Origin of the sequence: Micromonospora sp. L32 (assembly GCF_052068055.1) — a bacterium.
In the GTDB taxonomy this organism is placed as follows: domain Bacteria; phylum Actinomycetota; class Actinomycetes; order Mycobacteriales; family Micromonosporaceae; genus Micromonospora; species Micromonospora purpureochromogenes.
The window spans coordinates 110,063-165,847 of sequence record NZ_JBQHDD010000008.1 but is presented as its reverse complement, the minus strand read 5'-3'; the positions used below and the strand labels follow the sequence as shown (position 1 = coordinate 165,847).

51 protein-coding genes and 1 pseudogene (1 of these 52 running past the window's edge) are annotated in these 55,785 nt (G+C 72.5%); 34 read left to right on the top strand and 18 right to left on the bottom strand.

What is annotated here, in order from left to right; all coding sequences use genetic code 11:
- A protein-coding gene (locus ACTMTB_RS22705; RefSeq protein ID WP_441148264.1) for a CaiB/BaiF CoA transferase family protein crosses the window boundary here: on the bottom strand, positions 1 to 654 show its 5' portion. 513 nt of this gene lie to the left of the window's left edge; the window shows 654 of its 1,167 coding nt (coding positions 1-654); the start codon lies at positions 652 to 654; its stop codon lies off the left edge, out of view.
- 261 nt (positions 655 to 915) lie between these two features.
- Between ACTMTB_RS22705 and ACTMTB_RS22700 the strand changes: the two genes are divergently transcribed.
- The 5 genes from ACTMTB_RS22700 (at position 916) to ACTMTB_RS22680 (ending at position 4,250) form a co-directional block, all read left to right on the top strand.
- Positions 916 to 1,935 (top strand): TerC/Alx family metal homeostasis membrane protein, encoded by a 1,020-nt coding sequence (locus ACTMTB_RS22700; protein WP_441148263.1) that lies wholly within the window; start codon positions 916 to 918, stop codon positions 1,933 to 1,935.
- Positions 1,936 to 2,014: 79 nt separating this feature from the next.
- Positions 2,015 to 2,605 carry a sulfite oxidase-like oxidoreductase gene (locus tag ACTMTB_RS22695; protein ID WP_441148367.1) on the top strand — a complete coding sequence of 197 codons (591 nt, stop codon included), beginning with the start codon at positions 2,015 to 2,017 and terminating at the stop codon, positions 2,603 to 2,605.
- Positions 2,602 to 3,336 (top strand): ferredoxin reductase, encoded by a 735-nt coding sequence (locus ACTMTB_RS22690; protein WP_441148262.1) that lies wholly within the window; start codon positions 2,602 to 2,604, stop codon positions 3,334 to 3,336. Before ACTMTB_RS22695 ends, ACTMTB_RS22690 begins: the two co-directional genes overlap by 4 nt.
- A 17-nt stretch (positions 3,337 to 3,353) precedes the next feature.
- Positions 3,354 to 3,647, top strand: a complete 294-nt coding sequence (locus tag ACTMTB_RS22685; protein ID WP_357614762.1) for a DUF6510 family protein — start codon at positions 3,354 to 3,356, stop codon at positions 3,645 to 3,647.
- Between the two features lie 81 nt (positions 3,648 to 3,728).
- A complete protein-coding gene (locus tag ACTMTB_RS22680; protein WP_441148261.1) occupies positions 3,729 to 4,250 on the top strand; it encodes a GNAT family N-acetyltransferase in 522 nt (173 codons plus the stop codon).
- 94 nt (positions 4,251 to 4,344) lie between these two features.
- Here ACTMTB_RS22680 and ACTMTB_RS22675 read toward each other — a convergent pair whose 3' ends face one another.
- Entirely contained in the window at positions 4,345 to 5,790 is a 1,446-nt protein-coding gene (locus ACTMTB_RS22675; RefSeq protein WP_441148260.1) for a M20/M25/M40 family metallo-hydrolase, read from the bottom strand.
- A gap of 114 nt (positions 5,791 to 5,904) precedes the next feature.
- On the opposite strand from ACTMTB_RS22675, the gene ACTMTB_RS22670 reads away from it, so the two are divergent.
- Positions 5,905 to 8,052: an amylo-alpha-1,6-glucosidase gene (locus ACTMTB_RS22670; RefSeq protein WP_441148259.1), complete on the top strand. Its 2,148-nt coding sequence runs from the start codon at positions 5,905 to 5,907 to the stop codon at positions 8,050 to 8,052.
- A 151-nt stretch (positions 8,053 to 8,203) separates the two neighbouring features.
- Complete coding sequence (locus ACTMTB_RS22665) at positions 8,204 to 9,502, top strand: NAD(P)/FAD-dependent oxidoreductase (protein WP_441148258.1); 1,299 nt, start codon at positions 8,204 to 8,206, stop codon at positions 9,500 to 9,502.
- 21 nt (positions 9,503 to 9,523) lie between these two features.
- Here ACTMTB_RS22665 and ACTMTB_RS22660 read toward each other — a convergent pair whose 3' ends face one another.
- The 3 genes from ACTMTB_RS22660 to ACTMTB_RS22650 form a co-directional block, all read right to left on the bottom strand.
- Positions 9,524 to 10,606: an AI-2E family transporter gene (locus ACTMTB_RS22660; protein WP_441148257.1), complete on the bottom strand. Its 1,083-nt coding sequence runs from the start codon at positions 10,604 to 10,606 to the stop codon at positions 9,524 to 9,526.
- Positions 10,607 to 10,615: 9 nt separating this feature from the next.
- Positions 10,616 to 11,422: a spermidine synthase gene (locus ACTMTB_RS22655; protein WP_441148256.1), complete on the bottom strand. Its 807-nt coding sequence runs from the start codon at positions 11,420 to 11,422 to the stop codon at positions 10,616 to 10,618.
- A 163-nt stretch (positions 11,423 to 11,585) separates the two neighbouring features.
- Entirely contained in the window at positions 11,586 to 12,554 is a 969-nt protein-coding gene (locus ACTMTB_RS22650; RefSeq protein ID WP_441148255.1) for a DUF2267 domain-containing protein, read from the bottom strand.
- 185 nt (positions 12,555 to 12,739) lie between these two features.
- Between ACTMTB_RS22650 and ACTMTB_RS22645 the strand changes: the two genes are divergently transcribed.
- Positions 12,740 to 13,054 (top strand): hypothetical protein, encoded by a 315-nt coding sequence (locus ACTMTB_RS22645; RefSeq protein WP_357614779.1) that lies wholly within the window; start codon positions 12,740 to 12,742, stop codon positions 13,052 to 13,054.
- A 65-nt stretch (positions 13,055 to 13,119) separates the two neighbouring features.
- Here ACTMTB_RS22645 and ACTMTB_RS22640 read toward each other — a convergent pair whose 3' ends face one another.
- Together ACTMTB_RS22640 and ACTMTB_RS22635 are read right to left on the bottom strand one after the other, a co-directional pair.
- Positions 13,120 to 13,455 carry an STAS domain-containing protein gene (locus tag ACTMTB_RS22640; RefSeq protein WP_441148254.1) on the bottom strand — a complete coding sequence of 112 codons (336 nt, stop codon included), beginning with the start codon at positions 13,453 to 13,455 and terminating at the stop codon, positions 13,120 to 13,122.
- Positions 13,456 to 13,513: 58 nt separating this feature from the next.
- On the bottom strand, positions 13,514 to 13,912 hold the full coding sequence (locus ACTMTB_RS22635) for an STAS domain-containing protein (RefSeq protein WP_441148253.1): 399 nt from the start codon (positions 13,910 to 13,912) through the stop codon (positions 13,514 to 13,516).
- Positions 13,913 to 14,130: 218 nt separating this feature from the next.
- On the opposite strand from ACTMTB_RS22635, the gene ACTMTB_RS22630 reads away from it, so the two are divergent.
- From ACTMTB_RS22630 to ACTMTB_RS22610, 5 genes are all read left to right on the top strand, one after another.
- Positions 14,131 to 15,897, top strand: a complete 1,767-nt coding sequence (locus tag ACTMTB_RS22630; protein WP_441148252.1) for a SpoIIE family protein phosphatase — start codon at positions 14,131 to 14,133, stop codon at positions 15,895 to 15,897.
- The gene (locus tag ACTMTB_RS22625) at positions 15,894 to 16,943 is read left to right on the top strand and encodes a cobalamin B12-binding domain-containing protein (protein ID WP_441148251.1); all 1,050 of its coding nucleotides are present in this window, start codon (positions 15,894 to 15,896) and stop codon (positions 16,941 to 16,943) included. The genes ACTMTB_RS22630 and ACTMTB_RS22625 overlap by 4 nt, the downstream gene beginning before the upstream one ends.
- A 120-nt stretch (positions 16,944 to 17,063) precedes the next feature.
- Positions 17,064 to 17,369 (top strand): STAS domain-containing protein, encoded by a 306-nt coding sequence (locus ACTMTB_RS22620; protein ID WP_441148250.1) that lies wholly within the window; start codon positions 17,064 to 17,066, stop codon positions 17,367 to 17,369.
- A gap of 67 nt (positions 17,370 to 17,436) precedes the next feature.
- Positions 17,437 to 17,883: a response regulator gene (locus ACTMTB_RS22615; protein ID WP_154937697.1), complete on the top strand. Its 447-nt coding sequence runs from the start codon at positions 17,437 to 17,439 to the stop codon at positions 17,881 to 17,883.
- Between the two features lie 132 nt (positions 17,884 to 18,015).
- Positions 18,016 to 18,564, top strand: coding sequence for an ATPase (locus ACTMTB_RS22610; RefSeq protein ID WP_441148249.1), 549 nt, complete (start codon positions 18,016 to 18,018; stop codon positions 18,562 to 18,564).
- A gap of 15 nt (positions 18,565 to 18,579) precedes the next feature.
- Here the strand turns inward: ACTMTB_RS22610 and ACTMTB_RS22605 are convergent, their stop codons facing one another.
- Positions 18,580 to 19,431, bottom strand: a complete 852-nt coding sequence (locus tag ACTMTB_RS22605; RefSeq protein WP_441148248.1) for a hypothetical protein — start codon at positions 19,429 to 19,431, stop codon at positions 18,580 to 18,582.
- Positions 19,432 to 19,760: 329 nt separating this feature from the next.
- Between ACTMTB_RS22605 and ACTMTB_RS22600 the strand changes: the two genes are divergently transcribed.
- Positions 19,761 to 20,711, top strand: coding sequence for an endonuclease/exonuclease/phosphatase family protein (locus ACTMTB_RS22600; protein WP_441148247.1), 951 nt, complete (start codon positions 19,761 to 19,763; stop codon positions 20,709 to 20,711).
- Position 20,712: 1 nt separating this feature from the next.
- Here the strand turns inward: ACTMTB_RS22600 and ACTMTB_RS22595 are convergent, their stop codons facing one another.
- Positions 20,713 to 21,135: an OsmC family protein gene (locus ACTMTB_RS22595; RefSeq protein ID WP_088962435.1), complete on the bottom strand. Its 423-nt coding sequence runs from the start codon at positions 21,133 to 21,135 to the stop codon at positions 20,713 to 20,715.
- A 59-nt stretch (positions 21,136 to 21,194) separates the two neighbouring features.
- A complete protein-coding gene (locus tag ACTMTB_RS22590) occupies positions 21,195 to 22,145 on the bottom strand; it encodes a serine/threonine-protein kinase (protein WP_154937691.1) in 951 nt (316 codons plus the stop codon).
- Positions 22,146 to 22,372: 227 nt separating this feature from the next.
- Between ACTMTB_RS22590 and ACTMTB_RS22585 the strand changes: the two genes are divergently transcribed.
- Complete coding sequence (locus tag ACTMTB_RS22585) at positions 22,373 to 22,606, top strand: hypothetical protein (protein ID WP_210777775.1); 234 nt, start codon at positions 22,373 to 22,375, stop codon at positions 22,604 to 22,606.
- 166 nt (positions 22,607 to 22,772) lie between these two features.
- On the opposite strand, the gene ACTMTB_RS22580 is transcribed toward ACTMTB_RS22585, so the two are convergent.
- On the bottom strand, positions 22,773 to 22,985 hold the full coding sequence (locus tag ACTMTB_RS22580; RefSeq protein ID WP_441148246.1) for a hypothetical protein: 213 nt from the start codon (positions 22,983 to 22,985) through the stop codon (positions 22,773 to 22,775).
- A gap of 220 nt (positions 22,986 to 23,205) precedes the next feature.
- Here ACTMTB_RS22580 and ACTMTB_RS22575 point away from each other — a divergent pair, with 220 nt between their 5' ends.
- Complete coding sequence (locus ACTMTB_RS22575; RefSeq protein ID WP_441148366.1) at positions 23,206 to 23,946, top strand: response regulator transcription factor; 741 nt, start codon at positions 23,206 to 23,208, stop codon at positions 23,944 to 23,946.
- Positions 23,924 to 25,426: a HAMP domain-containing sensor histidine kinase gene (locus ACTMTB_RS22570; RefSeq protein WP_441148245.1), complete on the top strand. Its 1,503-nt coding sequence runs from the start codon at positions 23,924 to 23,926 to the stop codon at positions 25,424 to 25,426. Before ACTMTB_RS22575 ends, ACTMTB_RS22570 begins: the two co-directional genes overlap by 23 nt.
- Before the next feature lie 101 nt (positions 25,427 to 25,527).
- On the opposite strand, the gene ACTMTB_RS22565 is transcribed toward ACTMTB_RS22570, so the two are convergent.
- Entirely contained in the window at positions 25,528 to 26,379 is an 852-nt protein-coding gene (locus ACTMTB_RS22565; protein ID WP_441148244.1) for an arginase family protein, read from the bottom strand.
- A gap of 37 nt (positions 26,380 to 26,416) precedes the next feature.
- Between ACTMTB_RS22565 and ACTMTB_RS22560 the strand changes: the two genes are divergently transcribed.
- The gene (locus ACTMTB_RS22560) at positions 26,417 to 27,097 is read left to right on the top strand and encodes a helix-turn-helix domain-containing protein (protein ID WP_441148243.1); all 681 of its coding nucleotides are present in this window, start codon (positions 26,417 to 26,419) and stop codon (positions 27,095 to 27,097) included.
- 71 nt (positions 27,098 to 27,168) lie between these two features.
- Here ACTMTB_RS22560 and ACTMTB_RS22555 read toward each other — a convergent pair whose 3' ends face one another.
- On the bottom strand, positions 27,169 to 27,564 hold the full coding sequence (locus tag ACTMTB_RS22555; protein ID WP_280837645.1) for a VOC family protein: 396 nt from the start codon (positions 27,562 to 27,564) through the stop codon (positions 27,169 to 27,171).
- Positions 27,565 to 27,760: 196 nt separating this feature from the next.
- On the opposite strand from ACTMTB_RS22555, the gene ACTMTB_RS22550 reads away from it, so the two are divergent.
- The 4 genes from ACTMTB_RS22550 to ACTMTB_RS22535 all read left to right on the top strand — a co-directional run bounded on the left by ACTMTB_RS22550 (position 27,761) and on the right by ACTMTB_RS22535 (position 32,858).
- Positions 27,761 to 27,910 carry a hypothetical protein gene (locus ACTMTB_RS22550; RefSeq protein ID WP_170285311.1) on the top strand — a complete coding sequence of 50 codons (150 nt, stop codon included), beginning with the start codon at positions 27,761 to 27,763 and terminating at the stop codon, positions 27,908 to 27,910.
- A gap of 16 nt (positions 27,911 to 27,926) precedes the next feature.
- Complete coding sequence (locus ACTMTB_RS22545; RefSeq protein ID WP_441148242.1) at positions 27,927 to 29,339, top strand: class I SAM-dependent methyltransferase; 1,413 nt, start codon at positions 27,927 to 27,929, stop codon at positions 29,337 to 29,339.
- A complete protein-coding gene (locus ACTMTB_RS22540) occupies positions 29,332 to 31,389 on the top strand; it encodes a sulfatase-like hydrolase/transferase (RefSeq protein WP_441148241.1) in 2,058 nt (685 codons plus the stop codon). Before ACTMTB_RS22545 ends, ACTMTB_RS22540 begins: the two co-directional genes overlap by 8 nt.
- 185 nt (positions 31,390 to 31,574) lie before the next feature.
- The gene (locus ACTMTB_RS22535; protein ID WP_441148240.1) at positions 31,575 to 32,858 is read left to right on the top strand and encodes a citrate synthase; all 1,284 of its coding nucleotides are present in this window, start codon (positions 31,575 to 31,577) and stop codon (positions 32,856 to 32,858) included.
- A 132-nt stretch (positions 32,859 to 32,990) separates the two neighbouring features.
- Here ACTMTB_RS22535 and ACTMTB_RS22530 read toward each other — a convergent pair whose 3' ends face one another.
- Positions 32,991 to 34,397 carry a glycosyltransferase family 4 protein gene (locus ACTMTB_RS22530; protein ID WP_441148239.1) on the bottom strand — a complete coding sequence of 469 codons (1,407 nt, stop codon included), beginning with the start codon at positions 34,395 to 34,397 and terminating at the stop codon, positions 32,991 to 32,993.
- Between the two features lie 315 nt (positions 34,398 to 34,712).
- Here ACTMTB_RS22530 and glgX point away from each other — a divergent pair, with 315 nt between their 5' ends.
- The 7 genes from glgX to ACTMTB_RS22495 all read left to right on the top strand — a co-directional run bounded on the left by glgX (position 34,713) and on the right by ACTMTB_RS22495 (position 44,632).
- Positions 34,713 to 36,830 (top strand): glycogen debranching protein GlgX, encoded by a 2,118-nt coding sequence (gene glgX, locus ACTMTB_RS22525; RefSeq protein ID WP_441148238.1) that lies wholly within the window; start codon positions 34,713 to 34,715, stop codon positions 36,828 to 36,830.
- Between the two features lie 2 nt (positions 36,831 to 36,832).
- On the top strand, positions 36,833 to 39,169 hold the full coding sequence (gene treY, locus ACTMTB_RS22520; protein ID WP_441148237.1) for a malto-oligosyltrehalose synthase: 2,337 nt from the start codon (positions 36,833 to 36,835) through the stop codon (positions 39,167 to 39,169).
- Positions 39,166 to 40,899, top strand: coding sequence for a malto-oligosyltrehalose trehalohydrolase (treZ, locus tag ACTMTB_RS22515; protein ID WP_441148236.1), 1,734 nt, complete (start codon positions 39,166 to 39,168; stop codon positions 40,897 to 40,899). The genes treY and treZ overlap by 4 nt, the downstream gene beginning before the upstream one ends.
- 712 nt (positions 40,900 to 41,611) lie before the next feature.
- Positions 41,612 to 41,950 carry an immunity 8 family protein gene (locus ACTMTB_RS22510; RefSeq protein ID WP_441148235.1) on the top strand — a complete coding sequence of 113 codons (339 nt, stop codon included), beginning with the start codon at positions 41,612 to 41,614 and terminating at the stop codon, positions 41,948 to 41,950.
- 492 nt (positions 41,951 to 42,442) lie between these two features.
- Entirely contained in the window at positions 42,443 to 42,994 is a 552-nt protein-coding gene (locus tag ACTMTB_RS22505; protein ID WP_441148234.1) for a matrixin family metalloprotease, read from the top strand.
- Positions 42,937 to 43,509, top strand: coding sequence for a hypothetical protein (locus ACTMTB_RS22500; protein ID WP_441148233.1), 573 nt, complete (start codon positions 42,937 to 42,939; stop codon positions 43,507 to 43,509). Before ACTMTB_RS22505 ends, ACTMTB_RS22500 begins: the two co-directional genes overlap by 58 nt.
- A 556-nt stretch (positions 43,510 to 44,065) precedes the next feature.
- Positions 44,066 to 44,632 carry an NUDIX hydrolase gene (locus ACTMTB_RS22495; protein WP_441148365.1) on the top strand — a complete coding sequence of 189 codons (567 nt, stop codon included), beginning with the start codon at positions 44,066 to 44,068 and terminating at the stop codon, positions 44,630 to 44,632.
- A gap of 3 nt (positions 44,633 to 44,635) precedes the next feature.
- Here the strand turns inward: ACTMTB_RS22495 and ACTMTB_RS22490 are convergent, their stop codons facing one another.
- Complete coding sequence (locus tag ACTMTB_RS22490) at positions 44,636 to 46,057, bottom strand: helix-turn-helix domain-containing protein (protein ID WP_441148232.1); 1,422 nt, start codon at positions 46,055 to 46,057, stop codon at positions 44,636 to 44,638.
- A 423-nt stretch (positions 46,058 to 46,480) separates the two neighbouring features.
- On the opposite strand from ACTMTB_RS22490, the gene ACTMTB_RS22485 reads away from it, so the two are divergent.
- The 3 genes and pseudogenes from ACTMTB_RS22485 (at position 46,481) to ACTMTB_RS22475 (ending at position 50,409) form a co-directional block, all read left to right on the top strand.
- Complete coding sequence (locus ACTMTB_RS22485) at positions 46,481 to 46,660, top strand: hypothetical protein (protein ID WP_441148231.1); 180 nt, start codon at positions 46,481 to 46,483, stop codon at positions 46,658 to 46,660.
- Positions 46,661 to 46,862: 202 nt separating this feature from the next.
- Positions 46,863 to 47,045: pseudogene (locus tag ACTMTB_RS22480) on the top strand (hypothetical protein).
- Positions 47,046 to 47,265: 220 nt separating this feature from the next.
- Positions 47,266 to 50,409 carry a BTAD domain-containing putative transcriptional regulator gene (locus tag ACTMTB_RS22475; RefSeq protein WP_441148230.1) on the top strand — a complete coding sequence of 1,048 codons (3,144 nt, stop codon included), beginning with the start codon at positions 47,266 to 47,268 and terminating at the stop codon, positions 50,407 to 50,409.
- Between the two features lie 16 nt (positions 50,410 to 50,425).
- Here the strand turns inward: ACTMTB_RS22475 and ACTMTB_RS22470 are convergent, their stop codons facing one another.
- From ACTMTB_RS22470 to ACTMTB_RS22460, 3 genes are all read right to left on the bottom strand, one after another.
- Positions 50,426 to 51,262, bottom strand: coding sequence for a DUF4097 family beta strand repeat-containing protein (locus ACTMTB_RS22470; protein ID WP_441148229.1), 837 nt, complete (start codon positions 51,260 to 51,262; stop codon positions 50,426 to 50,428).
- 186 nt (positions 51,263 to 51,448) lie between these two features.
- Positions 51,449 to 52,198: an ABC transporter permease gene (locus ACTMTB_RS22465; protein WP_441148228.1), complete on the bottom strand. Its 750-nt coding sequence runs from the start codon at positions 52,196 to 52,198 to the stop codon at positions 51,449 to 51,451.
- A complete protein-coding gene (locus ACTMTB_RS22460) occupies positions 52,195 to 53,148 on the bottom strand; it encodes an ATP-binding cassette domain-containing protein (protein ID WP_441148227.1) in 954 nt (317 codons plus the stop codon). Before ACTMTB_RS22460 ends, ACTMTB_RS22465 begins: the two co-directional genes overlap by 4 nt.
- A gap of 1,061 nt (positions 53,149 to 54,209) precedes the next feature.
- Between ACTMTB_RS22460 and ACTMTB_RS22455 the strand changes: the two genes are divergently transcribed.
- The gene (locus tag ACTMTB_RS22455) at positions 54,210 to 54,662 is read left to right on the top strand and encodes an adenylyltransferase/cytidyltransferase family protein (protein ID WP_441148226.1); all 453 of its coding nucleotides are present in this window, start codon (positions 54,210 to 54,212) and stop codon (positions 54,660 to 54,662) included.
- 169 nt (positions 54,663 to 54,831) lie between these two features.
- Positions 54,832 to 55,464 (top strand): DUF7002 family protein, encoded by a 633-nt coding sequence (locus ACTMTB_RS22450; protein WP_441148225.1) that lies wholly within the window; start codon positions 54,832 to 54,834, stop codon positions 55,462 to 55,464.
- The last annotated feature ends 321 nt before the right edge of the window (positions 55,465 to 55,785 follow it).

The following is a 55,785-nucleotide window of genomic DNA, read 5'->3' as shown; positions in this document are numbered from 1 at the left end:
CCACATGCCGAGCTGGCGCAGCGCGTGGATCTGGGTGCTGAGCACCGACACGCCGTCCACGATGGCGGCGTCGACCACCTGGCCGGGGGCGCCGGCCCGGACGGCGTGGAGGGCGGCGACGATGCCGAGGGCCAACATCATCCCGCCGCCGCCGAAGTCGCCGAGCAGGTTCATCGGCGGCACCGGGCGCTCCCCGGCCCGGCCGATGCCGTGCAGCGCCCCGGTCAGCGCCAGGTAGTCGATGTCGTGGCCGGCGGTGTGCGCGTACGGGCCGTCCTGGCCCCAGCCGGTCATCCGCCCGTACACCAGGCGAGGGTTGACCGCCAGGCACTCCCGCGGGCCCAGGCCCAGGCGTTCGGTCACCCCGGGCCGGTACCCCTCGATCAGGGCGTCCGCGCCGCGCACCAGGGCCAGCACCACCTCGCGCCCGGCGTCGGACTTCAGGTCCACCGCGACCGAGCGGCGGTTGCGGTTGAGCAGGTCCTCCGGGGGGCTGAGCAGGTCGGCCGGGGTGGTGCGGTCGACCCGGACCACGTCGGCGCCGAGGTCGGCGAGCATCATCGCGGTGAACGGGCCGGGGCCGATGCCGGCCAGCTCGACCACGCGTACGCCGGTGAGGGGGCCGACCCGGGCAGTGGGGGCGTCGTCGGTCATCGCGTCACCATAGGCCCACCGGCTTCCCACGTCCCACCCCCGACCCCGCCGATCGGTCGGCATCCAGCGGTTGACCAGGGCAACCAGGGCCGGCCGGACTTGGCGTACGCAGTGAGTTCGGCCTAACCTTGGCGCACGAGGGGAGTACTTCCCACGAACCATTCCGGTCAGTACGGCGGGCCCGGGCTCGCCTCGGGTGGTTGCCCGCGAAAGCGCGGGTGAAGGAGACCTCGAACATGGCACCGTGTTCGAGGAGGCTCCATGAGCGGATCGTCGTATCTGTCTGCCGCCGAGTTGTCGTCGGTGGGCTCGCCCACCCTCTGGGCGGTCACCATTGTCGGCGTGCTGGTCCTGCTGGTGCTGGACTTCCTGGTCACCCGGCGCCCGCACGAGGTGTCCATGCGGGAGGCGCTGGGCTGGTCGGCGTTCTACATCGCGCTGCCGTTGGCCTTCGGCGCCTGGATCTGGTCGCGGTTCGGCTCCCAGCAGGGCGTGGAGTACCTCACCGGTTACCTGGTCGAGAAGTCCCTCTCGGTCGACAACCTGTTCGTCTTCATGCTGCTGCTGGCCGCGTTCGCGGTGCCCGCGGCGCTGGCCCAGCGGGTGCTGCTCTACGGCATCGCCGGCGCGCTGGTGCTGCGCGCGGTCTTCATCGCCCTCGGCGCCGCCGCCCTGCAGACCCTCGACTTCGCCTTCCTGCTCTTCGGCCTCATCCTGATCGTCACCGCGATCAAGCTGCTGCGCGACGCCCTCTCCGGGCACGAGCAGGAGGTCGACATCAACAAGATGCGGTCGGTCCGGCTGCTGCGCAAGGTGATGCCGGTGGTCGACGACTACCACGGCACCCGGATGACCATCCAGCAGCACGGTCACCGGGCACTCACCCCGTTCGCCCTGGTCGTGGTCGCGGTGCTGGCCACCGACATCGTCTTCGCCGTCGACTCGGTGCCGGCCGTCTACGGCATCACCGAGGACCCGTACCTGGTCTTCGCCACCAACGCCTTCGCGCTGCTCGGCCTGCGCGCGCTCTACTTCGTCCTGCACGCCGCGCTGAGCCGGCTGGTGCACCTCAGCTACGGCCTGGCGATCATCCTCGCCTTCATCGGCGTGAAGCTCGGCCTGCACTGGGCGCACGGCATCTGGTTCGGCGTACCGGAGATCCCGACGCTGGCCTCCCTCGGCGTCATCATCGGCGTGCTGATCGTCGTCACCGTCACCAGCCTGCGCGCCACCCGCGACCAGGTCCCCGGCGAGCCGGAAGTCGTCTCCGAGCGGCGCTGACCCCTTCAGCCGGGGCGGGGGTACGGCCGAACGCCCCCGCCGGGGGTGCCGCCAGTGGTACGACTGACGGGTGGGAATCGTGTCACCGGGCTTCCAGGGCCGGCGCCGCTCGAGCGGGCCGGCCCTGCCGCCCGGGCAGTACCTGACGGAGGACTTCCCGGTGCTGTCGGCGGGTCCGACGCCGCGGGTGCCGGTGGACACCTGGGAGTTCGTGCTCGCCACCGAGACCGGCACCGAGTTCCGCTGGACCTGGGACGAGATGGCCGGGTTGCCGCAGGAGAACGCGACCGTCGACATCCACTGCGTCACCCACTGGTCCAAGCTCGGCACCAGCTGGCAGGGCGTCTCGCTGGACACCCTGCTCGACGGCGTCGACACCACCGCCCGGTACGCGCTGGCCCACTCCTACGGCGGCTACACCACCAACCTGCCCCTGGACGACCTGCGCGGCGGGCGGGCCTGGGTGGTGCACACGTACGAGGGCGGGCCGCTGCCGGCCGAGCACGGCGGCCCGGCCCGGCTGCTCGTGCCGCACCTCTATTTCTGGAAGTCGGCGAAGTGGGTGCGCGGCATCCGCCTGCTGGTCGACGACCACCCCGGCTTCTGGGAGACCGCCGGATACCACGACTACGGCGACCCGTGGCGCGAGCAGCGCTACGCCGGCGATTGAGCGCCCCGCTCTCCTGGCGGGTGGCCCGGCTGGTGGAACGCCGGGTCGAGACCCCGTCCGCGCACACCCTGGTCCTGGAGGCGCCGGGCTGGCCCGCGCACGTGGCCGGGCAGCACGTCGACATCCGGCTGACTGCCGAGGACGGCTACCAGGCGGCCCGGTCGTACTCGCTGGCGGCGCCGGCCGACGGCGACCGGATCGCGCTGACCGTGCAGCGGGTGGACGACGGCGAGGTGTCGCCGTACCTGCTCGACACCTACGCCGAGGGCGACCCGATCGAGGTGCGCGGCCCGCTCGGCGGGTACTTCGTCTGGCGCCCCGACGAGACCGCGCCGGTGCTGCTGGTCGGCGGGGGCTCCGGGGTGGTGCCGCTGATGGCCATGGTCCGGGCCCGGCGCGCCGCCGGCAGCCGGACGCCGTTCCGGCTGATCTACTCCGTCCGCACCCCGGCCGACGTGCTGTACGCCGACGAGCTGCGCACCCGGGCCCGCGACGACCAGGGCCTGGACGTGGCGTACGTGTACACCCGGGAGGCGCCCGACGGGTGGCGGGGCGCGCCGCACCGGATCGGCCTGGCCGACGTGAACACTCACGGCTGGCCGCCCGACCTCGAACCGCTCTGCTACGTCTGCGGCTCCACCGGCTTCGTGGAGACCGTGGCGGACCTGCTGGTGGGGCTGGGTCACCAGAGCCGGCGGGTACGTACCGAACGGTTCGGCCCCACCGCGTGAACGCCCGAGGAGGCCCGATGACCGATATGTCCTACGTGGACGGCAACATGCTCGACGGTCCGCTGCGCGAGTTGTTCGCCGTCGACCTGAGCCCCGCGACCTCACGTTGCCAGTCGTGCGGGTCGCTCGGCCCGCTGGCCGGGCTGCACGTCTTCTCCCACGCGCCCGGGCTGGTCGGCCGCTGCCCGGTCTGCTCCGGGGTGATCCTGCGGCTGGTCCGGGCGCCCGACCGGGCCTGGCTGGACCTGCGGGGCGCCACCTTCCTCGAGGTGCCGATGCCGGCCGAGCCCACCTACCACCGCCCGGGCTGAGGCCGGGAGGTCGGCACGTTCCGCTCGGGACCTAGGATTCCGGTTGGACACGACCCGCCGCCGGGACCAGAGTGGTCGGGCGTGAGATACCTGCGCAGTGCCGGCCCGGTCGGCATCCGACGCCCCCGTCCCGCCGACGAGGCCGAGTTCGTCGCCGCCGCCCGCCGCAGCCGCGACCTGCACCACCCCTGGCTGACCGCCCCCGACACCGCCGAGAAGTTCGCCGCGTACCTGGCCAAGGCACGCCGCCGCGACCAGCAGAGCTTCCTCATCTGCGACCGGCCCGGCGGCGGGATCGCCGGCTGCGTCAACATCAGCGGCATCATCATGGGTCCACTGCGCGGCGGCTTCATGGGCTACGCGGCGCTCCTGCCCTACAGCGGGACCGGGCACGCCTCGGCCGGCATCGGGCTGGTGCTGGCGCACGCCTTCGACACGTTGGGTCTGCACCGGGTGGAGGCGAACATCCAGCCGGGCAACGAGCCGTCCAGGCGGGTGGCCCGCAAGCTGGGCTTCCGGCTGGAGGGCTTCTCGCCGGACTACCTCTTCATCGACGGGGCGTGGCGCGACCACGAGCGCTGGGCGATCACCGCCCGGGCCTGACCGGTGCCCGGTCGGGAGGTTGCCACTGCGGCGACGCGGCGCCTGCGGGGCCGGCGTGCTGGTACGCCGGCCCCGCGAAGCGTGACAGAACCCGTCAGCTCCCCGGCCGGGGGAACGCCACCGGGCTGCGGTGGCCGTCCCGGTCGACGGCCCGCACGCCGAAGAAGACGTTGTCCTTGGACAGGTCCACGGTCACCTCGGTGACGTCGCCGACCGGGATCACCCGCTGCCACTCGGCGGCGGTGGTCTCCCGCCACACCACCTCGTACCCGGCCAGGTCCGGCTCGTCGCCGCGCTGCCAGCGCAGCGTGGTGTCGTTGGTGAGGTTGGTCGTCACGATGGTGGCGCCCTTCGGGGTGCCCGGCGCCTGGGCGAGCGACCAGAGCACCGCGCCGTTGACCAGGGCGACCCGGGTGATGTAGTCGAAGTCGCAGAACTCCGGCAGGTCCCCGTACTGCACGCCGTCGACCAGCCGGACGTCCTGGTGCTGGTGGGCGAAGTCCTCGTTGGGCTCGGTGAACCGGCCGGCCGGCCAGCCCTCGCGCAGGAACGAGATGTGGTCGCTGCCGCGCAGGTAGCGGTCCCGCCGGTAGATCACCCGCACCCGCATCCCGGTGGCGCCGTTCTCGGCGACGTCGCTGACGAACCGGGCGAGCTGCCGCGACGGGGAGTCGTTCTCCCCGCCGACCGACTGCCGGGTGCTCGCCTGCGCCGGGGTCTCCGCGGTCGGCACCCCTTCGGCGAAGAGCCGGACGGCGCGCGGGTCGCGGGTGCCGTCGTCGGCCGTGCTGGACCCGATGATGTCGTTGCTGAACATCCCCTGCACGTCGACGCCGGCGGCCTTGAGCTGCTTCGCCAGGTACGCCGAGCCGTACAGGCCCTGCTCCTCGCCGGCAACGGCGGCCAGGACGATGGTCGCCTCGCTGCGTCGGGTGGCCAGCACCCGGGCCAGCTCCATCAGCACCGCCACGCCGGAGGCGTCGTCGTCCGCGCCCGGGGCGTCGCTGACCGCGTCCATGACGTCGGTCGCGCGCGAGTCGTAGTGACCGGTGACGACGTACACCCGGTTGGGGCTGACGTCGCCGCGCAGGGTGGCGACCACGTTGGTGATCCGGGTGGCGACCGGGATGCGCGGGGCCGGCTCCTGCACGTAGGACTGGAGTTCCACGGTCATCCGGCCGCCGGAGGCGGCGGCGTACCCGGAGAGCTGCTCGAAGATCCAGTCCCGGGCGGCCCCGATGCCCCGGACCGGGTCGTCCTGGCGGGAGAGGGTGTGCCGGGTGCCGAAGGCGGCGAGCCGGCGGACGATGGCCTCGATCCGGTCGCGGTCCACCTCCCGCAGCAGGGCGCGCAGCTCGCGGTCCGGGGTCTGGGGTCGGGCCGGGTGGCCGGGCCCGGCGGGCCCGGCGGCCTGCGCCGCGGTCGGCCCGATGGTCAGCGGTACGGCGACGGTGGCGGCGGTCGCGACGGCGGAGGCGGACAGGAAGGTGCGGCGGGTGGACCTCGTGGGCCGGCCGCCGGTGCTCTCGTGTGCTCCCATGACGGCATCCTCGTCACCGGATGGGTGATCTGTCCATATCTATCGTCGTGGATCGTTCGGATTCACCCGGTGCGGGTGATGCCGGCCCACCTCGGCGTTCTTACGGTGGATGACATGCCTGCCGTGCGACCCACCCCGGCCGACCCCACCCCCGGTGTGCGCACCGAGGCCCGGGAGGCCGGCAACCAGCGGGCCATGCCGCCCGAACTCGGCCCCGGCTCGCTCGCGGTGCTCAGCGGGCCCACCTTCATGTACTCCGACCAGAGCGGTGACGTGCCGCCGGGCAGCATCGGTGGCCTGGTGCACCTGGACACCCGACTGCTCAGCGGATGGGTGCTCACCGTCAACGGCGCCCGGCTGCTGGTGCTGCGCGCCGAGACCATCGACCACTACTCGGCGCAGTACGTGCTGACCAACCCCGAGCTGCCCGGCCTGCCCCCGGACAGCATGGGCATCCGGCGGCTGCGCTACGTCGGCGACGGCTTCCACGAGCGGGTGGAGATGTTCTCCTTCCGGCCGGAACCGGTCCGGGTGCAGCTGCGGCTGGCGGTCGCCGCGGACTTCGCCGACCTGTTCGAGGTGAAGTCAGTCGTGCGGGACCGCTCCGCGCGCATCACCCGCGACCACCAGCCCGGCGAGCTGTGCTTCTCCTACGCCGGAGACGGGTTCGGCGCGGAGACCCGCGTCCGGTGCTCGGTGCCCGCCGACCGGCTCGAGGGCGACGAGCTGGTGTGGGACTTCACGCTGCCGTCGCGCGAGGGCTGGAAGGTCGACCTGCACGTGCCCCTGCCGCCGGGGCTCGGCGTGGTGGAGCCGGTCCGGGGCGACATCGCCGACGTCATCCACCGGCGGGCGGACGACCCGCTGCGCCGGTGGACGGTCGAGCGGGCGGTGCTGACCAGCGACAACCCGGCGTTGGAACGGACCGCCCGGCGCTCCCGGGACGATGTGTCGGCGCTCCGACTCGACCTGGAGGTCAAGGGACAGCGGATCATGCTGCCCGGCGCCGGGCTGCCCTGGTTCCTCACCGTCTTCGGCCGGGACACCCTGATCACCGCTTACCAGACCCTGGTCGCCGGCCCGGCCCTGGCCAAGGGGGCACTGCTCGGGTTGGCTCGGCTGCAGGGGAACGAGTGCGACGACTTCACCGACGAGGAACCCGGCAAGATCCTGCACGAGGTGCGCAGCGGCGAGCTGACCCGCACCGGCACGAAGCCGTACGGGCCCTACTACGGCACGGCCGACGCCACCCAGCTCTGGCTGATCCTGCTCTCCGAGTACTGGCGGTGGACGCGCGACGACGAGACCGTCCGGATGCTGCGCGAGAACGCGCTGGCCGCGCTGCGCTGGATCGACGAGTACGGCGACCGGGACGGCGACGGCTACGTCGAGTACGCCACCCGCTCGCCGGAGGGGCTGGGCAACCAGTGCTGGCGGGACTCGCCGGACGGGGTCTGTTTCGCCGACGGGCGGATCCCCGTGCTGCCGGTGGCCACCTGCGACCTGCAGGGCTACACGTACGACGCCAAGATGCGGCTCGCGGAGCTGGCCGACTGGCCGTTGGCCGACCGGGGCCTGGCCCGTCGGCTGCGCGCCGACGCGGCGGACCTGTACGAGCGGTTCAACCGCGACTTCTGGATCCCGGAGCGGGGCGGCTACTACGCGGTCGGCCTGGACGGCGACAAGAACCGGATCGACTCCAAGACCTCGAACATGGGGCATCTGCTGTGGAGCGGCATCGTCCCGCCCGATCGCGCGGAGGCGGTGGTCCGCCAGCTGATGTCCGACGACATGTTCTCCGGCTGGGGCATCCGTACCCTGTCCCGGGAGGAGCGGCTCTACAACGCCCTCGGGTACCACCTCGGCACGGTCTGGCCGCACGACAACTCCCTGGCCGCGCTCGGCCTGGTCCGCTACGGCTACCGCGAGGAGGCCAACCGGATCTGTGTGGCCCTGATCGAGGCCGCCGAGCAGTTCGACTACCGGCTGCCCGAGGCGATGAGCGGGTTCGACCGCGAGCGCCTGCTCTTCGCCGTGCCGTACCCGACCGCGTGCAGCCCACAGGCGTGGGCGGCCGGCACCCCGCTGGCGCTGATCCGGGCCATGCTGGACCTCCAACCCGTGGACGGGCGGCTGACGGTGAACCCGGACATCCCGCCGGAGATCGGACGGATCGCCAGCGAGCGGATCCGCGCCTTCGGCCACTGCTGGGAGATCGAGGCGGTGGGGCGCAGCGGGTACGTCCGGCTCAGCGCCGCCTGACCGACCCGCGCTGCCGCCGCGCCGGTCGCTGCCCCGGCCGCGCTGCCGCCCCTCAGGTCGCTGCCCCCGGCGCGCTGCCGCCGTGCCGCCACGCAGGTCGCGGCCCCGGCCGGCACGTTTGTCGGGCGGGTCGACGGGAACGGGAGCGGGCATGACGAAACCTCGTGTGGTGATCGTGGGGGCCGGGTTCGCCGGTTACCACGCGGCGAGAACGCTGAGCCGGATCGCGCGCGACCGGGCCGAGATCGTGCTGCTCAACTCCACCGACTACTTCCTCTACCTGCCGCTGCTGCCCGAGGTGGCGGCCGGGGTCGTGGAGCCGAGGCGGATCTCGGTGCCGCTCACCGGCACCCTCCGCGGCGTGCGGGTCGTCGTCGGCGAGGCCGACCGGGTCGACCTGCAGAACCGCTGGGTCGGCTTCACCCAGCCCGAGGGCGACCAGGGCAGGATCGCGTACGACCGGCTGGTGCTCGCCGTGGGCAGCGTCAACAAGCTGCTGCCGATCCCCGGGGTGACCGAGTACGCGCACGGCTTCCGCGGCCTGCCCGAGGCCGTCTACCTGCACGACCACGTGATCCGCCAGCTCGAGCTGGCCGAGCAGGCCGAGGACCCGGCCGAGCAGCGGGCCCGGTCGACGTTCGTGGTGGTCGGCGCCGGCTACACCGGCACGGAGGTCGCCGCCCACGGGCAGCTCTTCACCGACGCGCTGCGCCGCCAGCGGCCCCGGCTCAACGTCCGGCCCCGCTGGATGCTGCTCGACGTGGCAGCCCGGGTGCTGCCCGAGCTGGACAAGCGGATGTCCGACACGGCCGATCGGGTGCTGCGCCGGCGCGGCGTCGACGTGCGGATGGGCACCTCGGTCGCCGAGGCCACCGCCGACGGGGTGAAGCTCACCGACGGCGAGTACGTGCCGACCTGCACGCTGGTCTGGTGCGTCGGGGTACGCCCCGACCCGTTCGTCGCCGAGCTGGGACTGCGCACCGAGCGGGGCCGGCTCGTGGTCGACGAGTACCTCAGCGTCCCCGGGTTCCCCGAGGTGTACGCCTGCGGCGACGCCGCCGCCGTGCCGGACCTGAGGCGGGCGGGGCAGATCTGTGCGATGACCGCGCAGCACGCGCAGCGGCAGGGCAAGCTCGCCGCGCTGAACATCGCCGCCTCGTACGGTCACGGCAGGCGCAAGCCGTACAAGCACTACGACCTCGGCTGGGTGGTCGACCTGGGCGGTAAGGACGCCGCGGCGAACCCGCTGAAGGTGTCCCTGTCCGGGTTGCCGGCCAAGGCGGTCACCCGCGGCTACCACCTGCTGGCGATGCCCGGCAACCGGACCCGGGTCGGGGCGGACTGGGTGCTCGACGCCGCGCTGCCCCGCTCGGCCACGCAGCTCGGGCTGGTGCCGGCGCACGCCGTACCGCTGGAGAGCTCGTCGCCCGAGGTGCCGGTCCGGCGGTGACCCCGCCCCGCCCGGCCGACCTCAGCGGTCGGCCGGGCCGGCCCGCGGATCGGTCGGAGCCGGCAGCTCGCGGTCGCCGGTGGGGACGAACTCCCGCAGCAGGATCTGCCCGATCCCGGCCGCCGGGATGGCCAGCAGCGCACCCACCAGCCCGGCCAGCTCGACGGCGAGCAGCACGCTGACCAGCACGGTCAGCGGGTTGAGGTGGACCGCCCGGGCCAGGATGACCGGTTGCAGCAGGTGGTTCTCCACCTGCTGGTAGACGACGAAGAAGACCAGCACCACCACGCCCGCGGTGGGGGAGTGCAGGAACGCGGCTCCCGCCGCGACGATCGCGCCCAGGGTCGCGCCGACCAGCGGGATCAGGTCCGCGACCGCGACCAGCAGCGCGATCACCGCGGCGAACGGCACCCCGGTGAGGAGCAGCACGAGGTACGTCAGGACGCCGCAGATCAGGCTGATCAGCAGGTTCCCGCTGAGGTAGCCGGTGATCGTGCGGGCGCTTTCCCGCCCGATCCGGTGCAGCCGCCGCGCCGGTCCGTCCCCGACCAGACCGAGCACACTGCGGCTGATCCGCGGTGCCTCCAGGACCATCAGGTACGCCAACACGATGATCGTCAGCAGGCCGGCGACGGTCTCCGCCACGCCCCGGACCAGCCCGACCGCCGGCTGGCGCAGCTGCCCGCCGTACTGCTGGATCTGGTCGGAGTGCTGCCGGGCGTACCCGAGCAGCCCGACGCGTTCCAGGAACTGGCCGAGGGGGCCGCGTCCGGCGCGGGCCTCCCGCAGCAACGCCGGGGCCCGGTCGACGAAACGGCCCAACTCGTCCAGCAGCGGCACCAGGATCAGCGCGGCCACCCCGGCCAGCAGGACGAAGGCGGCGAGGAAGACCAGCAGCGTGGCCAGCGCCCGGCGCCGCACCAGCCGGCGTTGCAGCAGATCGACCAGCGGCGCCAGCGCCACCGCGAAGAACGCGGCGATCAGGATCCAGACGAGGATCCGCCGGGTGACCCACAGCAGCGCCAGGCCGAGCGCCGTGGCCAGCACCAGGCCGATGACGATCAGTGAGCTGCGGGCGGTGGACCGGTCGTCGGCGGTGCTCATCCGGCGCGGCTACCCGGGCCGGCGGGCGGGAAACCCGAGGATGGCGTCGGTGGCCGGGTGGGCTCCGCCGACGAACGCGTCGAGGTCCGGGCCGTGCAGCACCCCGTCGGGCACCGGGTCGGCGGCCACCCGGGTGGCGAGCCGGCGCACCGGGAGTCGGCCAGGGCGGTGCGCGGCGGCCAGCACCACGTTGCCGTACCGGCGGCCGCGCAGCATCCGCCGGTCAGCGACCAGGCAGACGTCGGCGAAGACCGCGCGCAGGGTGGCCACCTGCACCCGGGTGAAGACCAGCGGCGGCAGATCCGTGACGTTGACCAGGTAGACGCCGTCGGGACGTAGCGCCCGGGCGACCTCGGCGACGAACTCGACGCCGGCCACGTGCCCGGGCATCCGCGCCGCCCGGTAGATGTCGGCCAGCACCAGGTCGTACGCGTCCGCCGCCGACGCGGTGGCCGCGTCCCGTGCGTCGGCGACCTCGACCACCGCCTCCGGGACCGGCGGCAGCTCCTCGGCGACCAGCCGTACCACCGCGGCGTCGCGTTCGACGACCCGTTGCGCGGAGCCGGGGCGGGTGGCCGCCACGTACCGGGGCAGGGTCAGCGCGCCGCCGCCCAGGTGCAGGACGGCACGGGGCAGCCCCGGCGGCGCGGCCAGGTCGACCAGGGTCGCCATCCGCCGGACGTACTCGAAGTGCAGGTGGCGGGGGTCGGCGACGTCCACGTACGACTGGGCGACGCCCCCGGCGAGCAGCGTGCGCCCGGTCCGGCGGGCCGGGTCGACGACCAGCTCCAGCCGGTCGTCCGCCTCGCTGTCCATGCCGGCACGCTAGCTGTGGTGCGAGGGTGGTCCATGATCGGGTGAGGTTCTCCGTCACTCGCGACGGCGTGTCGTGTCGGTTGTCGCTACCCGATCATGGCGATCGCGCGTCCCCGTGCTGGGCCGGCGGGCGCACCGCCCACCGGCCCGGCCTCCGGTCGGCTCACCAGATGCCCGCGCCGACCTCCTCGATCGCGTCGTCGACCTGGTGGGCCAGGTCCACGTCGGCGGCGGTCACCGCGTCGGCGTTGCGGCTGCGGACGGTCAGCACCGCGCTGTCGGAATCGGGGCGACCGATCTGCGGTCCGCGGCCGGTGTCCACCCGGAGCTGGTCGAGCCGGTCGAGCACCCGGTCCAGGTTGCCCGGCGGCAGCTCGATGGTCCGCACCAGCGACTGGCGGTCGCTGGACCAGTAGGGCAGGTCCGCCAGGGCGTCCCGCAGCTCCGCCTCGGTCAGCGGTGCGGCGGCGGTGCGCGGGCCGACCAGCCCGCCGCCGGGTTCCGTCGGCGTGAGCAGGTCACGCAGCCCGTCCGGCACGTCCAGCGACTCGATCAGGTCGCCGTCGTGGTCGGCCAGCGCGGCCAGGGTCGCCTCTGCCTGGTAGCGGGCCTGTTCCGGGGTGCGCCCGCTGATCCGACCCACCTCCGCCAGGAAGCCCGGCAGGTCCTGGTGCCGTTCGATGCCGTCGACCGGCACCACGTCGTGCAACTTCACTGGGACGGCCTGGAGCAGCCGCTGCCGCTCGGCCTCGTCCAGCGCCCACGCCAGCGTCAGCACCGTGGCCTCGGCACCCACCTTGGCAGTACGGAAGTCCACCCCCGCGCGCCGGCTGACCTCATCGACCAGTTCGCGGTAGCCCATCGGCTGCACGCGGCTGTCCTGCCCCGAGTCGGGCAGGGGTCGGGTCGCGGTGGCCACCGCCGTCGGCGGCGGCGCCGGACCGCCCCGGGTGCTGTCCGGCTTGTGCCGGCCGGCCGGCGGCGGACCGGACCGTCGACCCCGGTCCAGGCTGGTGATCTGCTTCGACGCGCTCAGGCTGGTGCCGGTCTCGCTCGGCTGTCGACCCTGCCGGCGCGCGTCGCGGGCCAGGGCCCGGCGGCGCTGGTTGTCGCCCTCCATCTGCTTGCGCATGGTGGCACCTCGCTCCTGTCGGGGTTCGCCTCGTCCGCCGTCGCGTTCCCACCGCCCGGCGGAAGGTAACGGGCCGAACCCGGTCAGCGGGTTCACTCGCCGGGGGTGAGGGCCGCTCACCCGCCCCGGCCGCACGATCGGGGCGGACCGGAGGTCTTCCGAGGAACGCGGAAGGGAAGGTCGTCATGAAGAGGATCGTCGAGATCGTCCCCGCCCGACCCGGCTGGTACTCCCGGTGGCAGGTCGGCCCGGAGGCCACCCGCTGCTACCCGGTGAGCCTGTGGGCACTGGTCGAGGAGACCGACGGTTCCGGCCGCGAGGTGGTGGGCATGGACTGCGCCGGCCAGTGGCCCGGATCGGACGTCAACGAGGTCGGTGGGGACTTTGTCCGGTACCTGTTCCAGACGCCCGATTCCGGTCCCCCGGAGGACGCCGAACCACCGTCGCCGACCGACCTGCGCGAGGACGGGCCGCGCCTGCAACCGGCCGTGGCCACCTAGACCATCCTCCCGGCCCCCGACCCCTGGTCCCAGGGTCGGGGGCCACCCCGACCGGGAGGGCTCCCTCAGCCCGCCTCGCGCACCTCGTCGCCGACGGCGGGCGGGTGCTCCACCGCCAGCAGCTCGGCGAGCCCGGTGCGGTCCAGCAAGTGCTGAAGCTGCGGGTTGACGCCCGCCAGCCGGACCGGACCGGCCCCGCCACGGCCGATCACCACGAAGGCGCTGAGCCCGGAGGAGTCGCAGAGGGCGACGCCGGCGACGTCGATCAGCAGCTCCCGGTGACCGTCGGCGCGGGCCTGGGCGGCCACGGCGATCAGCTCCGGCGCGCTGTCGAAGTCGAGGTCACCGGTCAGCCGTAGCCGGGCGCCGCCGGCGTCGAGCCGGGTCACCTCGATGGACAACAGCTGACTGGGCCTGCACCCATGTCCCAGCTTCGCGCGATCGGGAAACGCCCGGGGCTCAGGCGGAGGCCGTCCGGCGGGGCAGCTCGGCTGCGGCGGGCTCGGTCCGGGCGGTGGGCAGCGGCCGGGCCAGCAGACCGGTGACGCCGGTCATGTCGAGGATGGTGTCCAGGAAACGTGGGGTGGCGCGCAGCCGGATGGCCGTGCCGACCTGCTGCCCCTCGCGCCACGCGTGGACGATCACGGACAGCCCGGTGCTGTCGATGAAGAGCAGGTCGGCGAAGTCCAGCACGAGGACCGGGGGACGCTCGGCGAGGGCCCGGTCGACCTCGGCGCGCAACGGCCCGGACGTGGTGAAGGCGAGGTCGCCGCCGACGGAGATGACGGGAGCCGCCGGGTCGGAGTGGTCGACGGCCAGGCTCAGCGAGGTGGCCTCGGGTTTCCTCCCGTGGGGCACGCGATCACGCCTTTCCGCAAGGGCTGCCGGTGGGGCAGGTGCTTCTGCCGGATCGTAACAACACCCGTCCGGCTCCGCCGCCGCTGCGGATCGAGGTCCCGCCCCGGCCGTGGGGTGGCGGTACCGGCGCACCGGCGTAGGGTGGGGCGCAGAGATTGGAACATACCCGCTGTTTCCGCCGGACCGTGGGTGTCGACACGAGGAGTGGGGCTCAGCTGGTGACTGCTGCCGACGTCAGGGGCTCGGACCCGGGCGACGGACGGATCCCCAGGCCGAGTGCCCCTCGGGCTCCGGCGCGGTCGTCCGACGTCGCCGGCCGACCCGGGTTGGCGCTGCCACCGCTCTCGCCCGACCGTGGCCACCCCGAGCCGGACTGGTCGGAGGTGATCGAGCACTTCCGCGAGGGTCTGATCGTCTGCGACGCCGACGGCGTGGTGCGGCATCTCAGTCCCGTCGCCGAGCGGCTGCTGCCCGAGGTGGTCCCCGGCCGGGCGCTGGCCGCCGCCGGCGTGGCCGCGCTCACCACCGGTGACGCCGGCGAGTTCGGCCACCGCGGCCGCCGGCTGCGGGTCCGCCAGGTGCCGCTCTCCGGGGCCCGGAGCTGTCACTACGTCGAGGACGTCACCGACAGCGTCAGCCGTGCCGACGCGCTGCTCGCCGAGCGGGCCCGCTCCGCATTCCTGGCGGTCGTCGGCGAGAAGCTCGGCAATCCGTTGCATCCCGACCGGGCCGCCGCCGCCGTGGTGCGGCTGACCGTGCCCACCCTGGCCGAGGTCGCCGTCCTGGTGCTCGCGCCCCGGGCCGGTCGAGCCCGCTGGTGGCGGGCGACCCGGGGCGAGGACGAGTCGGCGGCCGTGGACAGCGGCATGTTGTCCGCCACCGCCCTGCCGACAGCGATCGCCGAGGGGCTCTGCGGCACCGAGCCGCACGCGGTCGACTGGCTGGTCGAGCAGGCGGTGGAGGCCGGCTGGCTGCCGGGGCTGGAGGCCCGCGAGGCCGCCGCCCAGGTGGTCCCGCTGCCGGGCCGGGACGCCCCGGCCGGCGTGCTGCTGGTCGCCCGCCGCGCCACCCGCTGGTACGACGAGGACGACCTCGAGCTGGTCCGCGCCTTCGCCGCCCGGGCCGGTGCCGCGCTCACCACGGCGGTGCTCTACCGCGACCAGGCCGAGGTGGCCGACACGCTCCAGGCCAGCCTGTTGCCGGTCGAGCCGGTGACCGTCGCCGGCGTGCAGTGGGGCACGGCGTACCGGCCGGCGCAGGCGAGCCTGCGCATCGGCGGTGACTTCTACGGCTCGCACCGGCTCCCCGACGGCGGTTCCGTGTTCTTCCTCGGCGACGTCTCCGGCAAAGGGGTGGAGGCGGCCGTCTTCACCGGCCAGCTGCGCCAGTGCCTGCAGGCGCTGCACCGGGTCGAGTCGCACCCCGGCCGGTTGCTGAAGCTGCTCAACGACGCGCTGCTGGAGACCACCCTGGCGCACGGCCAGGGGCGGTTCGCCACCATGGTGCTCGGCGTCGTCCGCCCGCACCGCGACGGCGGCCTCACCCTGACCATGGCCGGTGGCGGCCACCTGCCGCCGCTGGTGCTGCGCGCCTGCGGTGAGGTCGAGACGGTGCCGCTGAGCGGCATGCTCATCGGCGTGGTGCCGGACCCGCGCATCGGCGGGGTGACCGTCCGGCTCGCCCCGGGCGAGACCTGCCTGCTCTACAGCGACGGGGTGACCGAGGCGCGCGGCGGCCGGCGCGGCGACGAGCAGTTCGGCCAGGATCGGCTGGTGACCGCGGTGACCGGCTGCCACCGGGTGCCGGCGCCCGCGCTGGCCGAGCGGGTCGAGCAGGTCACCTGCGACTGGCTGGCCCAGGGCGACCACGACGACATTGCGGTGCTGGCGCTGCGCGCCACCGGCCCCGGCGGGCGTCCGCCGCGGCACCTGCACGCCGTACCCGAGGTGGGCCGGCCCGGCGAGGAGAGGGAGACCCGTTCGTGACCGCCCCCACCACCCAGGCCGATCCGGCCCGGGCGTACCCCGAGTTCCTGGACGCGCTGGCGGAGGCGGACGAGTACGGCGCCGTCGACGTGGCGGTCCGGCTGCTCGACGCCGGGGTGCCGGCCGAGCGGGTGCTGCTCGACCTGGTCGCGCCCGCGCAGTCCGAGGTGGGGGAGCGGTGGGCGCGCAATGAGTGGAGCGTCGCCCAGGAGCACGCGGCGACCCACATCAGCGAGCGGGTGGTGGCCGCCGTGGCGGCGCACGCCAACCCGCGCCCGACTCGGGGGCGGGTGGTGGTGGCCTGCATGGACGGCGAGTGGCACGCCCTGCCGCCCCGGCTGGTGGCGGAGGTGCTGCGGCTGCGCGGCTGGCAGGTGACCTTCCTCGGGGCGAGCGTGCCCGCCGCGCACCTGGTGTCGTACCTGCACCGGCACGACGCGCACGCGGTCGCCCTGGCCTGCGCGCTGCCGATGCGGCTGCCGTACGCGCACCGGATGATCGAGGCCTGCCGCCGGTCGGACGTACCGGTGGTGGTGGGCGGGCGCGGCTTCGGCGACGACGGCCGCTGGGCCCGCACCCTCGGTGTCGCCTTTGCGCCGGACGCGCCGAGCGCGGCCGACCTGGTCGCCGACGAGCGGGCGCTGCGCCGGGTCCGCCCGGCCGAGCTGCCGCACCTCGCCGACGACGAGTACGCCAGCCTGGTGAAGCGGCGCGGTGAGCTGATCGATTCCGCGCTGGCCGACCTGCGCGAGCGGGTGCCGTCGGTCCACGGCTACACCCCCGCCCAGCTCGACTCCACGATCAGCGACCTCGGGTACATCGTGGATTTCCTGGCCGCGGCCCTGTACGTCGACGACAGCTCGCTCTTCACCGACTTCGTCGGCTGGCTGGTGGAGATCCTGACCAGCCGTGGGGTGCCGGCCGGCGCGGTCGGGCTGACCCTCGGCCACTACCACCGGCAGCTGCGCGACTTTCCCCGCGCGGCGCGGTTCCTGGCGCTGGGGGAGAGGGTCCTCTCCGCGCCCGGCGACGCCGCCCGGCGCTGATCGCGGCGGTGCCGGGCACCCTGCGTATACTTGCTCCACTGCAAGGGTTGGCCTGCGGTGCGAGCGAGAGGGACGACGTTGACGTTCACCGTCACGCACAGCCCGCGGGCTGGTGGTGGTGTGTTCCTGCGGCTCGTCGGCGAGCTGGACATGAGCACCGTCGGTCAGCTCAACGAGACGATCGACCGGCTGGCCGCCGACGGCGCCCGTCAACTGCTGCTCGACCTCGCGGACCTGACCTTCTGCGACTCCACCGGCATCGCCGCGTTCGTCCGGGGGGACAATCGGGCCGCCGCCGACGGCGGGTGGCTGCGGCTGACCGGGGCCACCGGCCGGGTGGACCGGGTGCTCCAGGTAACCGGGCTCGCGGACGTGTTGGCGTACCAACCGGACATGGCGGACCCGGCGTCGCAGGACGCCCCCTGATCGGCTAGATTTCCCCGCCAGCGGGTGACCGTGCGGTCCCCATAGCCCGAGATGAGACAGGTACACCATGGGCCAAGGCGCCGCGAACCCCGTCCGTATCCTCGTCGTGGACGACGACCCGGGTGACGTGCTGATGATCGAGGAGGCCCTGGAGGACTCCGAGATCGAGAAGGTCATCGACGTGGTCAGCGACGGCCAGGAGGCGATGGAGTTCCTCCGCCGGGAGGGCCGGCACACCGAGGCCCGCCGCCCGGACGTGATCCTGCTCGACCTGAACATGCCCCGGATGGACGGCCGTCAGGTGCTCGGCGAGGTCAAGCAGGACGAGGACCTGCGGACCATCCCGATCGTGGTGCTCACCACCTCGAACGCGGACACCGACATCGTCGGCAGCTACACGCTGCAGGCCAACGCGTACGTGACCAAGCCGATCGACCTGGACGACTTCAACGACGTGGTCCGCCGCATCGACGAGTTCTTCGGTCGGGTGGTCGTGCTCCCCAAGCGTTCCTGACCCACCCGGTGGCCCCCGCCCCGGGCCGGCGCTCAGTTGCTGAACATTTTTCCCGAACATCCTCGGCGCCGGACGGCAGCCGCGAGGATCGAACCTGGGGAAAGACGTACCAGCTGCCTGGGGGGCGACAGTATGAGGTTCTCCGTCGTTGAGACCGGCTACGACCAGCGGCAGGTCGATTCCTGCCTCGACGAGCTGGGAGTCCGGTTGACCCGGCTCGCGGCGCGGGCGGAGGTCGCCGCCGGCGCGGGTCGGGAGTGGGACCAGATCCGGCAGGAGGCGACCCTGCTGCGCGGCCTGGTCGACCGCCAGGGTTCGCCGACGGACGACGCCGCGGCGGCGGCCCGCCGCGCCGCCTCGGCGGTCGAGCGGGAGGCCGCCGAGATCCTGGCACAGGCCCGCGGCGAGCTCGACGCCGCGCGCGAGGAGGCCCGGCAGCTCCGCGAGCGGGTGTACGCCGAGGCGGTGCAGGCCCGCCGCGAGTTCGAGGCGGCGCTGCACGAGCGGCGGCGTCGGGAGGCCCGGGTGGACCAGCTCCTCGCCGGGATGGCGGCCGACGCGGTGCCGGCCGACACGCCCACCGCCGCCGCGTCCACGAGTGGTGTGCCCGCGACCCGGTCGGCCGCCGGCGCGCCCGAGGTGTCGGCGCAGCGGCCCGAGCCGGGCACCCGGGTGGCCTGAGCGCGCCGACTCAGCTCAGGTCAGCGCCGCCACCACCGTGGTCGCCCGCTGCTCGTGCCGGGCGTACGCGTCGGGGAAGGCCGAGACCTGCACGGCCTGCGCGGCGGCGGTCACGCTCATCTCCCGCCAGCCGGGCACCTCGGCCAGCGCCGTGTAGAACGCCCGGGCCGCGTACGCGGGACGCATCAGCTGGGCCACCGTGCCCCACCCGCTGCTCGGGCGCTGCTGGAACAGCCCGACCGAGTCGTGGTCGGAGCCGCTGCCCTGGTGCGGATAGTCGTACGACTCGGGCAGCACGTCGCTGGCCAGGTTGTAGAGGTTGCTCTCCTGCATCGCGGTGGCGATGGCGACGACCAGGCCGCGCCGGGGCACCTGCAGCTGCACGCCGACGTCCACGATCACCTTGGCGTTGTCCATCTGCGCCTGGGTGAGGCCGGCGACCGGCCGGGGCCGCCGGGGCTTGGCCGGCTTCTTCGGCTTCGGCGTGGCCTGCCGGATGGCCGACGGGCTGGGGCTGGCCGTGGGGATCGGCGTGACCGGGACGGCGATCGGTGAGGCGCCCCGGTCCAGCGATCGGGAGGCGCGGTCGGCGGCCTCGGCCCGGTCCGCCAGCACCTCGCTGACCGGGGTCCCGCGCGGGGCGGGGTCGTGCGCGCCGGCGAACGCCACCAGCCCGAGGCAGCAGGTCACGCCCCCGGCCAGGGCGACCCGGGCCGGGGTGGAGGCCAGTACGGCGCGCGCTCCGCGTCGGGGTGGCTCCGGGGCGCGGTGTCGGCCGATCCGCCGTTCGCCCGATGCGCCATCGACCGTACGGGTATGCGGTCGGGTTCCGGGCGGCTGCTGCTGGGGGGAGTCGTCGGCAAGCACCCGACGAGGCTAGAGAGCCCACCGCCGCTTGCCATCGGGGTCATTGGTGGCATGCGCCACAATTTGCGATGATCCGACCGGGCATTACCGGCGGTCGGTCAGGAACAGCGCCGACCTCGCCAGTCCTACTTATCCTTGATGTCGGAAAGAACCGGAGGAATCCGGCGCGACACGACCGCGCGGGCCCGAGCAACGGCCCTCCGCCGTTCGGGCGACGGCTGCCGGCCGTACCGCCGACCCACCGGCCCACCGCCCGGCGGACGCCCAGGTCACCGGCGGTCGAGGTGTTGTCGCCGCCGCCCCGGCGGCGGCTCGGTACGATTCGGACGGTGACCGACAGCATGATCGACGAGCCCGTCCGCGGTGCCGCCCACCGCCCCGGTGACCGGCGCGGACTCGTCCTGATGCTGCTCGCCGTGCTGCTGGCGGCGGTGCTGGCCGGCCACCGCGCGGTGCCCAACGTGCGCGGCCTGGGCAGCCTGCTCGACAGCGTGACACCGCTGCTCGGCCTCGGGGTGCCGGTGCTCGCCCTGGCCGCACTGCTGCGCCGCTCCCGGCGGGCACTGGTGGCCGTCGCGCTCCCGGCGGCCGTCTGGGCGCTGATGTACGGCGGCGTCTGGCTGCCGCCGGCCGCCGGCAGCGGTCCGGCCGGCATCCGGGTGGCCAGCCAGAACCTGCGCGCGGGCAATCCCGACCCCGCCGGCACGGTCGCCCCGCTCGCCGAGGCCGGGGTCGACCTCATCGCGCTCCAGGAGGTCGACGACGCCGGCCGGCTCGCCGCCGACCTGCGGCAGCGCTACCCGCACCGCGCGTCGGTCTCCACCGTCGCGCTGTGGAGCCGCTACCCCATCCGGGACTCCGCCGGAGTGGACACCGGGCTGGGCTGGACCCGCGCGCTGCGGGCCGTCGTCGCCACCCCGCGGGGCGACCTCACGGTCTACGTGGTGCACCTCGGATCGGCCCGGGCCGGCGATACCGCCACCCGGGACGAGACCGTCCGCACCCTGGCCGGGGCGGTGCGCGCCGACCGCGCCGACCGGCTGCTGGTGCTCGGGGACCTGAACACCGCCACCACCGACCGGGTCTTCGACCCGCTGACCCGCCTGCTGGGCGACGCCCAGGCCGACGCCGGCCGGGGCTTCGGCTTCACCTGGCCCTCGTCGGTGCCGGTCACCCGGCCCGACCACGTGCTCTACCGCGGCCTCACGCCCACCACGGCCGACGTGCTGCGCACGCCGGACTCCGACCACCGGGCGGTGACCGCCGGCTTCCGCTGGTGACTCAACGCCGCCCGTCGGCGGGCGTCACGGTCAACCGGTGCCGGCTGGCGTCGCCGCTCGAGAAGGGCCAGATCCGGTCGGCGTACTCGACCAGGTCGGCCAGCTGCTCGCGGGTCAGGCCCACCGACGAGATGGAGGCGTGCACGTCCGCCCGGTAGCGCCCGTCGTCGTCGCGGCCCAGCTTCGCCTCGGCGGTCACCTGCACGGTGTGCGCCTCGTCGGTGATCTCGCCGGCCGCCTCCACCGCCGCGTGGTGCAGGCAGGACGCGAACGCGGCGGCCAGCAGCTGCTCCGGCGTCAGGCCCGTGCAGTGCGGCGCGAGTGGGGACGCCAGCGCCGTGGACCAGCCGCCGTCGTCGGTGCGTACGTGGCCGCCCGAGGCGGTCGCGGTGGCCTCGTTCAGCCAGGAACTGGGATCCGGCATCGCGTTCCTCCCGTCAGTCACCGGCCCGGGTTCCCGGACTCGATCGGGTGAAACGCCGGTCAGGCCGACCCGGTGCGGGACCAGTCGTCGAGTGCGACCGCCTCCGTCGCCTCCGTCGCGGCGCGCTCGGTCCACTCGGAGACCGGGGCGGGACGGGGCCGGGGCACCGACGCCAGCATCGGCACGTACACCCGGGCGTCCACCACCTCGGCCAGCAGCAGCGCGGCCATCAGGCTGGTCGGCCGGCGGGACGGGTCGTCGGCGAGGCACTGGCGGCACAGCTCGGCCACCTCCGGCGGCAACCCCTCGATCGGGGGCAGCGGTTCCGCCGCCACCCGTCGCCGGGCACCGACCAGCTGGGTGGCGGTCGTCCCCGCCGCGTACGGCAGGCGGCCGGTGAGACAGTAGTAGAGGAGCACGCCGAGGGCGTACATGTCGGCCGCCGGGGTTGCCGGCTTCCGGTCGAACTGCTCGGGGGCCAGGTACGCCGGGGTGCCCACCACCATGCCGTCCGGGCTGTGGTCGGGCGCGCCGGCCGGCGTGGCGATGCCGAAGTCGAGGACCTTCACCCCGGACGGGGTGAGCATGACGTTGGCCGGCTTCACGTCGCGGTGCACGATGCCGTGCGCGTGCGCGGCGGCCAGCGCGGCCGCCACCTCCGCGCAGACCCGGACCGCGATCCGCCAGTCCAGCGGCCCGGCACGCAGGTGCGCGGCGAGCGTCTCGCCCTCGGCCAGTTCCATCACGATGTACGGCGCCTCGCGGCCGGGCAGCGTGGTCGAGGTGCCGAAGTCGTGCACGCTCGCCACGTTGGGGTGCACCAGCCGGGCGGCGTTGCGCGCCTCGGCGCGGATCCGCTCGACCGAGGTCTCTTCGCCCTGCTGCTCGGGGGACATCAGCTTCACCGCGACCGGCCGGTCCAGCACCAGGTCGTGCGCGCGCCATACCTCGGACATCCCGCCCAAGCCGATGCGCTGTGCGAGCTGGTACCGCCCGGCCAGCGTCCTCATCGACCAGCTCCTGCCTGTTTCGTGCCGCCTGCCCGGTGTGGCTGCGCTCCTTCGGAGCCGGTACCCGCGCTCCCAGCAGGGCAAACCCGTGGGCGGGTCGGCCCGGAGCGGGCTCGGGGCCACCGCCGGTGCGGTAGCTTGCCAGCCAGGGGGTCCGGCGTCCGGCGTACCGGCCGCGACGCCTGCTCGGCACCGACCCGGTGCGCCGGCGGACGGAGGGGACGCGGATGGGCGAGGTGACCGTGCGCTTCGTCGGCGGGCCGGCCCACGACGTGGTCCGGGAGGTGCCCGCCGATCCGGGCGGCGAGCCGCCGGAGCGGTGGATCATGCGGCACCCCGACGCCGAGCCGCCGCCGGGTGGCGGCGGTCCGGACCACCTCTACGCGCGGGACCGGCCCGACGGCAGCGGGGTCTGGACGATGCGGTTCGTGCGCACCTATCCGGTGGGGGCGAGCGAGTGACCGGTCACCGGCGCGCCGGGCGGTCGCCGACCAACGGGGCCGGTGCGCGGGGCGCGAGCCACACCGCGACGCACTGACCCGCCAACCAGTCCGGCCCGGCGGATCCCCGCACCCAGCGCGGCGATCGCGAGCATCGCCGCCCGGGTCGCGTCCGGCGCGGCCCCGGTCACCGCCCCGCGACCAGGTCCCGCAGCAGCGGGCCGACCGGCACCGGCCGCCCCGCCGCCCGGTGCGCCCGGGCCAGCTCGTCCTCGGCGCGGCGCAGCCCGGCCAGCAACCGGACCAGCGTCCGCCGCGCCTGGGGCAGCGCGGCCCGGTCGGTCACCGCGACCCGCGCCACCCGCCCTCGGTACGCCCAGCGGACCTCCTCGACCTCCATGGCCCGAGCCTGCCGTCGCAGCCTGGATCCGACGTGGGCCGGGCCTGTGCCCGCGCTGTGCGGCCCGACCCGGCGGCCGCTTCGCCCGGCGGGCCGGTTCGCCCGGCGCGACGTTGCCCGGCCCGGTACGGTCGAGCCGACCCGTGTCGGCGCGCACAGCCCACGCACAGGATGCGCACAGGGCAGCGCCAGGCACGGCGCCCACGATGGGGGCATGGTGATGGACGGGCAGGCAGCGCAGCAGCGGATCGAACTCCGTCGGCCCGACGGCGAGCCGGTCCGGGTCCTGGTGGTCGACGACGAGGCGACCCTGACCGACCTGCTGTCGATGGCGCTGCGCTACGAGGGCTGGCAGGTGCGCAGCGCCGGCAACGGGATGGCCGCGTTGAGCACGGCCCGGCAGTTCCAGCCGGACGCCGTGGTCCTCGACGTGATGCTGCCCGACCTGGACGGCTTCCAGGTGCTGCGCCGGCTGCGCGAGCAGACCCCGACCGTGCCGGTGCTCTTCCTGACCGCCCGCGACGCCGTCGAGGAGCGGATCGCCGGGCTGACCGTCGGCGGCGACGACTACGTCACCAAGCCGTTCAGCCTGGAGGAGGTCATCGCCCGGCTGCGCGCGCTGCTGCGCCGCTCCGGCTTCGCCGTGGCCGCCCGCGAGGACGCCGTGCTCACCGTCGGTGACCTCAGCCTCGACGAGGACAGCCACGAGGTGCGCCGGGGCGGCGAGCTGATCACCCTGACCGCCACCGAGTTCGAGCTGCTGCGCTACCTGATGCGCAACCCGCGGCGGGTGCTGAGCAAGGCGCAGATCCTGGATCGGGTCTGGAACTACGACTTCGGCGGGCAGGCCAACGTCGTGGAGCTCTACATCTCGTACCTGCGGAAGAAGATCGATGCCGGCCGGGCGCCGATGATCCACACGCTGCGCGGCGCGGGGTATGTCCTCAAGCCCGCGGAGTGACCCTGGCGGCCGGCTGCGCTCCTGGCTGGCCGGGCGGTCCCTGCGGAGCCGCCTGGTCGCCGCGGTGGTGGCGCTGCTCGCCCTGGTCAGCATCGCCATCGGTGGCCTGACCACGGTGGCGCTGCGGCACTTCCTGATCGCCCAGGTCGACAACCAGATCACCGCCGACGACCGCCGGCAGCAGGGGCTCCCGCCCTGGTACCGGCAGTTCGCCGAGCGGCAGCGGGCGAACGACCAGCGGGCGCCCGAGCCGCCGCCCGGCTTCCCACCCGACTCGATCGCGGTCAAGGTCGTCGACGGTGGTGTCGCGTCCGCGCGGATCCGCAGCAGCTCCGGGCCGACGGAGGCCCTCCCGGCCGCCGACGTGTCGGCGCTGACCCGGATTCCGACCGACGGGCGGCCGCGCAGCGTCGACCTGGGCGGGCTGGGCGACTACCGGGCGGTGGCCCGGCAGGCGCCCGACGGTGACGTGCTGGTCTTCGCCATCCCGCTGGCCGGGGTGCAGGAGACCGTCTGGTGGATGATCGCCGCCCAGGCGGGCGTCGCCGCCGCCGGCCTGCTGGTCGCCGGCGCCCTGGGCGCGCTGATCGTGCGGGCCACGCTGCGCCCGCTGAACCGGGTCGCCGCCACCGCCGCCCGGGTGACCGAGCTGCCGCTGGACCGCGGCGAGGTGGCCCTGTCGGTGCGGGTGCCCGAGAGCGACACCGACCCGCGTACCGAGGTCGGGCAGGTGGGGGCGGCGCTGAACCGGATGCTGGGGCACGTCGCCGCCGCGCTCGCCGCGCGGCAGGCCAGCGAGACCCGGGTACGCCAGTTCGTCGCCGACGCCAGCCACGAGCTGCGTACGCCGCTGGCCGCGATCCGCGGCTACGCCGAGGTGGCCCGGCGCGGGCGGGACCGGGTGCCGCCGGACGTGGCGCACGCGCTGCGCCGGGTGGAGTCGGCCAGCACCCGGATGACCAGCCTCGTCGACGACCTGCTGCTGCTGGCCCGGCTGGACTCCGGCCGGCCGCTGGCGGCGGAGCCGGTCGACCTGACCGCGCTGATCGTCGACGCGGTCAGCGACGCGCACGTCGCCGGACCGGAGCACCGCTGGCAGCTCGACCTGCCCGACGAAGCGCTCGACGTGCCGGGCGACGCCGTCCGGCTGCATCAGGTGGTGGCGAACCTGCTGGCCAACGCCCAGGTGCACACCCCGCCGGGCACCACGGTGACCACCCGGCTGGCCCGTACCCCCGACGGCGTGCAGATCAGCGTCGCCGACGACGGGCCCGGCATCCCGCCCGAGCTGCAGGGCGAGGTCTTCGAACGGTTCGCCCGCGGCGACAGCTCCCGGTCGCGGGAGCACGGCAGCACCGGCCTCGGCCTGGCGATCGTGGCGGCGGTGGTGGAGGCGCACCACGGGTCCGTCGAGGTCGAGAGCCGGCCGGGTCACACCGTCTTCCGGGTGCTGCTGCCGGCTTCCAGAGCCGAGGCATAGCCCGGTCACGGGGCCGGGCCAACCGGCCTCACCAGGCTTGCCGGCATGGACAGTCCTCCTGCTGCGCCTGGCCATGCCCCACCGCCGGCCGGCGCCCGGGGTCAGGGATTGAGGGCGGCGGCGAGGACCTCGACGAGGCGGCGCGCGTACCGCCCGTCGGGGTCCCCGTCGGCGTCGAGGTCGGCGACGCTCATCCCCAGCAGGCGTCCGGAGCGCACCAGCGGCGTGGTCAGCGCGAGCAGGTCGGCCCAGTCCAGGCCATCGGGCTCGGGGTACGTCACGGCCGGCAGCACCCGCGGGTCGAGCACGTCGACGTCCAGGTGCAGCCAGGCCGGCCCGGCGCCCTCCGCCGCCAGTTCGCGGCCGACCGCCCCGGCTCCCCGTCGCCGCAGCTCCGCCGCCGGCAGCCGGGGGATCCGCGGGTCCACCCGGTCGGCCTCCCGGCGGGCCTCCTCGTCGCGCGGCGGGCGGTGGCCGACCAGCCGGACCAGCTCCGGCGCCACCAGCGGCGCCGCCCGGTCGAAGAGGTCCGGGCCGTGGCCGGTGAGGATGGACAGCTCCATGTCGGCGCCCTCCCCGGTCGCCGAGCCGAACCCGTCGTAGAAGTCCGGGTGACCGTCCAGGAACCACAGCCCGCTGCCGGGCGGCAGGGCGAGGAAGACGCCGAGCAGGAGGGTGCAGTCCCCGCCCAGGACCAGCGGGTGCCGGCTGGCGGCGCGGACCGCCGCCACCTGCGCGGCGATCGCCCGACTGGCCCGGCGGACCTGCTCTGCCCCGATCAGCCCGGTCGCCGGATCCCGGGTGGCATCGTCGATCCGGGCGTCGACCGCTCCGCCGTCGTCGGCGCCCAGCGCGGCCAGCAGGCCGGCGGCCCGCAGCGCGCCGGGGCCGCGTTCCTCACCCCGGCTCCGGCCGGAGGAGTCCAGCGCCGCGTCCAGCACCGTCCATCGCACAGGCGCAGGTTAGCCCCGACGTGGCAGGCTGGGTGCGATGTACCGGGAACGTCGGGCGGCTCTGCGGGGCGCCGTGCTCTGGGCCGCCGTCAGCGAGGGCGCGGCCACCCGGGTGCTGCCGGACGGCTGTCTCGATCTGCTCTGGTCCAGCCGGTCCGGCCTGCTGGTGGCCGGGCCGGACCGCACGGCGTACCTGAGCGTCGCGGCGCCGGGGGAGCGGTGGCTGGGGCTGCGGCTGCCGCCGGGCACCGGCCCGGCGGTCTTCGGCGTCCCCGCCGACGAGCTGCGGGACCGCCGGGTGCCGCTCGACGCGCTCTGGGGCCGCGCGGCGGCCGAGGTCGCCGAGCGGCTGGGGGACCGGCCGACCGGGGCCGCGCTGGAGGCGGTCGCCGCCGCCCGGCTGGCCGCCGCCGGCGGTCCCGACCCGCTCGGCGCGCGGGTCGCCGCCCTGCTCGCCGCCGGCGCCACCGTCACCGCAGCCGCCGCCGAGGTCGGCCTCGGCCCGCGCGTTCTGCACCGGCGCAGCCAGGCCCTCTTCGGGTACGGCCCGAAGACCCTCGCCCGCATCCTGCGGATGCGTCGCGCCCTCGCGCTGGCCCGCACCGGCGTCGGGCTGGCCGAGGTGGCCGCGCGCAGCGGGTACGCCGACCAGGCGCACCTCACCCGCGACGTGCGCGAGCTGGCCGGCGTCCCCCCGACGACCGTGCTGCGGAGCTGACCCGCCGGCGGTCGTCTGTACGGTCGTGCAGGGCTGACCCGGCCGCGGGACTGGTCCTCCAGCGGTGACGGTCAGCCGGGCAGCGGGGCGTACAGGTCGACGCCGTTGCCGTCCGGGTCGTGCAGCACCGCGTACCGCTGGCCCCAGAAGGCGTCCCAGGGCGGCAGCTCGCCGTGGAAGCCGGCGCCGGTCAGCTCCGCCCAGTAGCGGTCCACCTCGGCCGGGTCGGCGCAGCGGAAGGCGAGGTTGACCCGGGGGCTGCCGGTCGGCGGCGTCCACCCCGGGTGGAAGGTGCGGACCATCGTCACCGCGTCCCAGGCCAGCCGCAGGCCCCCGGGGAGGGTGACCTCCACGTGGTCCTCCGCGTCCGCCTCGGGCGGGATGGCCAGTCCCAGCCGCCGGTAGAAGTCGAGACTGCGGGCCATGTCGGCGACGGCCATGCCGACCAGATCCAGGTGAAGTGCCATGGCGACACGCTAGGCCCGCAGCGGGGTCGGGGTCTTGAACGGAACGGACGGGGTCGCAGTGGTCGGTGTGGGCCGCACGACCGCCTCCGGCGGCGTACCGTGACCAAGGAACAAGTCCGGCCTTATGGGTGGAAAAGCCGCATCTCGGCGTGCCCGCAGCGCCGGCCCACACGAGGGCGAGGGAAGGGAGCGGTCGGTGATTCACCTGGCCTACCTGGACGCGGGATCCGGCAGCCTGATCGTGCAGGCGGTGGTCGGCGGGGTCGCGGGGGCGGCCGTCGCCGCCAAGCTCTACTGGCGCCGGCTGGTCGACCGGTTCCGCCGGCAGCCCACCGACCGCGGCTGAGCAGGGTCCACCCCCGATGGCGGTCCCCGACACCGGGATCCGGGTCGAGCCCGGCTCCTTCCGCGACCCGGCCAACCGGGTCTTCCACGCCGGCGACGAGGTGCTGCGCGGGCTCGGCCCCGACGGCGCCCGTGACTGGCGGGCGCTCTCCGGCAGCGCCTTCTTCGCCGAGCTGCTCGCCGAGGGCAAGATCTGCGGCACCGAGCCGGTCGACGCGACCCGGTTGCCGGGCTGGACGGCGGTGCTGCGGCACGAGCGGATCCCGTTCGTCTCCCACCCGTACGAGTGGTCGTTCGCGATGCTGCGCGACGCGGCGCTGCTGCACCTGGAGATCCTGCGCCGGGCGCTGTCCGCCGGCTTCACCACCAAGGACGGGTCGGCCTACAACCTGCAGTGGCGCGGCGCCAGCCCGGTCTTCATCGACGTGGGCTCCTTCGCGCCGCTCGCCGAGGCCGAGCCGTGGGCCGGCTACCGGCAGTTCTGCCAGACCCTGCTCTACCCGCTGCTGCTCCAGGCCCACCTCGGCCTGGACTTCCAGCCCTGGTTGCGGGCCCGCGTCGACGGCATCGAGCCGGACCAGATGCGCCGCCTGTTCCGGGGCGCCCGCCGGCTGCTGCCCGGCGTGCCGACCCACGTGCACCTGCACGGCGCCATGCAGGGCCGCAACGCCCGGGCCAGCACCACCGACGTCCGGGCCCAACTGAAGGCCGCCGGCTACTCCCGCGACCTGGCCCTGGCCACCGTACGCGGCATCGACCGGCTGATCCGCCGCTTGGACCGGCGCGACGAGGGCAGCCACTGGGTCGACTACCAGCGCACCTGTAGCTACACCGTGCGGGACCGGGAGGAGAAGGAGGGCTTCGTCGAGGCGGCGGTGGCCGCCGCCCCGGCCGGGCTGGTGCTCGACCTCGGCGCCAACGACGGCCGGTACGCCCGGATCGCCGCCCGGCACGCCGCGCAGGTGGTCGCCGTCGAGCAGGACCCGGCCGTGGTGGACACCCTCTACCGGGCCCTGCGCGCCGAGGGCGAACACCGGATCCTGCCGCTGGTGATGGACCTGGCCGACCCTTCGCCCGGGGGCGGCTGGCGGGGTGTGGAGCGGGCCAGCTTCGGCGACCGGGCCCGGGCCGACGTGGTGCTCGCCCTGGCCGTCGCGCACCACCTGGCCATCGGCGGCAACGTGCCGCTGCCCGAGGTGCTCGACCAGCTCGTCGCGTACGCCCGGCCCGGCGGCCGGCTGGTGGTCGAGTTCGTCCACCCCGAGGACCCGATGGCCCGCCGGCTGCTGGCCAACAAGCCGGACGGGATCTTCCCCGACTACCGGCGTGACGAGTTCGAGCGGCTGCTGGCGGCGCGCTGTCGGGTCGAGCGGCAGCGGGAACTGCCCTGCGGCACCCGCACGCTCTACCAGGCGGTGGTGGGTGGCTGACCCGGTCCTCGCGCCGCCGGCCGACCGGCGTGACCCCGGGCCGCCACCCGCGTCAACCCCGGCCACCGTTGGCCGGTGGCGTGCCGAGCTGGGCCGGCTGCTGGAGGTGGCGGCCCTGCTCGGCCTGGTGGTCACCCAGCCCCTGCTCGACGTGCTCGGGCGCAGCCCCGACTTCTTCCTGTTCCACCGCGCCGCCCCGCGCGACGTGCTGCTGCTGGTGGCGCTGATCGCGGTGCTGCCCACGCTCGCCGTCGCCCTGCTCGGGCTGGCCACCGGGCTGGCCGGCGGGCGGGTCCGGCGGGGCGCGCACCTCGCGATCGTCGGGCTGCTGCTGGCCGCGCTCGCGGTGCAGGTGGGCCGGCACGGCACGCCGCTGCGGGGCGTACCGCTGCTGCTGGCCGCCGTGCTGCTCGGCGGCGCCGCAGCGGCGGCGTACGCCCGGTGGGGCGGGTTGGGGCGGGTGCTGCGGGTCGCCGCGATCGGGCCGCCGGTCTTCGTCGCGCTCTTCCTCTTCGCCTCGCCCGCCTCGGCGGTCGTGCTGCCCCGGGCGCACGGCGGCGCGGCAGGGGTGGCCGGGCCGGGGGAGCACCCGCCGGTCGTCATGATCGTCCTCGACGAGCTGCCGCTGGTCTCCCTGCTCGGCCCGGACGGCCGGATCGACGCCGCGGCCTACCCGCACTTCGCCGAGCTGGCGGCCGGGTCGACCTGGTACCGAAACGCCACCGGGGTCAGCGGCTGGACGCCGTACGCGCTGCCGGCGATGCTCACCGGCCGCTACCCGGCGCAGCCGCTCCCCCCGCACTACTCGCAGTACCCGGACAACCTGTTCACCGCCCTCGGCGGCCTGTACGACGTCCGCGCCCAGGAGAGCATCACCCGGCTCTGCCCGCCCAGTCGCTGTGACCAGCCGACCGACCCGGAGCAGGGGCTCGGCGTGCTGGTCCGGGAGAGCGGCAAGCTGCTGCGGCAGGTCGCCGCGCCGGTGGACAGCCGGATCGACCCGGAGGAGTCGTACCGGGAGCGGACCCGCGCCGAGGCCGGCGTGAACGCCGCCGAGCCGGTCCCGGCCGACCCGAGGTTCCGCTTCGACAGCCTGGACGACAACCAGCCGGCCCGGTTCACCAGCTTCCTGGCCGGCCTGCGCCCGTCGTCCCGGCCCACGCTGCACTTCCTGCACCTGCTGATGCCCCACGCACCCTGGACGTTCCTGCCCTCCGGGGCGCGCTACGCCGCACCCGAGGATCTGCCCAACGACGGCACCGGCTGGGTCGAGCTGGCCCGGGCCCGGCATCTGGCCCAGCTGCGCTACACCGACCGGCTGGTCGGCGAGACCCTGCGCACGCTGCGCGCCTCCGGCCTCTGGGACAAGGCGCTGATCCTGCTCACCGCCGACCACGGGGTGAGCTTCACCCGGGACTGGCAGGGTCGGGGGCTGGACGCGATCGACCACGCGGCCGGCGAGGTGGCCTGGGTGCCGATGTTCGTCCGCACCCCCGGGCAGCGGGCCGGCCGGGTCGACGACCGCAACTGGGAGCACGTCGACCTGCTGCCCACCATCGCCGACGAGGCGCACGTCCGGATCCCCTGGCGGGTCGACGGGCGCTCCGCCCGCCAGGCCCCGCGCCAGAGCGCCGAGAAGCACTTCTACGACCGGCCGGGCCAGCCGCTGACCCTGCGCGGCGGGGTGCCCACCCGGCCGCCGGACCCGGCGCCGCACCCGCTGCTCGGCACCCAGGTCGGCGACCGGCCGACCGGCGGGACGGCCACCGTGGCGAACCGGGCGGCGTTCGAGCGCGTCGACCCGGCCGCCGGCGAGCTGCCGGCGCTGGTCTGGGGGACCGTGCCCCGGCAGGTGCCCGACGGCACGCTGCTCGCGGTGGCGGTCAACGGCCGCGTCGGCGCGGTCGTGCCGGTGGTGCCGCGGGACAAGGGGGGCCGCCGCTTCGCCGCCCTGCTCCCCGACGACCACCTCTACCGCGCCGGGGCCAACCGGCTCGACCTCTACCGGGTCGGTGCCGACGGCGACCTGCGCCGGCTCACCCTGTCGTAGCTTCGTCCCCGGCGTCCGTCATCGTCGGGCTCGCCCGCGCTCACCAGGGTTTCCCAGCCGTAAGGCCGGGAATCGGGTGACGCATACCTCACCACCGAACCACGGGCGGCGGTACCCCGGGGACCGTGATTACGGTAAAAGCGAAGGCAATTCAACGAAGATTCGCCGGCGAAGCGAGGAACCACATGACGGAAGTCAAGCTCGATCACCCCGGTGGGCAGCTTTCGATGCCGGTGCAGGCCGCGGTCGAAGGCCCCGCGGGCATCGGGGTGAGCAAGCTGCTGAAGGAAACCGGGATGACCACCTACGATCCCGGTTTCGTCAACACCGCGTCCTGTTCGTCCGCGATCACCTACATCGACGGCGACGCCGGCATCCTGCGCTACCGCGGGTACCCGATCGAGCAGCTGGCCGAGAAGTCCTCCTTCCTGGAGGTCTCCTACCTGCTGATCTACGGTGAGCTGCCCACCCAGCAGCAGCTCACCGAGTTCAGCGACCGGATCCGGCGGCACTCGCTGCTGCACGAGGAGATGCGCCGGTTCTTCGACGGCTTCCCGCGCGACGCGCACCCGATGGCCGTGCTCTCCTCGGCCGTCAGCGCGATCTCGACCTTCTACCAGGACAGCCTGGACCCGTTCGACTCCGAGCACGTGGAGATGTCCACGATCCGGCTGATGGCGAAGGTCCCCACCATCGCCTCGTACGCCTACAAGAAGTCCATCGGCCAGCCGCTGCTGTACCCGGACAACTCGCTGGGCTACGTGGAGAACTTCCTGCGGATGACCTTCGGCGTGCCGGCGGAGCCGTACGAGGTCGACCCGGTGGTGGCCCGCGTGCTGGACATGCTCTTCGTGCTGCATGCCGACCACGAGCAGAACTGCTCGACCTCCACGGTGCGGCTGGTCGGCTCCAGCAACGCCAACCTCTTCGCCTCGGTCTCGGCCGGCGTCAACGCCCTGTTCGGCCCGCTGCACGGCGGCGCCAACCAGGCCGTGCTGGAGATGCTGGAGAAGATCAACGCCGAGGGCGGTGACGTCCGCTCCTTCGTCCGCAAGGTCAAGGACAAGCAGGACGGCGTGAAGCTGATGGGCTTCGGCCACCGGGTCTACAAGAACTACGACCCGCGCGCCGCCATCGTGAAGAAGGCCGCCCAGGACGTGCTCGGCCGGATGGCCAAGCCGGACCCGATGCTGGACATCGCGATGCAGCTGGAGGAGATCGCCCTCGCCGACGATTTCTTCGTCACCCGCAAGCTCTACCCGAACGTGGACTTCTACACCGGCCTGATCTACAAGGCCATGGGCTTCCCGACCAAGATGTTCACGGTGCTCTTCGCGCTGGGCCGGCTGCCCGGCTGGATCGCCCAGTGGCGCGAGATGATCAACGACCCGGAGACCAAGATCGGCCGGCCGCGGCAGATCTACACCGGCTCCCCGGAGCGGGACTACACCGCGATCGCCGAGCGCTGAGCAACCCGTACCACGAAGGCCGCCGACCCCCTGCGGGTCGGCGGCCTTCGCCGTGCTCGGGGACCGCGGCGGCCGGGGCACGACGAGGGCCGCCGGCCCCGCGCGGGGTCGACGGCCCGGTCCGGGTACGGCTCAGCGCAGGCCGGCGGCGACCAGCAGGTTCCCCTCCGGGGTCGGCGCGGACACCCGACCCAGCGTCATCCGCAGCTGGGCGCGCTCGGTGGTGAACGACGCGTCGCCGGCGATCGCGGTGGCGTACGCGGTCGCGGTCCGGTGCGCGATCGCCGACCAGCCGTACTGCTCGTGCACCATGGCGCGGGCCCGGCGGGCGAGCAACTGGGCCCGCTCGCGGTCGGAGAGCAGGGCGTCGACGGCCTCGGTGAGCCCGTCCGGATCCTGCGGGGCGAAGGTCATCCCGGTGACGCCCGGCTCGACGATCTCGGCGAGCCCGCCGGTACGGGCGACCGCGAGGGGCGCGCCGGCCGCGGCGCCCTCCAGGGCCACCATGCCGAACGGCTCGTAGATGCTCGGCACCGCGAAGCAGTCCGAGGCGGCCATCACGGCCGGCAGGTCGGTGCCGCCGAGGAAGCCCGGCATGCTCACCGTGCCGGCCAGCCCGAGCCGGTGCACCTCGGCCTCCAGCGCGGCCCGGTACGGGCCGTCGCCGACGATCACCGCGCGCAGCCCGGGGTGCCGCTCGCGCAGCCGGGGCAGCCCGGCGAGCAGGTGCTGCACGCCCTTCTCGTAGACCAGCCGGCCGGCGAAGGTGACCAGCGGGCCGTCCCCGGCGAACCGGGCGCGGGCCGAGGCGACCGCGGCCACCGACACCCGCCAGCGGTGCGGCTCGACGCCGTTGGGCACCACGTCCACCCGGCCGGTGGGCACCCCGAACAGCGCGCCCACCTCGTCGCGCATGTATCCCGAGCAGACGATCACGCGGCCGGACTCGCTGGCCAGCCAGTGCTCGACGCCGTGGATGGTGCGGTTCATCTCCTCCGGCAACCAGCCCTGGTGGCGCCCGGCCTCGGTGGCGTGGATGGTGCTGACCAGCGGGACGTCCAGGTGCTCGCGCAGGGTCATCGCGGTGTGCGCGACGAGCCAGTCGTGGGCGTGGATCACGTCGTACGAGCCGGACTCGGTGGCGCGCAGCGCGGCCCGGGTCAGGGTGTGGTTGAAGGCCATGGTCCAGGCCAGCAGGGAGCCGGTGGCCAGCGGGAAGGTCACCGGGTCCTCGGCGGCGCGGACGATCCGCACGCCGTCGGCGTACTCCTCCAGGGGCGCGCCCTCGGCGTGCCGGGTGACGACGGTGACCTCGTGCCCGGCGGCGGCCAGGGCCACCGACAGCGCGTGCACGTGCCGGCCCAGCCCACCGACCAGCACCGGCGGGTACTCCCAGGAGAGCATCAGGATGCGGCGGGTGCGCGGGGCCACCCCGGCGCCGGTGCCCTGCGGCGGGATCTGCGGGCGGTAGGTGGGGGAGGGCCGGCAGGTCCGGTCCGGTGCGGTCACGGGCTGCTCGCCGACCCGCGGGGTGGTCACATCAATCTCCGTCCATGCACGAAGGGTCGCGCCGGCAACGGTGGCGGCGGAAAGAAGGTGGTGGGGTGGCCGAGGGCCGAGCGAAGGCGCCCGCGCGGGCGCGTCCACATCAAGCAAAGGGCATGACGCGGTCCCGCGCATCTCGAAAAGGCCTATCGTGACGGAGGACACCCAAAGGTCTGTCTCGGCATCAGGTGGGTGGATATCGGGTGCCCGCCGAACGGGTGGATTGGCCGGTGCCGGCGTGGGGCATTAGCGGCGTGCGCACCCCGTGGCCCGCCCGGTGCGCTCATGATCATGGGCCGAAGGAGCGACATGCAGGTCTGGCCGGGCGAGCGTTACCCCCTCGGGGCGACCTACGACGGGATGGGCACCAACTTCGCGATCTTCTCCGAGGTCGCCGAGAAGATCGAGCTCTGCCTCTTCGACGAGTGGGACACCGGCGCGGAGCGGCGGGTGGAGCTGCGCGAGGTGGACGCGTACGTCTGGCACGCGTACCTCCCCGGGGTGGAGCCGGGCCAGCGGTACGGCTACCGGGTGCACGGCCCGTACGACCCGGCCAACGGGGCGCGCTGCAACCCGCACAAGCTGCTGCTCGACCCGTACGCCAAGGCGGTCGACGGGGATGTCTCCTGGGACCCGGCGGTCTACGACTACGAACTGGGTGACCCGGACCGGATGTCGACCACCGACTCGGCGCCGTTCATGCCCAAGTCGGTGGTGGTGAACCCGTACTTCGACTGGGGCAACGACCGGCCGCCGCGCACCCCGTACCACCACTCGGTGATCTACGAGGCGCACGTGCGCGGGCTGACCATGCGCCACCCCGGCATCCCGGACGAGCTGCGCGGCACGTACGCGGCGATCGCCTCGCCCGTCATGATCGACTACTTCAAGCGGCTCGGCATCACCGCCGTCGAGCTGATGCCGGTGCACGAGTTCGTGCACGACCACCGCCTCGTCGACCTGCGGCTGCGCAACTACTGGGGCTACAACACCATCGGCTTCTTCGCCCCGCACCACGGATACTCTGCGCTCGGCCGGCTCGGCCAGCAGGTCCAGGAGTTCCGGGGCATGGTCAAGGCGCTGCACGCCGCCGGCATCGAGGTCATCCTCGACGTGGTCTACAACCACACCGCCGAGGGCAACCACCTCGGCCCGACGCTGAGCTTCAAGGGCGTCGACAACGCCAGCTACTACCGGCTCTCGGAAGAGGACCGCCGGTACTTCGTGGACTACACCGGCACCGGCAACAGCCTCAACGTGCGCAGCCCGCACTCGCTCCAGCTGATCATGGACTCGCTGCGCTACTGGGTGACCGAGATGCACGTCGACGGCTTCCGCTTCGACCTCGCCGCCACCCTGGCCCGCGAGTTCTACGAGGTCGACCGCCTCTCCACCTTCTTCGAGGTGGTCCAGCAGGACCCGGTGGTCAGCCAGGTCAAGCTGATCGCCGAGCCGTGGGACGTCGGCCCCGGCGGCTACCAGGTCGGCAACTTCCCGCCGCAGTGGACCGAGTGGAACGGCAAGTACCGGGACACCGTGCGGGACTTCTGGCGCGGCGAGCCGGCCACCCTCGCCGAGTTCGCCTCCCGCATCTCCGGCTCCGCCGACCTCTACCAGGACGACGGGCGGCGCCCCTTCCACAGCATCAACTTCGTCACCTGCCACGACGGGTTCACCCTCAACGACCTGGTCTCCTACAACGACAAGCACAACGAGGCCAACGGCGAGGAGAACCGCGACGGCGAGAGCCACAACCGGTCCTGGAACTGCGGCGTCGAGGGCGAGACCGACGACCCGGCGGTGCTGGCCCTGCGCGCCCGGCAGCGGCGCAACTTCCTCGCCACCCTGGTCCTCTCCCAGGGCGTGCCGATGATCGGCCACGGCGACGAGCTGGGCCGCACCCAGCGCGGCAACAACAACGCCTACTGCCAGGACAGCGAACTCGCCTGGATCGACTGGGAGCACGCCGACGACGAGCTGCTGTCCTTCGTGCAGCGGCTCACCGACTTCCGGGCCCGGCACCAGGTGTTCCGCCGCCGCCGGTTCTTCACCGGCCTGCCGGTCGGCGGCCGCGCCGCCGGCTCGGGCCTGCCCGACCTGGCCTGGTACACCCCGGACGGCCGGGAGATGACCGGCGAGGACTGGGGCAACGACTTCGGCCGCTCGGTGGCGCTCTTCGTCAACGGCGACGGCATCCGCGAGCGCGGCCAGTACGGCCAGCGCCACCAGGACAGCTCCTTCCTGCTCTGCTTCAACGCCCACGACGCCCCGCTGGACTTCACGCTGCCGGGGGAGGAGTTCGGGCAGCGGTGGGAGTTGGTGATCAGCACCGCGGAACCGGAACCGGAGAAGACCACGATGGTCGAGGCGGGCGGCGCGATCTGCGTGCCGGACCGCTCCCTGGTGGTCCTGGAGAGGACGGTCTGACCATGCCCGACACCCCTCGACCCGATCCGACGGCGGCACCGACGACGCGGGTGGGGTCGACCTACCGCGTCCAGGTGCGGCCCGGCTTCGACCTCGACGCCACCGCCGGCCTGGCCGGCTACCTCGCCGACCTCGGCGTCACCCACCTCTACAGCGCACCCCTGCTGACCGCCACCCCCGGCTCCGCGCACGGCTACGACGTGGTCGACCACCGGGCGGTCAACCCGGAACTCGGCGGCGAGGCCGGCCGGCGGCGGCTGGTCCGGGCGCTGCGCGCGGCCGGGCTCGGCCTGGTCGTCGACATCGTGCCCAACCACGCCGGGGTGGCCCAGCCGGCGGCCAACCCGGCCTGGTGGGACGTGCTGCGCCGGGGCCGGTCCTCGGCCTACGCGGACTGGTTCGACATCGACTGGGACCGGGGCCGGCTGCTGCTGCCGGTGCTCGCCGACACCCCCGACGCCCTCGACGACCTCAAGCTCGTCGACGGGGAACTGCGCTACCACGAGCACCGCTTCCCGATCGCCGACGGCACCGGCGAGGGCGGGCCGCGCGAGGTGCACGACCGGCAGCACTACGAGCTGGTCTCCTGGCGGCGTGGGGACAGCGAGCTGACGTACCGTCGGTTCTTCGCCGTCTCGGACCTGGCCGGGCTGCGGGTGGAGGACCCGGCGGTCTTCGACGCCACCCACGCGGAGGTGCTGCGGTGGGCGGCGGCCGGGGAGCTGGACGGCATCCGGGTCGACCACCCCGACGGCCTGCGCGACCCCGCCGGCTACCTGGCCCGGCTGCGCGCCGCCGCCCCCGACGCCTGGCTGGTGGTGGAGAAGATCCTGGAGTACGGCGAGGAGCTGCCCGACTGGCCCGTAGACGGGACCACCGGCTACGACGCCCTCCCGGCGGTCTGCGGGCTCTTCGTCGACCCGCGCGCCGAGGGCGACTTCACCGCCCTGGACGCCCGGCTGAACGGCCGGCACACCTCCTGGCAGGACCTGACCCACGCGACCAAGCTGGCCGCCGCCACCCGGCTGCTCGCCGCCGAGCTGACCCGGCTGGCCGCCCTCGCCCCGGACTTGGACCCGCAGGCCACCCGGGAAGCCCTCGCCGAGCTGGCCGCCTGCTTCCCGGTCTACCGCGGCTACCCGCCCGTGGGCGCCCGGCACCTGGCCGTGGCCCGCGCGGAGGCGGGACGCCGCCGCCCCGACCTGACCGCCACCTTGGACGCGGTCACCGCCCACCTGCGCGACCCGGAGCACGAGCTGGCGAAGCGGTTCCCGCAGCTGTCCGGCGCGGTGATGGCCAAGGGGGTGGAGGACACCGCCTACTACCGGTGGAGCCGGTTCGTCGCGCTCAACGAGGTCGGCGGCTCACCGGCGCACTTCGGCGTGCCGCCGGCGGAGTTCCACCGCGCCGCCGCCGCCCGGCAGGTCCGCTGGCCGGCCGGCATGACCACGCTCTCCACCCACGACACCAAGCGCGGCGAGGACGTCCGGGCCCGGCTCGCCGTCCTGTCGGAACTGCCCGGGCGGTGGGCCGAGCGGGTGCAGGACTGGATGGCCCGCGCGCCGCTGTCCGACCCGGCCTTCGCCCACCTGCTCTGGCAGACCGCCGTCGGCGCCTGGCCCGTCGAGCGCGAGCGGCTGCACGCGTACGTGGAGAAGGCCGCGCGGGAGGCGTCGGTCTCCACCAGCTGGGCCGACCCCGACCTGGCCTTCGAGCGCGACCTGCACGCCCTGGTCGACCGGATGTACGACGATCCGGCGCTGCACGCCGAGATCACCGCCTGCGCCGACGAGATCACCCCGGCCGGCTGGTCCAACTCCCTCGGGCAGAAGCTGGTGCAGCTCGCCATGCCCGGCGTGCCGGACACGTACCAGGGCACCGAGCTGTGGGAGAACAGCCTGGTCGACCCGGACAACCGCCGCCCGGTCGACTTCGCCGTACGCCGGGAGCTGCTGGCCCGGCTCGACGGTGGCCGGCGGCCGGCGGTCGCCGCCGACGGCGCGGCGAAGCTGCTGGTGGTCTCCCGGACCCTGCGCCTGCGCCGCGACCACCCGGAGCTGTTCACCAGCTACCGGCCGGTCGCCGCAGCCGGGCCGGCGGGCGCGCACGCGGTCGCCTTCGACCGGGGCGGCGCGGTCGCGGTGGCCACCCGCCTCGCGCTGGGGCTGGCCCGCTCGGGCGGCTGGCGGGGGACCACCCTCTCGATTTCCGGCAACAGTGTTACGGACGTGTTCACCGGTCGGGTCTACAGTGGGTCTGAGCTGCTCCTGGATGATCTGCTGAGCACCTATCCCGTCGCCCTGCTGGCTCCCACCGACTCCGTGGAGGCTGCCGCATGACCGAGTTCACGGTGTGGGCTCCCGAGGCCGCACGGGTCCGGCTGCGCCTGCCCGGCGTGGCCGACCACCACATGCGCTCCGGCCCCGACGGCTGGTGGCGCCTCGAGGTCCCCGACGCCGGGCCGGGCACCGACTACGCGTTCCTGCTCGACGACGACGAGCGGGCCCTGCCCGACCCCCGGTCGGCCTGGCAGCCCGCCGGCGTGCACGGGCCCAGCCGGCTCTACGACCACACCGCCTTCCGCTGGACCGACCAGGACTGGACCGGCCGGCAGCTACCGGGCAGCGTCCTGTACGAGCTGCACGTCGGCACCTTCACCCCCGAGGGCACCTTCGACGCGGCGATCGGTCGCCTGGACCACCTGGTCGACCTCGGCGTCGACATGATCGAGCTGCTGCCGGTCAACGCCTTCAACGGCGAGTACAACTGGGGCTACGACGGGGTCTGCTGGTACGCCCCGCACCAGCCCTACGGCGGCCCGGACGGGCTGAAACGGCTGGTCGACGCCGCCCACGCCAAGGGGCTGGGGGTGATCCTCGACGTCGTCTACAACCATTTCGGGCCCTCCGGGGCCTACGCGCCGATGTTCGCGCCGTACCTCACCGAGCAGAGCAACACCTGGGGCCGCACCGTCAACCTGGACGGCCCGCACTCCGACGGGGTGCGCCGCTACATCGTCGACAGCGTGCTGATGTGGCTGCGTGACTACCACGTCGACGGGCTGCGGCTGGACGCCGTGCACGCCATGCCCGACTCCCGGGCCACCCACTTCCTGGAGCAGGTGGCCACCGAGGTGGAGGCGCTCTCGACCCACCTGGGCCGGCCGCTGTCGCTGATCGCCGAGTCCGACCTCAACGACCCGAAGCTGATCACGCCGCGCGAGGCCGGCGGCTTCGGCCTGCACGCCCAGTGGAACGACGACGCCCACCACGCCCTGCACACCCTGCTCACCGGGGAGCGGCAGGGCTACTACGGCGACTTCGGCTCGCTGGAGTGCCTGACCGACGTGCTGAGCGGCGCGTTCTTCCACGCCGGCACCTGGTCCAGCTTCCGCAACCGCAGCCACGGGCGGCCGGTGGACCGGCAGCGGACCCCGGGGCACCGCTTCGTGGCGTACCTGCAGAACCACGACCAGATCGGCAACCGGGCCACCGGCGACCGGATCTCCGCCAGCCTCTCCCCGGCGCTGCTGCGGGTCGGCGCGGTGCTGCTGATGACCGCGCCGTTCACCCCGATGCTGTTCATGGGGGAGGAGTGGGCGGCCAGCACCCCCTGGCAGTTCTTCACCAGTCACCCCGAGCCGGAGCTGGCCACCGCCGTGGCCACCGGCCGCCGGCGCGAGTTCGCCGCGCACGGCTGGCCGCCGGGGGACGTGCCCGACCCGCAGGACCCGCAGACCTTCCTGCGCTCCCGGCTGGACTGGGCCGAGCTGGACAAGCCCGAGCACCGGGAGATGTACGAGTTCCACCGCCGGCTGATCGCGCTGCGCAAGAGCCGTCCCGACCTGTCCGACCCCCGCCTGGACCGCGTCGAGGTACGCCACGGCGACCGCTTCCTGCTGATGCGCCGGGGCGAGCATCTGGTGGTGGCGAACCTCGCCGGGAAGGCGCAGCGGATCAACCTGCCGGGGGTGGTACGCACCGTGCTGCTGGCCACCGGGACCGGGGTCACGGTGATGCGGGACGGGATCGAGCTGCCGGCGGAGACGGCGGCGATCGTGGCGCTCTGAGGTCGGCGGCCTCGGAGCGTGCGCGGACCCGGTTGGGGAGAACGCCAACTGTGATTGACGACGAGTTCTATGGTCTGTTGCCGAATTGACCTGTACTTAGATCAAGGCGCTCCGCGCGGCGCGGGGCGGGACGGTAACCGGCTCCTGCGGAGCCGCCGCCCCGGCCGCCTATGGCGCCGGGGCGGAAAGTCAGCCGGCCCGAAACCCACGCCCCGCCCCGCGCGTCACCCCCTGGGTCAGCAGGGGACCCGGTAACGAGTCCCCGGAGTTGACCGGGGCCAGGACGATAGCCTCTCCCTTCCGTCTCTTCCCACCTCGTGACGTCTCACCGCGAGGAGCGGTCTGCGGTCCGTCGGGCGAGTTGCCGAACGGAATGCGCCGGGCCGATCACGGGTCCGAGGTGTGGGAAGGAAGGGTGAAGGTGCCCGCTTCAACCTCCGTCCCTCCCCCGTCCGTCGTCTGGCATGGAGTTGCCGAACAGTTCCGGGTCCTTGGGTGGTGGGGGTGGCATGCCACCCCGCCAGCCACCGATCCAGGCAAGCCGAGCAGACCAGGGCCAGGGCGACAAGGTCGTTCGTCCGGTAGGGCGCTCCACCTTGTCCCCGTCCGGGGAGGCTGGACGGTCTACGACTGCCCGACGAGGAGATCCGCTGTTCCGAACGGCGTGGTCCCACCGCGTGAGTCGCTAGAACGTTGGCGGTACCTTGCCACCATGCGCGCAGAGGTCCGGCAGGTGCGTTTCCCAGACGTGGAATCAGGGGAGCCCTTCGATCCTTCGAACACCTCCCAGCTGGTGGAGGTGTACGTCGGGGCCGTTGGGGAGGCAGGCGAGGAGCAGTACCAGGTGACTGTCTGCACGCCTGCCGCTCTGGCTGACCTACTGCGGCGGCAGCCCTTCCTGGTAGGGCGCCATTGGTTGTTCGTAGAAGAGTTCTCAACCGCAGCCGTTGAGGCGGCGCTACGCAAGCTGATCGGGAACGTCGAGGCGGCCAGCCGGCCTGAGTTTGTAGAGAAGGTCGGCCGACTCGGGCTGTGGGAGTTCGAGGACTAAAAGAGCTAGGACGGACTCCCGCTCGCCCTGTCGCTGTACAGCCATTCGTACAGCCAAGCCCGTCCGCTGACGCCGACGCTGCCCGACAACCACGGACGGGCTGACCAGGAGCAGACCACCCGGCCAGGCATCCGCGATCTTCTTCTAACCCCCAGGCCGCTCCGGACCGCTCACGCCGACGCTTGACAACCGCTATTGAGACTCGTCCAGTAGGGCCCTCCACCGTGTCACCCTGGCCCTGGCCCGCTCCACGGTGTGTGGGTCGGCGGCAGACAGTGAGGATGGTGGGGTGGGTCGCCCTCGGACGCAGGTCAGTCAACGGCGGCGACCCGACAGCTGAAGATGGCTGAGGATCTTGGCCTTGACAGACGCTTTGACATCGATAAAAATCAGCAGACCTGCCGGTAATCCTGCTCGGCGGGGCTCGTGTCGACATTCAAAGGGGAATATGTGCGGCGTCTCGCAGCGTTTTCGGCTGTTCTAGTTGTAGTCTTGGCTGCCATCGCAGTCCCGGCGTCTCCGGCATCCGCATACAATCTCTTCAATTGTAAGTTCAATGCGGGCGGGAATACGCTCAAGTGGCAGCCCGCCATCACTGATTCTAGCTACTCCGCACCTGCCACTAATGCAATCAATGCATGGAATAGCGTAAGCACGCAGTTCAATTTCACCCAGGTGACTAGCGGCGCCAACGTGAGAGTGGCTGACGGCAACTTCGGCACCGAGTGGCAGGGCTTGAGATTTGCCGGGATCATCCTTGACACGTCGCAGCAGAATCCGGTGCTGCACTCTTGCAGCGGGGGAACGTGGGACACGACGATCGTCGCCTGGTGGAATAAGTCCTACACGAACAGTTACAGCGCCCTCAAGCGCCAAGCGGTCATGGTGCACGAGCTTGGCCACGCGCTAGGCCTCGCCCACTCAAACGGAGCAAACTGCTCCGACGGGCGCATCATGGCCACCGATGTAGTAGTCCTGTACGATTCGTGCGGGTACTGGACGCCTCGGACGGACGACATCAACGGCGCAAACGCGATTTATTGATGCGGTCGCTACTTGGGTATGCGTTCTTGGTTGTAGCGCTTTTTCCCCTCGGTGGGTGTGCATCTGCCGAGGTGGAAGAATCTCCGAGTCGGCCACCAAAAATTTCGGTCGATCGCATTAACCGGCCAGGCACACTGGCTGATCTGCGGGGCGGCAGCGTCGCGGTCGTTACCGGGCGTCCAGTCTCGCGCACAACCGCGACATCCCATGGCTTCCCGATCACTTTGACCACTGTGGAAGTAGAAAAGGTAATTGTCGGGTCTTGGGGAAAGAAGCATGCCCTGGTAAGTCAGCTCGGCACTGAGCAGTATGTGTCGGAAGATACGTCGCCGCTGTTGCAGCTGGACCAGAGTTATCTGCTGTACCTGAACATCGAGAATGATCCAGACGGAACCAAACGTACAGTCATCACTGGCGCTGATGGCGTATACAAGCTCAAGGGCAAGGTTTATGAGTACGCGGGTGGCCCAGGTAGTTCGCTGCCGAGCACGATCGAGCTGGACGATGTTATCTAGAAATCCAGCATGCCGCCTGCCCGACGGCCGCCGTTTGCTCAGGTAATCCTGACGTCGCTGCTCAGTGCCGTCTGAAGCCCTGCTATGAGCGGGACGGACGCGCGCTCGTCGTAGAGGCGGGCGCGCGTCTGTGCTTCCGATGGGCGAGGACGGCACCCTGCGGCCGCAGCACGCCCAGCGACTGCGGCACTGGCCAGGAACGACCGGAGCCCAAAACGGCTCGGATTGCTGCCGTCAGCCATTAGTCAGCAGAGGCTCGGTGCCAGCTGGTAACGGATGAGCTCCGACGGTGGCCAGGGCGCCCGCGACGACACCTGACGGCATCAGTTGGAGCGCGACGGCAGGCGAGATCGACATTCACACCGAAGAGGTCACTGGTTCGTTCCCAGTGCCGCCCACGCAGGTCAAAGGCCACTCCTCGGGAACGGGAGGTGCCTTTCTGCTGCCGTACGGCACCTTAAGCACCAATTGCCGAGGCGTCGCCGGCCGTGGCCTCATCGGGCAGCCGTCGTGGGCGGCTGACCGGTGTAGCGGCGGTGTGTCGATACTGGTCCCCATGGCGGAGGAGCAGGCGACGGAGCTGACCCGATGGACCATCCACGGTGAGCGGGTCGTCGACGACACTCGGCGGGCGCGGCTGAGCATCGCTGAGGTGGAGTTGCCCGACGGCGTGCGGTTCGAGCAGTACGTGATCCGGGCGCCCCGGTCGGCGATGGTCGCCGTCTTGGACGAGCGGCAGCGTCTGCTGCTGATGCGGCGGCACCGGTTCGTGTTCGACCGGTGGGTGTGGGAGCTTCCCGGCGGCTATGTCGATGATCGGGAGCAGCCGGTGGCCTGCGCGGTTCGTGAGGTGGAGGAGGAGACGGGCTGGCGTCCGCACGAGGTGGAGCCGCTGCTGTCGTTTCAGCCGTGGGTGGGTTCCGCGGACGCTGAGAACCTGCTGTTCCTCGCGCGCAGGGCGGAGTACACGGGCGTTCCGGTGGACGTGAACGAGGCCGAGCAGGTGGCCTGGATCCCGCTGGCCGAGGCGCGCGAGCTGGTGACCAGCGGCGAGATCGTCGGGGCTGGCACGGTGATCGCGGTGCTTGAGCTGGTCGCGAGGCAGGCGCGGGGCGCGTTGTAGGCGTCAGGTCCGGGCGCCGAGGACCGCGTCGACGCGGCGGATGAACTGCCGGACGGTGGGCCGCTGGCGGTGGGGCGCGAGCTGGGCTTGCAGATCGCGTACGTAGCGGACAGCTCGGGCCGACTGAAGTCGCGAGGTGAGCGACAACGCGTCGGTTCCGATGGCGCAAGCCCGATCCGGCTCGCCCCGCTGCGCCTGGACAGTGGCGAGCAGAGCGAGGTTGAAGGCTTTGCCGCGAACATAGCGCTCGTCCATCCGCAAGGAGCGGGCGGCGAAGCCCTCGGCCATGGCCGGCTTGCCGAGCGCGTGCAGGCAGTGACCGAACTTCGCCGACAGGTAAGCCTCGTCGAAGTAGCCGAGCCACTGGGGATCACTGCTTCGGTCGGCCCGGTCGAGGGCCTGTTCCGCCAGATGGAGGGCAGCCGCGCACGCCCGTTCGTCCTTGGTCACGGCATGCCCGTGGGCCTCCATGACGGACGCCTCCGCGGTCAGGACGGTGAGCCCGGCGCGCTGTGCCGTCTCCCGTGCGGCCCGCGCGAGGTCGACGCCCGTCGTGCCGTGCCCGAGGTAGGTGGCCTGGTGGCTCATGGCGGACAGGATCTCGGCCCCCAGGCCGGGATCGCCGGCGGCCCGGGCCAGGTCCAGAGCGCGGGTCAGGTAAAGCTGCGCCACCCCGTGGTCGGCCATGTCGTACGCCTGCCAGCCGGCAAGCTGCGTCAGCTCCGCAACCGCGCTGAGGAGTCGCCGCCCCGTCGCGGCGTCGTAGCGTCCGTCGCTGAGCAGCGGTGTGACCTCCTGGTGGAGGTATCGGGTGACGGCGGCCCGGGCGTGTCCGCCGCCGTACTGGTTGTCCAGTCGGCGGTAGGTGCTGGTCATCTCCCGGATGGTGTCGATGTCGGGCTGGCCGACAAACCGACGGCCGCCCTGCTCGACGGCCGGCGCGGCGGGTGCGGTGAACCAGCGCAGGGCCGGCAGTGTGTAGCCGGCGGAGGTGAACGCCACCTGCCGGATCACGTCTCGACGGTTCACATCGCCTTCCCACAACTGCAGGGCGGCGCGGACGTCCTCGCGCCAGGAACGGTAGACCGGCTGGTCACTCTGCCGCTCCCACGCTGGCGAAGCCATGCCCAGGAGACATGACGGATCCTGCGGTGCGAGCCCCAACGCCATTCGGGCCTGGTCAGGCATCCGGCAGCCTTCGGCGATGCGTTCCAGCACGTCGATGGACGTCACCTTCCGTCCCGCCATGACGCGGCTGACGTACCCCTGCTCCAGGCCGACGGCCGCACCGATCCGGGTCTGGCTCGCCCCGGTCAGTTGGCTGACGCGCCGAAACAGTGCGCCGACGTCACGTCGGGTCAGAGCATTGCGGACTACGGCGTCGGACCAGACGTCGTCCGGAATCCGAAGTGGATCGAGCAGCACAGCGGCTCCCAGCGTCGCGGACTGACTACCCAAGGTGCTCACCGCGGAGCCTAACGGCGAAGACGCGCAGGTCGAGGGACGTCATATCACCGTGACATGACTGCTCGACATGGTCGGCGACCGCTGCCGGACAGGACAGTCCAAGCATGCTCTTGACCGGCCGGCCTCCAGTGGGCAGTCGCCCCGCACCGTGTGTTGTGCCCCGTGGGGAGGCACCGTGAGGGCGGCCCGCAGGGAGCCATCGCGCCGAGTCTCGTACGACGAGTATCTGCTCGCCGTGGCGATGACTTTGGCCCGCCGCCACAGGCCGATCTGGTCGTGGCGGAAGTGGCGACACGTCTGCCACTGCGGCGCCGAACTTCCGTGCCGCGCCCAGCACCACATCCCGATCAACAGAGGTCACTGGCCGGTGAAGGATGAGCGGTGAACGACAATCAGGAGCAGCAGATTCTTGCCGCGCACCTGCCAGGGGCGGCCGGGATGTGCATCGGCTGCCGCATCTGGTGGGCGCGGATGGCGCCGTATCCCTGCTGCCAGGTGCAGTGGGCAACCAGTCGGCAGGCCCGGTCGATGACCGCACACTTCCTCGGCTGGATGCCGTGACCACCCACGGACCCGTGCTGCCAATCTGGAGTTGCGGAGGATGCGACGGCCCTTGGCCCTGCCCGACCCGCCAGCGTGAGTTGCGTGCGGAGTTCGATGGCGCGCCGGTGTCCCTGGCCCTCTACATGGGTGCCCAACTGGTTCGCGCCTCGGAGGATCTGACCTGGATGCCAGCCGGTAGCTTGCACCGGCGCTTCCTTGGGTGGGTGCGGTGAGCATCCTGCGGTGGGTGACGAGAAGTTCCACTACAGCGACGGGTCGCACAAGTGGATCCCCGCCGGACTCGGACTACGAGCAGGAGGTCTGGGACGAGCAGGTTCGCCAACACAAGTACCGGCACCTGACAGGAGAGCGACCAAAGGTTCGCCTGCAGCGGCTCGTGTGAGTCATAGCTGCGTCGGATTGAATGGCACCCTGCCAGGCGGAGGCGGGCGCTTTCATTGATATGCCTCTATGTCTTGCTTGGTGTCGAGTATGAAGGCAGGAGGCACGTCTGGGTGCTGGTCCCTTCGGGAGGAGCGACGATTGAAACATGCCCTGCGCCGCCTGCCAACGGCGGCGATCGTGGCGCTCTGAGGTCGGCGGCCCATGGCAGGATCTGCTGCGTGCAGATCGGGATGCTCGGATCGTTCGAGGTTCGCACGGACGACGGGGCCCTCGCCGACGTACCGGGCGCGCGGCTGCGCGGGCTGTTGATCGCTCTCGCGCTCGAACCCGGTCGGGTGGTCCCGAAGGCGACGCTCGTCGACTGGATCTGGGGTGAACACCCGCCCGCCGACGCGACGAATGCCCTGCACCGCCTGGTCTCCCGGCTGCGTAAGGCGCTGCCGGAAGGATCGGTCGAGGGGCAGCCGGACGGCTACCGGTTGACGGTGGAACCCGACGCCGTCGACGCCGTGCGGTTCGAACGCCTGGTCACCGCGGGCCAGGTCCGCGATGACGACCATCCACGGCGGGTACGACTGCTGCGCGAGGCCCTCGCTCTCTGGCGCGGTGCGGCCCTGCAGGACGTCGGCCTCCAGGGCAGTGCGGCGTTCGACGCGGCGGTCACCCGGCTCGAGGGGCTGCGCCTGAGGGCCTTGGAGGATCGGTTCGATGCGGAGGTCGACCTCGGCCACGGTGCGGAGCTGGTCACCGAGCTGACCGACCTGGTGGCCGCGCATCCGGTGCGCGAACGGCTCGTCGCCGCGCTGATGCGTGCCCTCGTGGCGGCCGGTCGGGGCAGCGAGGCGCTGCTCGTGTACCAGCGCACCAGAGAAGCCCTGGCCGACACGCTGGGCGTCGACCCCGCACCGGAGCTGTCCGCCTTGCACGTCGCGCTGCTGCGGGGCGAGGTGGGACGGCGGGAGGAGAACCGGAAGACCAACCTGCGTGCCGAGCTGACCAGCTTCGTCGGCAAGGACGGTGACGTCGCCGCGGTGCGCGAACTCGTCGCCGACCATCGGCTCACCACCCTGATCGGGCCGGGCGGCTCGGGGAAGACCAGGCTGGCCACGGAAACCGCGCGCACGCTGCTCGGCGACCTGCCGGACGGGGCCTGGCTGGTGGAGCTCGCCGCCATCGGCGCCGACGGTGACGTGGCGCAGTCGGCGCTCGCCGGGCTCGGCCTGCGGGATGCGCTGCTTGGCGAGGCACCGAACGCGGAGCCGACGGACCGGCTCATCGCCGCGATCCGCGAGCGCGAGGCGCTGCTGATCCTGGACAACTGTGAGCACGTGATCGAGTCGGCGGCGACGTTCGCTCATCGAGTGCTCGGGGAGTGCCGGCGGCTGCGGATCCTGGCGACGAGCAGGGAACCGCTCGGCATCACCGGTGAGGCGCTGTGGCTGGTCGAGCCCCTGGCCCTGCCGGCGAGGGACGCCAGCCCCGGCGAGATCGAGTCCGCGCCGGCCGTCCGGTTGCTGCGGGACCGGGCCGGCGCGGTGCGCAGGGATCTCGCGGTCGACGCCCACACGGTGTCGACGATGGTGCGCGTCTGCCGGGCGCTGGACGGGATGCCGCTGGCGATCGAGCTGGCCGCGGCCAGGTTGCGCACCATGTCCGTCGACCAGCTCGCCCACCGGCTCGACGACCGGTTCCGCCTGCTGACCAGCGGCAGCCGTACCGCGTTGCCGCGGCACCGGACGCTGCGCGCGGTGGTCGACTGGAGCTGGGAGTTGCTCACCGACGCCGAACGGACGGTCCTGCGCAGGCTCTCGGTGTTCTCGGGCGGGGCGAGCCTGGAAGCGGCCGAGCGGGTCTGCGCCGGCGACGCGGTCGAGCAGGAGCAGGTGCTCGAGCTGCTCACGTCGCTGACCGAGAAGTCGCTGCTCGTCGCCGATCGCGGCAGCGCACCGCGCTACCGGATGCTCGGCACGATCAAGGAGTACGCCGGGCACCGGCTCGCGGAGGCGGGGGAATCGGACCTGGCGCGCCATGCGCATCTCGCCCACTTCACCGAACTCGCCGAGACCGCGGACCCGCATCTCCGCCGCGCCGAGCAGTTGGAATGGCTCGCCACGCTCGGTGTCGAGCACGACAACATCAGTTCGGCGATGCGTGGTGCGCTCGCGGCCGGCGAGGCGAACGCGGCGATGCGGCTCGCGGCCGGCGCCGGCTGGTACTGGTGGCTCAGCGGGCACAAGGCCGAAGGCATCGAGCTGATCATCGCGGCCACCGACACGCCCGGCGAGGTGGCCGATGAGATCCGGGCCAGCGTGTACGCGCTCGTTGTGCTGTTCGTGAGCGCCGGGCGGGGCGACGAACACCATGCGGAGGAGTGGATCCACAAGGCATACCGGTTCAGCCGGCGCAGTCAGTCCCGTAATCCGCTGCTGGGACTGGTCGTTCCGCTGGAACGCATGTTGCGGGCGCCGGACGCGTTCCTGTCCGCGTGGGAACCATTGCTGGACGACGAGGACCCGTGGGTACGCGCACTGGCCCGGTTCCATCTCGGCAAGATGCGGATCATGGTCGGCCAGGGCGGGCGGGATGCGGATGCGTATCTCGAGTCGGCGCTCGCCGCGTTCCGCGCGATCGGCGAACGGTTCGGGATCTCGATCGCCCTGGCCGAGCTGGCGGACCGAATCGCCGTGCGCGGCGAGTTCGCCCGTGCCTGCGCGCATTACGAACAGGCGATCGCGGTCGTCACCGAGGTCGGTGCCATCGAGGATGTCATCCGCATGCGGTCGCGACAGGCTCAGCTGTACTGGCTGCTGGGCGACAAGGACTCCAGCGCGGCTGCCATGGCCGAGGCGCAACGGTGCGCGGAACGGGTCACCTGGCCGGATGCCCTGGCCGAACTGGCCCTCTCGAAGGCGGAACTCGCCCGCTGGCGCGGCGACGCCGAGGAGGCGTACCAGCAACTCGGCGTCGCGACGACCATGCTGGGCAACGACGCGGAGCAGGCGAACATCCGCGCGGTGAAACACGACCTGCTCGGCCACCTTGCCGACGATCTCAGCGAGGCCCGCACGCACCACGCGGCGGCCTGCCAGGCGGCCTCCGAGGCGGGGCACGCACCCCTGATCGCGCAGATCCTCGTCGGGATCGCGGACCTGGCACTACGCAGCGAAGAGTACGAGCAGGCCGTGCGGCTGCTCGCGGCGAGCACCGGCGTGCGCGGACTACCGGACCGTGCCCACCCGGATGTGGCCCGGATTGAGCAGGCCGCGCGGAGCCGCCTCGGCGACACACGGTTCGCCGAGGCGGCTCGGGACGGCACGCAGACGAGCTGGACTCAGTTGGTCACGGTCACGCTCGCCTCCTGAACGTGGCAAGCGCCCGTCAGCTTGCGGCGCGTTGGATGGTGATGTCGCCGTGCCGCGTGCGGGCGTGAACCGTGAGCTGGTTGTCGGACGTGCCCGGGTCTTCCTGGGGCGGTACGGAGTTGCGCACCGACCCTCGCTTGCTGTTGGCGTCCACCCGGGCAGCGGTGCCCTCGCTGATGCCGATCTCGATGTCTCCTGAGTGGTTCGCCAGCTCCGCCCGACCGCGGGTCAACCGGCCGATCCGGATGGCGCCGTTGCCTGTCTTGGCGGTGACGCTGCCGTCGGCGCGGTCGATGTCGAAACTGCCGCTGCCACTGCTGAGGTCGAGGTCGGCCGACGCGTGGCCGATCCAGATCTGCCCGCCGGAGCCCGAGAGCTTGACGGTGTCCTCGACCTCGCTGATCCGCAGTGCGAACGTGCTGCCGTCGATGGTGGCGCGCTCGGCGATGTGGCCGATCGTGACCTCACCGGCCGCGATGTTCGCCTGCAGCGCGTTGATGCGATCGAGCTGGACCCGACCCGATGCCATGTGCAGCTCGCACTCTCCCAGTGCGCCCTCAGCGTGAACATCCGAGTGCGCCAGGTAGGAAACCAGGCTGGAGCCGGCGGGCAGGTCGATCGTGATGGCGACCGAACCGTTCTTGTCCCCGGAGGCGGTCGTCTTGACCGACAGCTGATCGCCGGCGAAGTCGACCTTGGTCTTGTCGGCCACCCTGACGTCCGACTGGCTCGCCTTGTTGATGGGTTCGACCAGCACCACGGTGTCGGTCCGGTCGCTCGCGGTGACCCGCACCCGAGCACCGGCGACAACAACGGTGGCGACGATGGGTCCTGGCGTGGCGAATGTGGGCATGATGCCTCTCCTCCTGTCTCGTACGTGATCTGTTGGTGGGCGGCTCCGCCGCCCCAGCCGGTGAAGCATCGGTCCGCACGCCCACGGCGCGCGCTCGTTGACGGCGAGCGCGCGCCGGGTCAGTTCGTCGCTGGCGGCTTCGGGGTCAGCCCGATCACGGCCCTCGGAAGGCCATCGCCCGGGAGGTCACGCGCGCTTCGTGAAGGTGGAACGCGCCCACAGGTAGCCGACGAGAGCGATGCCGACGCACCAGGCGATGGCGGTGATCGCGTCGCTGGAGGACGGTGCGCCGTTGAGCAACCCGCGCATGGTTTCGATGATCGGCGTGAAGGGCTGGTATTCCGCGAACTGCCGCAGGCCCGGCCCCATCTTCTCCGCCGGCACGATCGCGCTGCTGAAGAACGGCAGCATGACCAGCGGCACGGAGGCCAGACCCGCCGTCTCCGGAGACTTCGCCGCCAGGCCCAGGGCGACCGTGAGCCAGCCGGCCGCGAAACCGAGCAGCACGACGATGCCGACCACGCCGAGCCAGTCGAGGGAACTTGCCGACGGGCTGAATCCCAGCAGGAAGGCCACCCCGACGAGCGCCCCGATGGCGAGCAGATTGGTCAGCAGACTGGCGACGACGTGACCGGTCAACACCGCACCACGGGAGACGTCCATGACCTTGAACCGGTTGATGATGCCCTTCGTCATGTCGGAGTTCACTGACGTGGCGGTGGCCCCCAGCCCGTAACAGACGGCCAGCAGCATCAGTCCCGGCGTCGCGTAGTCGATGTAGTCGACACCGACGTTGAAAGCGTCTCCGAACATGTAGACGAACATCAACATGATCACGATCGGCATCAGGATGGCGTTGAACACCGAGGTCGGATTCCGGGCGATGTGCTTGAAGTTGCGACGCAGCATGACCATCGCATGGGACTTGGTGCTCATTTCGCGACCACCTCCGTGGTGTGGGTGTGGGTGTGGCCCGTCAGGGCGAGGAAAACGTCATCGAGGTCCGGTGTGTGGACGGAGAGCTCTTCGGCGCTGATCGAGTACTCGTCGAGCCGGTCCAGCAGGGCCCGCAGCGATCTCGTCCCGCCGTCGCTGGGAACCCGCAGGGCCAGTGCCTCGTCGTCGCGCGTGGCGTCGGTGAGGACCCGCGCGGCCGCGTCGAGTTCGGCGACGTCGGTGAACCGAAGCCGGACATGACTGCCGGGGACCTGGCGTTTGAGGTCGTCGGGAGTGCCCTGGGCAACCAGGCGGCCCTGGTGGAGTACCGCGATCCGGTCGGCGAGCTGATCGGCTTCCTCGAGGTACTGAGTGGTGAGGAAGATGGTGACGCCGTCGGCCACCAGCTCGCGGACGATCTCCCACATCGTGCGGCGGCTGCGCGGGTCCAGTCCGGTCGTCGGCTCGTCCAGGAAGATGATCCGTGGCTTGCCGACCAGCGTCATCGCCAGATCCAGCTTCCGGCGCATGCCGCCGGAATAGGTCGACACCGGCTTCTGCGCCGACTCCACCAGATCGAACCGCTCCAGCAACTCCGTGACGACCCGCCGGCCCTCGCCGGAGCCCATCCGCTTCAGATCCGCCATCAGCTGCAGGTTCTCCTGCCCCGTCAGCAGCTCATCCACCGCCGCGAACTGACCGGTGACCCCGACCACCGCGCGCACCGCCTTGGTCTCGGTCGCGATGTCATGCCCGGCAACCCGTGCCGTCCCACCGTCGGCCTTCATCAACGTGGTCAGCACGTTCACCGTCGTCGTCTTGCCCGCCCCGTTCGGACCGAGCAGGGAGAAGACTGTGCCCGCACGAACATCCAGATCGATGCCGTCGAGCACGGTCTTGTCCCCGAAAGCCTTTCGTAGCCCGGAAACCTCAATCGCTGAACTTGTCATGCGCCCACGATCGGCGGCCGACCTGTCACCGGCCTGACACGCCCCTGACACGGCCACTGACATGGTGTTCGCCCAGGTGACCGGCAGTTCTTCCGGATGACCGCAGGCATCCTCATGTGTCTTCTGCGGGACGACGGGGACCGGCCGTGCAGCCGCGCGGACCACTTCGAGCAGTCCGCGACCGCTGGTCCCTGGCCCCTCTACCACCGTCCTGCCCGGTGCGCCGCGCGCTAATCTGCCGCGCATGGTCTACCGCGTCGGGGACGTGCTGCGCATCTCCTGCCCGTTCACGCCAACGGTCGTCACCGGCGTCGACGAGGCGCACGTCAGCGTCCGCTGGCCCTGGTGGGAGATCGACCCGGACGCGGAGGGCTCGCGCTGGAATGGCGAGGCGGCCCTGGGCCGCGCCGATCCGAACGAGCTGTACGCGACCGACCCGCCCTCCCTCCGCCTCGCACCCGGCGATACCTGCCGGGTCGGTATCCCGGCGCGGATCATCCACGTCATCGAGGTTCACGAGTACGACCCGCCGCAGGAGTCGGGCTGGCTGCCTCGCCCGAGCCTGAGCCCGCTCGTTCTGCGCGCCGGTGAGGCTCCGGACGCGGCATCGGAGTTCCAGGGCACGAGCATCGAGCCCGGCGGCGGGTGTTCCGTTCACGCTCGAACTGGTCTTCCGCCCGTACGCCTTCCTGGAGGCCGGCGACGACGTCGCCGACGCCGACGGCCGTGCGTGGCGCTTCGACGGTCCATGGACCTGGGCCGCGTACGACGGTGCGGGCGGCATGCCGGCCTGGCCCCTGACTCTACTGACCGGCGCAGCAGATCCGGCGGCGGTCGCGGCCGCGACCGCCGCCGGATCACACGAAGCCGAAGTCACCCGCTGGCGCCGAGCGGCCGCCTTACAACACGAGGCCCAGCACCGCTGAGCAGGCCACGGCGCCCAGAGCTACCGGCGGCCTGCCCAAGTATCCGGATCTGCCGATGTGCGCGCCTCGCCGGTCTCGTCCGGTAGAACGGTGAGCGACCGCGACTGGTGTGGGCGAAGGAGCAGGTGAGTTGTTGTGGAGAACCCAGACGTGGGTGCGGCCGCCATATCGCGGGTTTACGTCGACATGGTTGGAGACCTGTTCCACGCGGGCCACGTGTCGCTCCTCCGGGAGGCGCGCCGCCATGGTGACTGGCTGGTCGTCGGCGTGCTGTCCGACGACACCGCAGCCTCCTACAAGCGTCGTCCCATCATGACCCTTGCCGAGCGTGTCGCCGTGATCGAGTCGTGCAGGTACGTCGACGAGGTGATTGAGGACGCCCCGCTCCAAGTGACCGAAGAGTTTCTTGCCGAGCACGGGATCACCACCGTGGTGCACGGCGACGACTTGTCGCCCGAGGGGGCCGAGTTCGTATACGGGCCCGCTGCAGCAGCCGGGAAACTCACTTACGTTCGGCGCACGGGAGGAATCTCAACCACCCAGTTGATCCAGCGGGTGCTCGACGCGGCCGCCTCGCGAAATGAATGACCGGATCTGCCGCGATCCGGTCACTACGGAGGGTGGCGGTTGTCTCGACAGGCGTAGGCGTAGCGCCGAGGAGCGCCAGCGCTGCAGGCCACCCGTCGACCAGGTGATGGGAGGACGTCGACCGGATCCCTGATGGCCCGTAGTCGCGGACGTCCGACATGATGACCGCATGGACGTCGAGGAACTGATCGCGCGCCATCCGCAGGTCTTCCACACGATGTCGGCGACCGCGTGGCCATCGGTGCAACGACACGGTCTCCTGTCCACGCAGCAACTGATCGATTTGTTCGACCTCGACGCTGCCGAGCGTGACCGACTCCTGAGCGCCCCTCGCAAGCAGTCCACCGTTCTGCGCGCGCCCGGCCTGCCGCCTGCCGTGATCCGCGATCAGAAGCCGATGAAATTCGTCGCGGAGAAGATTGATCCAAACTCCTCGCTGACCGAGTACCTCGCGGCCATCAACTCCCGGGTCTTCTTCTGGGCCAGCGCTGAGCGGCTGGACCGGCTGCGTCAAGCGAAGGAGTACCGCACCGAGGACCAGGTGGTCCTGCACGTCGACACCCGCGCCCTTGTCGAGCGACACGGCCCACGAATCGAACTCTGCCGGCTCAACTCCGGGGCCGTGACGCAGAAGAACCACCCCATGCGGGGGCATCGATCCTGGCTGCCGATCGCCGACTACCCCTACGCCGAGTACCGCCGCCGGTACGGCCGCGATGGCGCCTTGGTCGAGATCACCGTGTTGGACGCCGTCCCTGACATCCTCGACCTGACCGACAAGATCGAAGGCACCATCGACTGAGATCCACACCCATCGCGGTCACAGGACTGCATTGCGCTCCACCCCGCAGGCAGGCGCTCGTACACCTGCTCGGGATCAGCCTTCACCAACCCGCCGGGGCTTCCTCGTCCTCTACGACTCCAGTGACCACCACTGTCGGGACCGATAAGCGGGCAGGACGCGGCGTTCATCAGCCCTACAAGCCCGGCCCCGCGTGCGGTGCGGCCCGACTGAATTGCAGTCCTCGACCGATCTTGACATCCGGTTATGCCGCGATCCGAGCGCTACGGGGCGTCACGCCGAGCTGGCCTGGTTGCCGTCCGGACGTGCCGATGGCACCGC

Excerpts from the sequence above, each read along its gene's own strand:
- ACTMTB_RS22700 (WP_441148263.1), top strand. The coding sequence starts at position 916 with ATGAGCGGATCGTCGTATCTGTCTGCCGCCGAGTTGTCGTCGGTGGGC.
- ACTMTB_RS22685 (WP_357614762.1), top strand. The coding sequence starts at position 3,354 with ATGACCGATATGTCCTACGTGGACGGCAACATGCTCGACGGTCCGCTG.
- ACTMTB_RS22675 (WP_441148260.1), bottom strand. The coding sequence starts at position 5,790 with ATGGGAGCACACGAGAGCACCGGCGGCCGGCCCACGAGGTCCACCCGC.
- ACTMTB_RS22670 (WP_441148259.1), top strand. The coding sequence starts at position 5,905 with ATGCCTGCCGTGCGACCCACCCCGGCCGACCCCACCCCCGGTGTGCGC.
- ACTMTB_RS22665 (WP_441148258.1), top strand. The coding sequence starts at position 8,204 with ATGACGAAACCTCGTGTGGTGATCGTGGGGGCCGGGTTCGCCGGTTAC.
- ACTMTB_RS22660 (WP_441148257.1), bottom strand. The coding sequence starts at position 10,606 with ATGAGCACCGCCGACGACCGGTCCACCGCCCGCAGCTCACTGATCGTC.
- ACTMTB_RS22655 (WP_441148256.1), bottom strand. The coding sequence starts at position 11,422 with ATGGACAGCGAGGCGGACGACCGGCTGGAGCTGGTCGTCGACCCGGCC.
- ACTMTB_RS22650 (WP_441148255.1), bottom strand. The coding sequence starts at position 12,554 with ATGCGCAAGCAGATGGAGGGCGACAACCAGCGCCGCCGGGCCCTGGCC.
- ACTMTB_RS22645 (WP_357614779.1), top strand. The coding sequence starts at position 12,740 with ATGAAGAGGATCGTCGAGATCGTCCCCGCCCGACCCGGCTGGTACTCC.
- ACTMTB_RS22615 (WP_154937697.1), top strand. The coding sequence starts at position 17,437 with ATGGGCCAAGGCGCCGCGAACCCCGTCCGTATCCTCGTCGTGGACGAC.
- ACTMTB_RS22610 (WP_441148249.1), top strand. The coding sequence starts at position 18,016 with ATGAGGTTCTCCGTCGTTGAGACCGGCTACGACCAGCGGCAGGTCGAT.
- ACTMTB_RS22595 (WP_088962435.1), bottom strand. The coding sequence starts at position 21,135 with ATGCCGGATCCCAGTTCCTGGCTGAACGAGGCCACCGCGACCGCCTCG.
- ACTMTB_RS22590 (WP_154937691.1), bottom strand. The coding sequence starts at position 22,145 with ATGAGGACGCTGGCCGGGCGGTACCAGCTCGCACAGCGCATCGGCTTG.
- ACTMTB_RS22585 (WP_210777775.1), top strand. The coding sequence starts at position 22,373 with ATGGGCGAGGTGACCGTGCGCTTCGTCGGCGGGCCGGCCCACGACGTG.
- ACTMTB_RS22580 (WP_441148246.1), bottom strand. The coding sequence starts at position 22,985 with ATGGAGGTCGAGGAGGTCCGCTGGGCGTACCGAGGGCGGGTGGCGCGG.
- ACTMTB_RS22575 (WP_441148366.1), top strand. The coding sequence starts at position 23,206 with ATGGACGGGCAGGCAGCGCAGCAGCGGATCGAACTCCGTCGGCCCGAC.
- ACTMTB_RS22570 (WP_441148245.1), top strand. The coding sequence starts at position 23,924 with ATGTCCTCAAGCCCGCGGAGTGACCCTGGCGGCCGGCTGCGCTCCTGG.
- ACTMTB_RS22560 (WP_441148243.1), top strand. The coding sequence starts at position 26,417 with ATGTACCGGGAACGTCGGGCGGCTCTGCGGGGCGCCGTGCTCTGGGCC.
- ACTMTB_RS22555 (WP_280837645.1), bottom strand. The coding sequence starts at position 27,564 with ATGGCACTTCACCTGGATCTGGTCGGCATGGCCGTCGCCGACATGGCC.
- ACTMTB_RS22545 (WP_441148242.1), top strand. The coding sequence starts at position 27,927 with ATGGCGGTCCCCGACACCGGGATCCGGGTCGAGCCCGGCTCCTTCCGC.
- ACTMTB_RS22535 (WP_441148240.1), top strand. The coding sequence starts at position 31,575 with ATGACGGAAGTCAAGCTCGATCACCCCGGTGGGCAGCTTTCGATGCCG.
- glgX (WP_441148238.1), top strand. The coding sequence starts at position 34,713 with ATGCAGGTCTGGCCGGGCGAGCGTTACCCCCTCGGGGCGACCTACGAC.
- treY (WP_441148237.1), top strand. The coding sequence starts at position 36,833 with ATGCCCGACACCCCTCGACCCGATCCGACGGCGGCACCGACGACGCGG.
- treZ (WP_441148236.1), top strand. The coding sequence starts at position 39,166 with ATGACCGAGTTCACGGTGTGGGCTCCCGAGGCCGCACGGGTCCGGCTG.
- ACTMTB_RS22510 (WP_441148235.1), top strand. The coding sequence starts at position 41,612 with ATGCGCGCAGAGGTCCGGCAGGTGCGTTTCCCAGACGTGGAATCAGGG.
- ACTMTB_RS22495 (WP_441148365.1), top strand. The coding sequence starts at position 44,066 with ATGGCGGAGGAGCAGGCGACGGAGCTGACCCGATGGACCATCCACGGT.
- ACTMTB_RS22470 (WP_441148229.1), bottom strand. The coding sequence starts at position 51,262 with ATGCCCACATTCGCCACGCCAGGACCCATCGTCGCCACCGTTGTTGTC.
- ACTMTB_RS22465 (WP_441148228.1), bottom strand. The coding sequence starts at position 52,198 with ATGAGCACCAAGTCCCATGCGATGGTCATGCTGCGTCGCAACTTCAAG.
- ACTMTB_RS22460 (WP_441148227.1), bottom strand. The coding sequence starts at position 53,148 with ATGACAAGTTCAGCGATTGAGGTTTCCGGGCTACGAAAGGCTTTCGGG.
- ACTMTB_RS22450 (WP_441148225.1), top strand. The coding sequence starts at position 54,832 with ATGGACGTCGAGGAACTGATCGCGCGCCATCCGCAGGTCTTCCACACG.